The sequence below is a fragment of the Pseudonocardia kunmingensis genome (assembly GCF_006716445.1).
In the GTDB taxonomy this organism is placed as follows: domain Bacteria; phylum Actinomycetota; class Actinomycetes; order Mycobacteriales; family Pseudonocardiaceae; genus Pseudonocardia; species Pseudonocardia kunmingensis.
In genome coordinates this window covers 2441797-2497545 of sequence record NZ_VFPA01000001.1, presented here as the reverse complement: position 1 = coordinate 2497545, position 55749 = coordinate 2441797, and the positions used below count along the sequence as shown (strand labels likewise).

The 55749-nt window shown below is 74.8% G+C and carries 59 protein-coding genes (2 of these 59 cut by a window edge); 42 read left to right on the top strand and 17 right to left on the bottom strand.

Going from position 1 to position 55749, the window contains the following annotated elements:
• Nucleotides 1-828: the 3' portion of a LysR family transcriptional regulator gene (locus FB558_RS12010; protein WP_142051787.1), read on the top strand. It extends 63 nt beyond the left edge of the window; only the last 828 of its 891 coding nucleotides appear in the window; the start codon falls outside the window, past its left edge; it ends in the stop codon at nt 826-828.
• 7 nt (nt 829-835) lie between these two features.
• Here FB558_RS12010 and FB558_RS12005 read toward each other — a convergent pair whose 3' ends face one another.
• From FB558_RS12005 to FB558_RS11995, 3 genes are read right to left on the bottom strand one after another with little or no spacing between them, the layout of a single operon-like run.
• Nucleotides 836-1855, bottom strand: a complete 1020-nt coding sequence (locus tag FB558_RS12005; RefSeq protein WP_142051785.1) for an MDR family NADP-dependent oxidoreductase — start codon at nt 1853-1855, stop codon at nt 836-838.
• Nucleotides 1856-1865: 10 nt separating this feature from the next.
• The gene (locus tag FB558_RS12000) at nt 1866-2606 is read right to left on the bottom strand and encodes an SDR family oxidoreductase (protein ID WP_142051783.1); all 741 of its coding nucleotides are present in this window, start codon (nt 2604-2606) and stop codon (nt 1866-1868) included.
• Nucleotides 2607-2613: 7 nt separating this feature from the next.
• Entirely contained in the window at nt 2614-3381 is a 768-nt protein-coding gene (locus FB558_RS11995) for an oxidoreductase (RefSeq protein WP_142051781.1), read from the bottom strand.
• Between the two features lie 394 nt (nt 3382-3775).
• Between FB558_RS11995 and FB558_RS11990 the strand changes: the two genes are divergently transcribed.
• Nucleotides 3776-4162: a cold-shock protein gene (locus tag FB558_RS11990; RefSeq protein WP_142054046.1), complete on the top strand. Its 387-nt coding sequence runs from the start codon at nt 3776-3778 to the stop codon at nt 4160-4162.
• Between the two features lie 80 nt (nt 4163-4242).
• On the opposite strand, the gene FB558_RS11985 is transcribed toward FB558_RS11990, so the two are convergent.
• The 3 genes from FB558_RS11985 to FB558_RS11975 are packed head-to-tail and all read right to left on the bottom strand — an operon-like array spanning nt 4243 to nt 7328.
• On the bottom strand, nt 4243-4770 hold the full coding sequence (locus FB558_RS11985; protein WP_142051779.1) for a DUF2771 family protein: 528 nt from the start codon (nt 4768-4770) through the stop codon (nt 4243-4245).
• A 37-nt stretch (nt 4771-4807) separates the two neighbouring features.
• Entirely contained in the window at nt 4808-6511 is a 1704-nt protein-coding gene (locus tag FB558_RS11980) for an MFS transporter (protein ID WP_142051777.1), read from the bottom strand.
• Between the two features lie 40 nt (nt 6512-6551).
• Nucleotides 6552-7328: a glutaminyl-peptide cyclotransferase gene (locus tag FB558_RS11975; RefSeq protein ID WP_142051775.1), complete on the bottom strand. Its 777-nt coding sequence runs from the start codon at nt 7326-7328 to the stop codon at nt 6552-6554.
• A gap of 27 nt (nt 7329-7355) precedes the next feature.
• Between FB558_RS11975 and FB558_RS11970 the strand changes: the two genes are divergently transcribed.
• The 8 genes from FB558_RS11970 (at nt 7356) to FB558_RS11935 (ending at nt 17392) form a co-directional block, all read left to right on the top strand.
• Nucleotides 7356-8138, top strand: coding sequence for a DUF3027 domain-containing protein (locus FB558_RS11970; RefSeq protein ID WP_342787301.1), 783 nt, complete (start codon nt 7356-7358; stop codon nt 8136-8138).
• Entirely contained in the window at nt 8135-11053 is a 2919-nt protein-coding gene (locus FB558_RS11965) for a sacsin N-terminal ATP-binding-like domain-containing protein (protein ID WP_142051773.1), read from the top strand. The genes FB558_RS11970 and FB558_RS11965 overlap by 4 nt, the downstream gene beginning before the upstream one ends.
• A 28-nt stretch (nt 11054-11081) precedes the next feature.
• Nucleotides 11082-12407: a D-inositol-3-phosphate glycosyltransferase gene (gene mshA / locus FB558_RS11960; RefSeq protein WP_246106377.1), complete on the top strand. Its 1326-nt coding sequence runs from the start codon at nt 11082-11084 to the stop codon at nt 12405-12407.
• A gap of 26 nt (nt 12408-12433) precedes the next feature.
• Nucleotides 12434-12892 (top strand): type III secretion system chaperone family protein, encoded by a 459-nt coding sequence (locus FB558_RS11955; RefSeq protein ID WP_142054042.1) that lies wholly within the window; start codon nt 12434-12436, stop codon nt 12890-12892.
• A gap of 236 nt (nt 12893-13128) precedes the next feature.
• On the top strand, nt 13129-14073 hold the full coding sequence (locus FB558_RS11950) for a DUF4349 domain-containing protein (protein ID WP_142051770.1): 945 nt from the start codon (nt 13129-13131) through the stop codon (nt 14071-14073).
• 444 nt (nt 14074-14517) lie between these two features.
• Complete coding sequence (locus FB558_RS11945; protein ID WP_142051767.1) at nt 14518-16089, top strand: 4-coumarate--CoA ligase family protein; 1572 nt, start codon at nt 14518-14520, stop codon at nt 16087-16089.
• Between the two features lie 237 nt (nt 16090-16326).
• Complete coding sequence (locus tag FB558_RS11940) at nt 16327-16638, top strand: EthD family reductase (RefSeq protein WP_142051764.1); 312 nt, start codon at nt 16327-16329, stop codon at nt 16636-16638.
• Nucleotides 16639-16912: 274 nt separating this feature from the next.
• Nucleotides 16913-17392, top strand: a complete 480-nt coding sequence (locus tag FB558_RS11935) for a PLC family EF-hand domain-containing protein (RefSeq protein WP_142051761.1) — start codon at nt 16913-16915, stop codon at nt 17390-17392.
• Nucleotides 17393-17416: 24 nt separating this feature from the next.
• On the opposite strand, the gene FB558_RS11930 is transcribed toward FB558_RS11935, so the two are convergent.
• Nucleotides 17417-17998: a TetR/AcrR family transcriptional regulator gene (locus FB558_RS11930; RefSeq protein WP_142051758.1), complete on the bottom strand. Its 582-nt coding sequence runs from the start codon at nt 17996-17998 to the stop codon at nt 17417-17419.
• 112 nt (nt 17999-18110) lie between these two features.
• Nucleotides 18111-19619: an MFS transporter gene (locus tag FB558_RS11925; protein WP_142051756.1), complete on the bottom strand. Its 1509-nt coding sequence runs from the start codon at nt 19617-19619 to the stop codon at nt 18111-18113.
• A 102-nt stretch (nt 19620-19721) separates the two neighbouring features.
• On the opposite strand from FB558_RS11925, the gene FB558_RS11920 reads away from it, so the two are divergent.
• Nucleotides 19722-20147, top strand: coding sequence for an HNH endonuclease (locus FB558_RS11920; protein ID WP_246106376.1), 426 nt, complete (start codon nt 19722-19724; stop codon nt 20145-20147).
• Between the two features lie 13 nt (nt 20148-20160).
• Nucleotides 20161-20508 carry an ester cyclase gene (locus tag FB558_RS11915; RefSeq protein ID WP_142051753.1) on the top strand — a complete coding sequence of 116 codons (348 nt, stop codon included), beginning with the start codon at nt 20161-20163 and terminating at the stop codon, nt 20506-20508.
• 9 nt (nt 20509-20517) lie between these two features.
• Here the strand turns inward: FB558_RS11915 and FB558_RS11910 are convergent, their stop codons facing one another.
• Both FB558_RS11910 and FB558_RS11905 read right to left on the bottom strand, forming a co-directional pair.
• The gene (locus FB558_RS11910) at nt 20518-20988 is read right to left on the bottom strand and encodes an OsmC family protein (RefSeq protein WP_142051728.1); all 471 of its coding nucleotides are present in this window, start codon (nt 20986-20988) and stop codon (nt 20518-20520) included.
• A 9-nt stretch (nt 20989-20997) separates the two neighbouring features.
• A complete protein-coding gene (locus tag FB558_RS11905) occupies nt 20998-21435 on the bottom strand; it encodes a VOC family protein (RefSeq protein ID WP_142051725.1) in 438 nt (145 codons plus the stop codon).
• Nucleotides 21436-21602: 167 nt separating this feature from the next.
• Here FB558_RS11905 and FB558_RS11900 point away from each other — a divergent pair, with 167 nt between their 5' ends.
• Both FB558_RS11900 and FB558_RS11895 read left to right on the top strand, forming a co-directional pair.
• A complete protein-coding gene (locus tag FB558_RS11900) occupies nt 21603-22061 on the top strand; it encodes a MarR family winged helix-turn-helix transcriptional regulator (protein WP_142051722.1) in 459 nt (152 codons plus the stop codon).
• Between the two features lie 275 nt (nt 22062-22336).
• Nucleotides 22337-23098, top strand: coding sequence for a GntR family transcriptional regulator (locus tag FB558_RS11895; RefSeq protein WP_142051719.1), 762 nt, complete (start codon nt 22337-22339; stop codon nt 23096-23098).
• A 245-nt stretch (nt 23099-23343) separates the two neighbouring features.
• Here FB558_RS11895 and FB558_RS11890 read toward each other — a convergent pair whose 3' ends face one another.
• Nucleotides 23344-23844 (bottom strand): VOC family protein, encoded by a 501-nt coding sequence (locus tag FB558_RS11890; protein ID WP_142051716.1) that lies wholly within the window; start codon nt 23842-23844, stop codon nt 23344-23346.
• 85 nt (nt 23845-23929) lie between these two features.
• Here FB558_RS11890 and FB558_RS11885 point away from each other — a divergent pair, with 85 nt between their 5' ends.
• The 5 genes from FB558_RS11885 to FB558_RS11865 all read left to right on the top strand — a co-directional run bounded on the left by FB558_RS11885 (nt 23930) and on the right by FB558_RS11865 (nt 27896).
• The gene (locus FB558_RS11885) at nt 23930-24445 is read left to right on the top strand and encodes a MarR family winged helix-turn-helix transcriptional regulator (RefSeq protein WP_246106375.1); all 516 of its coding nucleotides are present in this window, start codon (nt 23930-23932) and stop codon (nt 24443-24445) included.
• Nucleotides 24446-24470: 25 nt separating this feature from the next.
• Nucleotides 24471-25055 (top strand): hypothetical protein, encoded by a 585-nt coding sequence (locus FB558_RS11880; RefSeq protein ID WP_142051710.1) that lies wholly within the window; start codon nt 24471-24473, stop codon nt 25053-25055.
• Between the two features lie 45 nt (nt 25056-25100).
• Complete coding sequence (locus FB558_RS11875) at nt 25101-25835, top strand: phosphoglyceromutase (protein WP_142051707.1); 735 nt, start codon at nt 25101-25103, stop codon at nt 25833-25835.
• Between the two features lie 142 nt (nt 25836-25977).
• Nucleotides 25978-27192, top strand: coding sequence for an ATP-binding protein (locus tag FB558_RS11870; RefSeq protein ID WP_142051704.1), 1215 nt, complete (start codon nt 25978-25980; stop codon nt 27190-27192).
• 14 nt (nt 27193-27206) lie between these two features.
• Complete coding sequence (locus FB558_RS11865; RefSeq protein ID WP_142051701.1) at nt 27207-27896, top strand: response regulator transcription factor; 690 nt, start codon at nt 27207-27209, stop codon at nt 27894-27896.
• A 9-nt stretch (nt 27897-27905) separates the two neighbouring features.
• Here FB558_RS11865 and FB558_RS11860 read toward each other — a convergent pair whose 3' ends face one another.
• The 3 genes from FB558_RS11860 to FB558_RS11850 are packed head-to-tail and all read right to left on the bottom strand — an operon-like array spanning nt 27906 to nt 28680.
• A complete protein-coding gene (locus FB558_RS11860; RefSeq protein ID WP_142051698.1) occupies nt 27906-28088 on the bottom strand; it encodes a DUF4236 domain-containing protein in 183 nt (60 codons plus the stop codon).
• Between the two features lie 39 nt (nt 28089-28127).
• The gene (locus FB558_RS11855) at nt 28128-28466 is read right to left on the bottom strand and encodes a hypothetical protein (RefSeq protein ID WP_142051695.1); all 339 of its coding nucleotides are present in this window, start codon (nt 28464-28466) and stop codon (nt 28128-28130) included.
• A 4-nt stretch (nt 28467-28470) separates the two neighbouring features.
• On the bottom strand, nt 28471-28680 hold the full coding sequence (locus tag FB558_RS11850; protein ID WP_142051692.1) for a hypothetical protein: 210 nt from the start codon (nt 28678-28680) through the stop codon (nt 28471-28473).
• A 119-nt stretch (nt 28681-28799) separates the two neighbouring features.
• On the opposite strand from FB558_RS11850, the gene FB558_RS11845 reads away from it, so the two are divergent.
• The 10 genes from FB558_RS11845 to FB558_RS11800 all read left to right on the top strand — a co-directional run bounded on the left by FB558_RS11845 (nt 28800) and on the right by FB558_RS11800 (nt 38117).
• Complete coding sequence (locus FB558_RS11845) at nt 28800-29996, top strand: helix-turn-helix domain-containing protein (RefSeq protein WP_142051689.1); 1197 nt, start codon at nt 28800-28802, stop codon at nt 29994-29996.
• Nucleotides 29997-30042: 46 nt separating this feature from the next.
• The gene (locus FB558_RS11840; protein WP_142051686.1) at nt 30043-31053 is read left to right on the top strand and encodes a Ppx/GppA family phosphatase; all 1011 of its coding nucleotides are present in this window, start codon (nt 30043-30045) and stop codon (nt 31051-31053) included.
• Nucleotides 31050-32639, top strand: coding sequence for a hypothetical protein (locus FB558_RS11835; RefSeq protein ID WP_142051683.1), 1590 nt, complete (start codon nt 31050-31052; stop codon nt 32637-32639). The genes FB558_RS11840 and FB558_RS11835 overlap by 4 nt, the downstream gene beginning before the upstream one ends.
• A 4-nt stretch (nt 32640-32643) precedes the next feature.
• The gene (locus FB558_RS11830; RefSeq protein WP_142051680.1) at nt 32644-33474 is read left to right on the top strand and encodes a sugar phosphate isomerase/epimerase family protein; all 831 of its coding nucleotides are present in this window, start codon (nt 32644-32646) and stop codon (nt 33472-33474) included.
• Between the two features lie 81 nt (nt 33475-33555).
• Complete coding sequence (locus FB558_RS11825) at nt 33556-34374, top strand: thioesterase family protein (protein ID WP_142051677.1); 819 nt, start codon at nt 33556-33558, stop codon at nt 34372-34374.
• 35 nt (nt 34375-34409) lie between these two features.
• Nucleotides 34410-35216, top strand: a complete 807-nt coding sequence (gene proC, locus FB558_RS11820; RefSeq protein WP_142051674.1) for a pyrroline-5-carboxylate reductase — start codon at nt 34410-34412, stop codon at nt 35214-35216.
• Nucleotides 35217-35408: 192 nt separating this feature from the next.
• Nucleotides 35409-35618, top strand: a complete 210-nt coding sequence (locus FB558_RS11815) for a helix-turn-helix domain-containing protein (RefSeq protein ID WP_142051671.1) — start codon at nt 35409-35411, stop codon at nt 35616-35618.
• Between the two features lie 178 nt (nt 35619-35796).
• Nucleotides 35797-35898: a 30S ribosomal protein bS22 gene (locus FB558_RS11810; protein WP_010241351.1), complete on the top strand. Its 102-nt coding sequence runs from the start codon at nt 35797-35799 to the stop codon at nt 35896-35898.
• A 168-nt stretch (nt 35899-36066) separates the two neighbouring features.
• Entirely contained in the window at nt 36067-37104 is a 1038-nt protein-coding gene (locus tag FB558_RS11805; RefSeq protein WP_142051668.1) for an NAD-dependent epimerase/dehydratase family protein, read from the top strand.
• Nucleotides 37101-38117, top strand: a complete 1017-nt coding sequence (locus FB558_RS11800; protein ID WP_425467991.1) for a lysophospholipid acyltransferase family protein — start codon at nt 37101-37103, stop codon at nt 38115-38117. Before FB558_RS11805 ends, FB558_RS11800 begins: the two co-directional genes overlap by 4 nt.
• A gap of 44 nt (nt 38118-38161) precedes the next feature.
• Here the strand turns inward: FB558_RS11800 and FB558_RS11795 are convergent, their stop codons facing one another.
• The 3 genes from FB558_RS11795 to FB558_RS11785 all read right to left on the bottom strand — a co-directional run bounded on the left by FB558_RS11795 (nt 38162) and on the right by FB558_RS11785 (nt 41640).
• Nucleotides 38162-39034, bottom strand: coding sequence for an HAD family hydrolase (locus FB558_RS11795; RefSeq protein ID WP_233159583.1), 873 nt, complete (start codon nt 39032-39034; stop codon nt 38162-38164).
• A 220-nt stretch (nt 39035-39254) separates the two neighbouring features.
• On the bottom strand, nt 39255-40745 hold the full coding sequence (locus FB558_RS11790) for a DUF5667 domain-containing protein (RefSeq protein WP_142051665.1): 1491 nt from the start codon (nt 40743-40745) through the stop codon (nt 39255-39257).
• Nucleotides 40746-40929: 184 nt separating this feature from the next.
• On the bottom strand, nt 40930-41640 hold the full coding sequence (locus FB558_RS11785; protein WP_142051662.1) for a sigma-70 family RNA polymerase sigma factor: 711 nt from the start codon (nt 41638-41640) through the stop codon (nt 40930-40932).
• Nucleotides 41641-42118: 478 nt separating this feature from the next.
• On the opposite strand from FB558_RS11785, the gene FB558_RS11780 reads away from it, so the two are divergent.
• The 13 genes from FB558_RS11780 to FB558_RS11720 form a co-directional block, all read left to right on the top strand.
• Complete coding sequence (locus FB558_RS11780; RefSeq protein ID WP_246106374.1) at nt 42119-43684, top strand: AMP-binding protein; 1566 nt, start codon at nt 42119-42121, stop codon at nt 43682-43684.
• Nucleotides 43681-43926, top strand: a complete 246-nt coding sequence (locus FB558_RS11775; RefSeq protein WP_142051659.1) for a glutaredoxin family protein — start codon at nt 43681-43683, stop codon at nt 43924-43926. The genes FB558_RS11780 and FB558_RS11775 overlap by 4 nt, the downstream gene beginning before the upstream one ends.
• Before the next feature lie 161 nt (nt 43927-44087).
• Nucleotides 44088-45668, top strand: coding sequence for a molybdopterin-dependent oxidoreductase (locus tag FB558_RS11770; RefSeq protein WP_246106373.1), 1581 nt, complete (start codon nt 44088-44090; stop codon nt 45666-45668).
• A gap of 178 nt (nt 45669-45846) precedes the next feature.
• Complete coding sequence (locus FB558_RS11765; RefSeq protein ID WP_142051656.1) at nt 45847-46533, top strand: fasciclin domain-containing protein; 687 nt, start codon at nt 45847-45849, stop codon at nt 46531-46533.
• 346 nt (nt 46534-46879) lie between these two features.
• Nucleotides 46880-47629 (top strand): redox-sensing transcriptional repressor Rex, encoded by a 750-nt coding sequence (locus FB558_RS11760; RefSeq protein ID WP_246106372.1) that lies wholly within the window; start codon nt 46880-46882, stop codon nt 47627-47629.
• Nucleotides 47626-48993 (top strand): glutamyl-tRNA reductase, encoded by a 1368-nt coding sequence (locus FB558_RS11755; protein WP_142051653.1) that lies wholly within the window; start codon nt 47626-47628, stop codon nt 48991-48993. Before FB558_RS11760 ends, FB558_RS11755 begins: the two co-directional genes overlap by 4 nt.
• A complete protein-coding gene (hemC, locus tag FB558_RS11750) occupies nt 48990-49955 on the top strand; it encodes a hydroxymethylbilane synthase (protein ID WP_142051650.1) in 966 nt (321 codons plus the stop codon). The genes FB558_RS11755 and hemC overlap by 4 nt, the downstream gene beginning before the upstream one ends.
• The gene (locus FB558_RS11745; protein WP_142051647.1) at nt 49952-51490 is read left to right on the top strand and encodes a bifunctional uroporphyrinogen-III C-methyltransferase/uroporphyrinogen-III synthase; all 1539 of its coding nucleotides are present in this window, start codon (nt 49952-49954) and stop codon (nt 51488-51490) included. Before hemC ends, FB558_RS11745 begins: the two co-directional genes overlap by 4 nt.
• 99 nt (nt 51491-51589) lie before the next feature.
• The gene (gene hemB, locus FB558_RS11740; RefSeq protein WP_142051644.1) at nt 51590-52564 is read left to right on the top strand and encodes a porphobilinogen synthase; all 975 of its coding nucleotides are present in this window, start codon (nt 51590-51592) and stop codon (nt 52562-52564) included.
• An 81-nt stretch (nt 52565-52645) separates the two neighbouring features.
• Nucleotides 52646-53146 (top strand): DUF4282 domain-containing protein, encoded by a 501-nt coding sequence (locus FB558_RS11735; RefSeq protein ID WP_142051641.1) that lies wholly within the window; start codon nt 52646-52648, stop codon nt 53144-53146.
• Nucleotides 53147-53190: 44 nt separating this feature from the next.
• Nucleotides 53191-54153, top strand: coding sequence for a hypothetical protein (locus FB558_RS43900; RefSeq protein WP_211366310.1), 963 nt, complete (start codon nt 53191-53193; stop codon nt 54151-54153).
• Nucleotides 54154-54212: 59 nt separating this feature from the next.
• Nucleotides 54213-55550 carry a glutamate-1-semialdehyde 2,1-aminomutase gene (hemL, locus tag FB558_RS11725; RefSeq protein ID WP_142054025.1) on the top strand — a complete coding sequence of 446 codons (1338 nt, stop codon included), beginning with the start codon at nt 54213-54215 and terminating at the stop codon, nt 55548-55550.
• Nucleotides 55547-55749, top strand: the start of a protein-coding gene (locus FB558_RS11720; RefSeq protein WP_142051638.1) for a histidine phosphatase family protein. It continues 433 nt past the right edge of the window; only the first 203 of its 636 coding nucleotides appear in the window; its start codon is at nt 55547-55549; the stop codon falls past the right edge of the window. The genes hemL and FB558_RS11720 overlap by 4 nt, the downstream gene beginning before the upstream one ends.

The following is a 55749-nucleotide window of genomic DNA, read 5'->3' as shown; positions in this document are numbered from 1 at the left end:
GCGGAGCGGCTGCACGTCGCCCAGCCGTCGATGTCCCAGCAGATCCGCAACCTGGAGCGGGAGCTCGGCGTCACGCTGTTCACCCGCACGCCGACCGGACTGGTGCCCACCGCGACCGGCCGCGCCTTCCTGCGGGAGGCGGAGGTCGCGGTGCACGCGGCGCGGCGGGCGCGGGCGACGGCCCGCGCCGGTGCCGACGACCTGGTGGGCGAGCTGGTGGTCGCGGCGCAGATGGGCTTCGGCACCCGGCAGCTGCCGGGCGCGCTGAGCGCGCTGCGCCGCCGCTTCCCGCGGGTGGAGATCACCGTCTACGAGGAACCGAGCTCCGCCGAGCTGGAGCGGCTGTGCCGCCGGGGCGTGGTGGACCTCGCCCTGATGGCGAAGTGCGAACGGAGCCCTGCCGACGCCCACCACCTCGGCGACGAGGAGTTCGTCGCGGTGCTGGGCGCAGGGCACCCGCAGCTCGCCGCGGACCGGGTCGAGCTGCACGCCCTGGAGGCAGAGTCGTGGGTCCGGTTCGACCGCGACAGCGCGCTCGACGGCGTGCTGCTGAGCGTGCTCCGGGACGACGCCCCGACCACCGCCGCGCGGGTGTCCCAGACCGCGACGGCCGTGCGCTGGGCCGCCGACGGGCTGGGCGTGGCGCTCGTCCCGGCCTCCGCGGTGCCCCACGGCTACGAGCACCTCGTGCGCCCGGTGCGCCCGGTCGTGTCCCAGCCCGTCATCGCCGTGGTCCGCCACCACGCGGGCCCTGCCGAGACGGCGCTGCTCGAACTCCTGCGTCAGGAGATCTGGTACGACGCCGCCCCGATCTCGCTGGTGTCCTGACCCGCGCCTACCCGGCGAACCGCACGATGACGTTGCCGCGGTGCGCACCGGCGAGGAGCTCGTCCTGGGCGGCGACGGCGCGCTGGAGGGGACCCTCGAGGAGGGTGCGCGCGAACCTGATCCGGCCTTCGGCGTACCACCGGGCGTAGTGGGTGTTCCAGGCCTCGATCTGCTCGGGCGTGTGCCGGGTGCTGAAGGGCCGGATCCGCACCTCGCGAGCGATCGCGGTCATGAGGTCCAGGCGCGGGTGCCCGCCGTCGCCGCCGCCGATCTGCCCGGCGAGGGTGCCGCACAGGGCGAAGCGGGCACGGGGCGCAGCGTGCCGCAGCGCCGCCTCGAACTGGGATCCGCCGATGGTGTCGAAGAAGGCGGTGATGCCGCCCGGGGCGAGCGCGGTGAGCCGCTCGTCGAGGTCGTCGCTCCGGTGGTCGATGGCGGCGTCGAGGCCGAGCTCGTCGACGAGGTAGCGGCACTTCTCCGGGCCGCCGGCGATGCCGATGACGGTCGCGGCGCCCCGCGCCTTGGCGATCTGCGCGGCCATCGACCCGACGCCGCCGGCCGCGCCGCTGACGAGTACGACGTCGCCCTCGCCCACCTCCGCGATGTCCACGATGCCGTGGTAGGCGGGCACGCCCTGGTTGAGCAGGTACTCCGGGCCGGGGAAGACGCCGTCGGGCACGGGGAACGCCTCGCCCCGCCCGAGGACGCTCTCCTCGCGCCAGCCCGACATGTGCAGCACGACGGTTCCCACCGGCATGTCGCCGGCGCGTGACTCGACGACCGTGCCGATCGCGGGGCCGGAGATCGGCTCGCCCACCCGGAAGACGGGCACCGGGATCTGGCTGGTCGCGAACATCAGGTCACCGCTCGCCGCGATCACCTGTTGGAACAGGTTCCGCACCCGGACCTGGCCTGCGTCCGGCTCCTGCGGGGGAAGCGTGACCACCTCGAGCACCTCGCTGGGCGGCTGGGTCAGGTCTGTGCGGTGCGCGCGCAGGACGACGGCGGATGGTTCGTGGACGGTCATGCGAGGCCTTTCAGAGCTGGGTGCGACCGCCGTCGACGGTGAACTCCGCACCGGTGGTGTACGTGGCGTCGAAAGCGAGGAATGCGGCTGCCCGGGCGAACTCGTCGACGGTGCCGAAACGCTGCATGGGATTCGCCGCGACCACCTGCGACGCGAACTGCGCGGCGGCCTCACCGGTCATCATCTTCTCCAGGATCCCGGTGTCGATGGGGCCGGGGCTGATCGCGTTGACCCGGATCCCGCGCGGGAGCAGCTCGCGGGCGAGGCTGCGGGCCATCGAACGCAGCGCCGCCTTGCCCGCCGCGTAGACGCTGGTGTCCAGCATGCCGATGGCGTTCGCGGCCGAGGTGGTGAGGACGACCCCTGCGCCCGTGCCCAGCAGCGGGGCGAGCTCCTGCACGGTGAAGAAGGCGCCCTTGACGTTGATCGCGAACATCTCGTCGAACACCTCCTCGGTGGTCGACCCGAAGGGCGTGGCGCCGGCGATGCCGGCGTTGACGAACAGGGCGTCGAGCGTGCCGAGCTCGTCCTCCACCCGCTCGGCCAGCGCGCCCAGGTCCGCCACCGACGCGACATCGCCGCGGACGGCGACCGCGTTCGCGCCGAGGTCCCGCGCGGCGTCGACCGTGCCCTGCGAACGGCCGGTGATCACCACCCGGGCACCGCCGTCCACCAGCAGCTTCGCCAACGCGAACCCCATGCCGGCGCCGCCGCCGGTGATCACCACGTTCTTGTCGCGGTACGCACCCATGTTCTCGTCAGCCCCTCGGGTACTCGCCGCCGTCGACGCCGAGGACCTTTCCGGTCACCCAGCCCGACCGGTCGGACACGAGGAACAGCACCGCCTGGGCGATGTCGTCGGGCCGGCCGTCGCGTCCCAGCGGCGGGGTGCCGACCGCGCCCGGCCCGGCGTCCAGGCTCTCCCAGTGCTCCCGCGTCGCCTCGCCACCGGGGGTGGCGGTCCGCCCGGGGCTCACGGTGTTGACGCGGACCCCGGACGGGGCCAGCTCGGCGGCCAGTCCCCGGCTGTAGCTCTCCAGCGCCACCTTCGCGGCCTGGTAGTGCAGGAACGGCGGTGCCGGGGGAACGACCGCGGCCGTGGACACGTGCACGATCGCCCCGGAACGCCGGTCCCGCATGTCCGGTGCCAGCAGGGCGTCCAGCCGCACCGACGCCAGGAGGTTCAGGTCCAGCGCGTCCTGCCACTCCTCGTCGGGGATGCCCAGGCCGGTCCGGTGCGGCCGCGCCCCACCCGCGTTGTGGACCAGGACGTCCACGCCGCCGAGCGCCTCGCGGGCGGCGGCCGCGAGCGCCCCCACGCCGGCCGTGGTCCGGACGTCGGCCTCCACGAAGGCGGCCCCCTCCGGTGGCGTGCTCGTCGCCGACCGGGCGGTCGTGAGCACCTCGGCGCCCGCGTCCAGGAGGTGGCGGACGACGGCCGCCCCGATCCCGCGCGTACCGCCCGTCACGAGAGCCCGCCTTCCCGCGAGTTCCCGCGTTCCCGATCCGTTCTCGACCGTGGTCATTCCCTCAGTCCTTTCGATTGCGCCGCCTCCGATCGCCGGGCGGCGGATCGACGGGGCCCGCGGAAATCCCTCCGGGATCGCGGTGAACGCCTCGCCGAGCTGTTTCACGGTAGGTCCGGAAAAGGGCGGGAGGCAAAGACGCAGATTCAGCAGGGGGCATAGGGGCTTCCTATGGCGGGCCGGCGGACCCCGACGGCCGCCGCGCGGGCGGCGGTCCTCGGCGCAGTGCCCCGCCGTGAACGGGTGGGCAGCGGAGCGCTCTCCGACTAGGGTGGTGGGCACGCGTCCCGGTGTCGCGCCGACCAAGCGGCGGCCAGGCATCCGGGGCGCGTTCGTCATGCGGTCCACCGTGGCGCCGCGGGACGTCGGATCGATCGAGGAACGGGTGAGCAGGGTGCCGACCGGCAGGGTCAAGTGGTACGACGCCGACAAGGGCTTCGGGTTCCTCGCTCAGGACGGCGGCGAGGACGTCTACGTCCGCAAGGCCGCGCTGCCGACCGGGGTGGAGGCGTTGAAGGCGGGTCAGCGCGTCGAGTTCGGGATGGCGGAGGGCAGGCGCGGCCCGCAGGCGCTGTCGGTGCGCCTCGTCGACAAGCCGCCGTCGGTCGTCGAGTCCACCCGTCGCCCGGCCGAGGACCTGCACAGCCTCATCGAGGACATGATCCGCGTCCTCGAGACCCGCGTGCAGCCCGACCTGCGCCGCGGCCGCTACCCCGACCGCAAGACCTGCAAGCTGGCCGCCGACGTCGTGCGCGCGGTCGGACGTGACCTGGACGGCTGAGCGGAGCTTGCGGAGCGAACGTCGGCGCTGAGCGGAGCTTGCGGAGCGAACGTCGGCGCTGAGCGGAGCTTGCGGAGCCGTCAGCTCGCGGTGGTGAGCACCCAGCTCGCCCGGATCGGGAAGTCGATCTCGCCTGTCTCCGGGTTCGCCTGCGGCGGCGGCCCGTACTGCTGCACCTCGGCGGTCACCAGCTGGTCTTCCGGGGCGGGGAGCGTCAGGGCCCAGGAGCGGCTCACCTCGTCGGGAGCCACCTCGAGGCCGGGAGCGTTCGGGGGGAACACGGGGCTGCGCTGGTCGATCCGGGCGCCCGCGGCGTCGCGGTAGCTGAACACGACCTGCCACGGCGTCTGCGCGATCTCCGGTGGCACCGTGACCACCAGCGGGGTGCCCGGCGGCACCGGGAGCGTCACGGGGGCGGCGGGGTCGCCCGTGCAGTCGGTGAGCTGCAGGTCGCAGTACTGGGCCGGGCGCGCGACGGCGGTGGCGGCGTCGGCGGTGAACGTCACCTGCGGGGGCGCGCCCTGCGGGGCGGGCGGCGGTGCGTCCTGGCCCGCGCAGCCGGCGAGGACCAGCGCGGCGACGGGGAGGGCGAGCAGGCGGCGCGGCACGCCACCACCGTACGTAAGGGGCGGGCGGCGCCGGGGTTCACCCGGGCGTCACCGGTGCGCGCTCGTCGCGGTGGCGCGGGCCCAGGAACGGCAACAGGCTGCGGCCGCGCGCGAGCAGCGCCGACTGCACGCCCGCGAGCGCGACGACCGCGGAGACCACCGTGAACCCCAGCCAGAAGTTGTCGTGGGGCAGCAGCACGCCCAGCGCGCCGCCGAACACCCAGGCGAGGGCGAGCACGGTCTCGGAGCGGCCGAACGCCGACGCGCGCGACTCGTCGGGCAGCTCCCGCTGGATCACCGCGTCGAGGCAGACCTTGGCGAGTGCGCTCGCGGCAGCGCCCACCAGGCCGACGAGCGCGGCGGTGGCGATGCCCGGTAGCAGGGCGGCCACCACGCTGACGACGACGGCGGCCGCGATGCAGGAGACGATCACTGCGTCCGACTTGCCGAAGCTGCGGCGCGCGCCCGCGGCGTTCCCGGTGAACGAGCCCACCCCGGCGGCGGCCCCGACGATGCCGATCAGGACCAGCTGGCGGGCCGGGTCGGCCTCGGACTGCGCGCGCACCACGAACGCGACGAACAACGTGAGGAACCCGGTGAGCACCCGGATCGCACCGCTGCCCCAGAGCGCGACGGTGACGCGCCTGCCCATCGGCGTGCGCCGCTTCCCCCGTGCCGTGCTGCGCAGCGTGGCGGCCACCTCGCCGGCCGTCGACTCGACCCAGCGCGGGATGCGCAGGCACAGGACGGTGCCGAGCACGCCGATCGCCGCGGTGAAGATCAGCGCGCCCGGGGAGCCCCAGAGCGCGGCGACGCCCGCCGCCGCACCCCCGAACACCCCGGCCGCCACCATCCCGAACGTCGTGAGCCGCGAGTTCGTGGTGACCAGCGTGATCGCCCGCGGCAGCACCCGCGGGGTGACGGCCGCCTTGAGCACCGCGAACGTCTTGCTGAGCACCATCGCGCCGAGCGCGGCCGGGTACAGCAGCCAGTTGTCGTAGTTGAACGCCATCACGACCGCGAGCACGGCCCGCCCCGCGAACGAGATGGCCAGCGCCGCCCGGCGGCCGCGCTGCAGGCGGTCGAGCATCGGACCGATGACCGGCGCCACCACCGCGAACGGGGCGACCGTGATGATCAGGTAGAGCGCGACGTTCGTCTTGCTCTCCGCCGTGGCGGCGGCGAAGAACAGCGTGTTGGCCAGCGCGACGGCCACGGCCGCGTCCATCGCGTAGGTCATCATCGTGGCGTAGGTGAGCGCCGTGAGCCCGGAGCGGTCGGCCCCGTCGGCCGTGGTGGCGCGGCGGAACGCGCGGATCCCGCCCTCGGTCAGCTCCCGGCTGCGCAGCGCCGCCACGCGCGTGACGGTGAGCTTGCGCGGCATGCGCCGGGTGGGCGGGCCGTCGCCTGCGGGGGGCGCGGGGGCCTCGTCCGGGACGGCGCGGGTCTGCTCGTCCTGGGGCGCGTGCACGTGCGTGCCGGGTTCGAGGGACGTCTCCTCGGCGGGAGGGGGTGTCCAGGGGCGCGCGGGCGGGGTGCGCCGGTGGGCGGCGGGGTCGTAGTCGGGGTCGTCGTGCCACGGGTAGCGCCTGCGCGGCTCGTACTGCGCGTCGGTGGGCCCGTCCTCCGGTGCGGGCGGGCCGCCCGCGGGCCGCGCGGTGTCGTCCACGGTGACCCAGCCGCGGCGGCCACGGCGGCCGCGGCGGGACTGGGGGGAGTCGAACCGGGCCACGCCGTCCATTCTTGCTCATCGGACCCCGAACCGGACGCGGTCGGGTGTCTCACGCCGGGGTGAAGCGCACCCGGAACGTGACCGGCCAGAGCTTGCCCGTGAGCAGGTACTCGCCGTCGCCCGCGGCGGCGATCCCGTTCAGGACGTCGGCGCCGGCGCGGCGGTCGGCGTCGAGCAGTCCTGACGCGTCCACCTCGGCGGTGACGCGGCCGTCACCCGGGTCGATGCGCACGATCCGGTCGGTCTGCCACACGTTCGCCCACACCTGGCCGTCGACGCACTCCAGTTCGTTGAGCTCGGTGACCGGCTCCCCGTCGAGCGTCACCGCGACCGACCCGGTCTCGGCGAACGTGTCGGGGTCGTGGAAGCGCAGCCGGTCGGTGCCGTCGCTGCGGACGAGGCGGTCGCCGTCGCGGCACAGGCCCCAGCCCTCGCCCTCGATCGGCACCTCCCGCCGCAGCGTGAAGCCGTCGCGGTCCCACTCGAGGGCGACGCCGTCGGTCCAGGTGAGCTGCCAGATCCGGTCGTCGACGACGGTGATCCCCTCGCCGAACAGCTCGCCGGGCAGCGGCACCGACCGCAGCACCTCCCCGGTGGCCGGGTCCAGCTCGCGCAGCTGCGAGCGCCCGGCCCGGCCGGTGCCCTCGTACAGCGCGCCGTCGGGGCCGAACTCGAGGCCCTGGGTGAACGCGCCGGTGTCGTGCGGGAGCTCGGCGAGCACCTCCGGCCGCAGCTGCTCCACCGCCTGGACCGGGGCGGGTGCCGCGGCTGCGCACCCGCCGACCAGCAGCACCAGTGCCCCGAGCAGTGCACGCCCGAAGGTCATGTCGGAGAGGGTGGCACAATCCCTGCGGTGAACGCCGTACCGATCCTCGACCCGCTCGCCCGGCTCGTGGACGCGGTGGAGCAGGCCCGGTCCGCCGCGGTCGAGGAAGCCGCAGCCGACCTCGGCCCGCACGCCGCCGCCGGGGCCGTCGGCGCACACCTGGAGGCCGTCGCCGAAGCTCCCGACGCGGTCACCCACCACTTCGCCGCCACCCAGGGTGGCTACCGCGGCTGGCGCTGGTCGGTCACGCTCGCCACGGCGGGCGCCGACGAGCCCGTCACGGTCAGCGAGGTCGTCCTGCTGCCCGGCCCCGACGCGCTCGTCGCGCCGACCTGGGTGCCGTGGCACGAGCGGATCCGGCCCGGCGACCTCGGCGTCGGTGACCTGTTGCCCACGCCGGAGGGCGACCCGCGGCTGGTGCCCGCCTACGTCGCGTCGGACGACCCGGCCGTGGAGGAGGTCGCCCGCGAGGTGGGCCTCGGCCGGCGCAGCGTCCTGTCGCGCCACGGGCGCGAGCAGGCGGCGCGCCGCTGGCACGACGGCCCGCACGGCCCGTCCTCCGACATGGCCCGCGCGGCCCCCGGCACGTGCGGCACCTGCGGCTTCTTCCTCCCGCTCGCCGGCTCGCTGCGCGCCGCCTTCGGCGTGTGCGGCAACGAGTACGCCCCGGCCGACGGCGCCGTCGTCGAGGTCGGTTTCGGCTGCGGCGCGCACTCGGACGTGCAGCCGGAGTCGACGTCGCCGGTCGCCGTCGCCGAGCTCGTCTACGACGACGGCGTCGACCTGGAGCCCTCCGGCTCACGGGAGTGACAGATCCTTTCGGCACGGCGGCGTTGCGCGCCGCCGTGCTCGACTCCTGGGCGGGCTCGCCCACCCGGTTCCGCGAGGACGCCAACGCCGAGGAGGACCTGCGGCTCGGCGGCTACGCGCAGGCGTGGTTCGTCGAGCTCGCGCAGAACGCCGCCGACGCCGCGCGGGCGGCGGGCGTGCCGGGGCGCGTGCGCGTGGCGCTGGACGGGGCCGAGATCGCCGTCGCCAACACCGGCGCCCCGCTGGACGCCTCGGGCGTGGCCGCGCTCGCCTCGCTGCGCGCCTCGGCGAAGCGGGACGACCCGGGCTCGGTCGGCCGCTTCGGCGTCGGGTTCGCGGCCGTGCTGGCCGTGTCGGACGCGCCCCGGGTGCTGAGCGCCACCGGCGGGATCGCGTTCTCCGCCGCGCGCACGGCCGAGGAGGTCGCGGCGCTGCCCGCGGTCGCCGCGGAGCTGGCCCGCCGCGACGGGCCGCCGGTCCTGCGCCTGGCGTGGCCCGCCGACGAGCGTCCCCCGCAGGGCTACGACACCGAGGTCCGGCTGCCGCTGCGGCCCGGCACCGACGCCGCCGCCCTCCTCGCCGCGGCCCGCGACACCGCGCCCGACCTGCTGCTCGCGCTGCCCGACCTCACCGAGATCGCTGTCGGCGGCGAGGTCGTGGCGCGGGCGGACGGGCCCGGCGCGGGGGAGGTGACGGTCGACGGCCGCCGCTGGCTGCTCGCCCGCCGCGCCGGCCGGCTCGACGACGCCGCGGCGCGCGCGGAGGCCGTGGAGCAGCGCGGGCGGCGGGACTGGTCGGTCTGCTGGGCGCTGCCGCTCACCGCGGACGGTGCTCCGGCACCGCTGCGCGCGGACGTCCTGCACGCACCCACGGCCACCGAGGAGCGGCTCTCGCTGCCGGCCCGCCTGGTCGCCACGGTGCCGCTCGAGCCCGACCGCAGGCGGGCGCGCACCGGGCCCGCCACCGACGCCGTGCTCGCCGGGACCGCCGACGCCTACCTCGACCTGGTGCGCGCGGTGGCCCCCGGCGCGCGGCTCGCCCTCGTCCCCGAGCCGGGGTTCCCCCGCTCCGAGCTGGACGGGCGGTTGCGCGAGCTGCTGCGCGCCACCCTGCGCGGTGCCTCGTGGCTGCCCGCCGCCACCGGCGCGGAGCTCCCGCCCGGCCGGGCGGAGTGGCTCGACGTGCCGGTCCTCGACGGGCCCGCGGCGGCGCTGCCCGCGCTGCTGGTCGAGGCCGGGTTCGACCGCCTCGTGGCGCCGGTGCCACCGGGAACCGCGCCGGTGCTGGCCGAGCTCGGCGTGCACCGGATGCCGCTCGCCGAGCTGGTGGGCCGCCTGTTCGGGGTCGAGCGGCCGCCTGCGTGGTGGCGGGCGCTGTACGCGGCACTCGAACCGCTCGCCGAGACCGTGCCGGGAGCGGTGGATGAGCTGCGCGCGCTGCCGGTGCCGCTCGCCGACGGGCGGACCGCCGCCGGCCCCGCGACCGTCCTGGTCTCCCCACATCAGCTCGTGAGTGGGAACGAGTGCTCCAGCACCCGTATCCACTCACGGCTCGGCGACCGCCTCGCCGCCCTGGGGTTGCCCGGCCTGCACGTCGCACACCCCGATGCGGTGCATCCCCTGCTCGACCGCCTGGGGGCGGGCGTCGCGGACCCGCAGGCGCTGCTGGAGCACCCCGCGCTCGTCGAGGCCGTCGAGCGCTCGGTGGACGACGCCGAGGCCGGCCTCGACGTCCGGCCGCTCGCGGAGGCGGTGCTCGCGCTGGTCGCCGAGACCGGCAGCGCCCCCGGGCCGCTCCCCGCGCTCGCCCTCCCCGACGCCGAGGGCCGCCCCGCCCGGGCCGACGAGCTGATGCTCCCGGACGCCGCGCTGCGCCCCCTGCTCGCCGCGGACGTCCCGCTCGACGCGCTCGACCCGGAGTTCGCCGCGCGGGTGCCCGCGACCGCGCTGCGCGCGGTCGGCGTCGTGGACGGGTTCGCGGTGCTGGTGGACGAGGATCCGCTGGCTCCCGACCACGACCTCGACGACGAGGAGCGCTGGTGGGACTCGCTGGAGTCCCCGCCGGCCCGGCTGGTGGCGGTGCGCGACCTGGACCTGGTCGCCGACGAGGCGTGGCCCGCCGCGCTCGCGCTGCTGGCCGGGGACCGCGACACCCGCGCCGCGCTCACCGCCCCCGGCTCCTACGCCGCGTGGTGGCTCTCGCGGCACGCCCGCCTCGGCGGCCGCCGTCCGGCGCACTGGCGGCTGGCGTCGGCCACCGAGCTGGCGGCGCTGTACGACCCCGCGCCCGCAGGCGTGGACGAGGCGGTGCTGGCCGCGATCGGCGTGCGGGCCGACCTGCACATCAGCGACGCGGGCGTCGCCGCCGACCTGCTCGCCCGCCTCGCCGACCCCGATCGGCGGCCCGACGTCGCGCTCGCGGCGCAGGCGTACGCCGAGCTCGCCGATGCCGTCGCCGACGGCCGCGTCGATCCCGGTGACCTCGCGCTGCCCGAGCGGGTCCGGGCCCTGGACGGCGCGGTCGCGGACGTCGACGTCGCGATGGTGCTGGACCGGCCGTGGCTCGCCGCCGTGCTGTCGCCGGGCGAGCTCGTGACGGGCGGTGATCCGGGGCCGCTGGCCGACCTGCTCGACCTCCCGCTGGCATCCGAGATCACCGACGCCGTGGTCGACGGCGACGGCGAGCGCGTCCGGTGGGCGGAGCTGCCCGGCGTCGTCGTGGCGTGCCACACCCTCGGCGTCCCCGTGCCCCCGGGCGAGCTGACCGTCCACGAGGCGTTGCACGTGACCCTGCGACGGCCGCACACCGGCCGGTTCCCGGTGCCGGCCTGGCGCGACCCGGCCGGGCGCTGGCACGCGAGCGACCCGGTGCACGCCCTGCTGGGCCTGCTCGACGAGGACCACACGCCGGGGTGAAGTGCGCGTTCGCGTGCTAGACAGGGTCGTGACCTCCGCCAGCCCGGGCGCGCCGCGGCGACCCCGCAGGGTCTGCCTGCTGTCCGTCCACACCTCGCCGCTCGAGCAGCCGGGCACCGGTGACGCGGGCGGCATGAACGTCTACATCGTGGAGACCGCCAGCCGCATGGCGCAGCGCGGCGTCGCCGTCGAGGTCTTCACCCGGGCCACCTCCTCCGAGCACCCGCCGGTGGCGGAGCTGGCGCCCGGCGTGCTGGTGCGCCACGTCGTCGCCGGGCCGTTCGAGGGCCTCGGCAAGCACGACCTGCCCAGCCAGCTGTGCGCGTTCACCGCGGGCGTGCTGCGCACCGAGGCGCGCCACGAGCCCGGCCACTACGACGTCGTGCACTCGCACTACTGGCTCTCCGGCCAGGTCGGCTGGCTCGCCCGCGACCGCTGGGGCGTACCGCTGGTGCACAGCGCCCACACGCTCGCCAAGGTCAAGAACGCCGCGCTCGCCGACGGCGACGCGCCCGAGCCGATGGCCCGCGTGATCGGCGAGGACCAGGTGGTCGCCGAGGCCGACCGGCTGATCAGCAACACCGACGAGGAGACGCGCCAGCTCGTCGAGCTCTACGGCGCCGACCCGGGGCGCACCGTCGCGATCCCGCCCGGCGTCGACCTCGCCCGGTTCACCCCCGGCGACCGCGCCGCCGCGCGCCGGGCCCTCGGGATCGCCCCGGGCGCCGTGGTGCTGGCGTTCGCCGGCCGGATCCAGCCGCTCAAGGCGCCGCACGTGCTGCTGCGCGCCGCGGCCGAGATGCTGCGCCGCGACCCGGGACTGCGGGCCCGGCTCGTCGTCCTCGTGGCGGGTGGCCCCTCGGGCAGCGGGCTCGCCGAGCCGGCCGCGCTGCAGGGCCTCGCCGCGGCGCTGGGTATCACCGACGTGGTGCGCTTCCTGCCGCCCCAGACCCGCGACGGGCTGGTGGACGTCTACCGCGCCGCGGACGTGGTCGCGGTGCCGAGCCACAACGAGTCCTTCGGGCTCGTGGCGCTGGAGGCGCAGGCCTGCGGCACCCCGGTGGTGGCCGCGCGCGTCGGCGGGCTCCCGGTCGCCGTGGCCGACGGCCGATCCGGCCTGCTCGTCGACGGGCACGGCGACGCGCAGTGGGCCGACGCGCTGGCCGCCGCCGCCCTCGCACCGGGGCGCCGCGACGAGCTGGCCGCCGCTGCGGTGCCCCACGCCCGCTGCTTCTCCTGGGACCGCACCGCGGACGCCCTGCTCGACACCTACGCCGGTGCGGCCGCGGAGTTCGCGGACCGGCAGCGGCAGGCCATGCGGGCACGGCTGGCGGCCGGGATGATCGAGCCGTGACCGACCCGCAGACCGTCGACGCCACGATGGCCGACGCACTCGCGGAGCTGGGCGTCGACCACCACCGCCGCGAGCCCGGGCAGTTCCTCGTCACGCTGCCGGGCACCAACCGGCTCCAGACCCACTGCTGGCTGGTGGTGCGCGAGCACGCGCTCTTCGTCCAGGCCTTCGTGTGCCGGCAACCCGACGAGGACCACGACACCGTCTACCGGTTCCTGCTGCAGCGCAACGCCCGCCTCTACGGCGTCCACTACGCGCTGGACCGGATCGGCGACATCCACCTGATCGGCCGGATCGGCCTGCACGCCGTCACGCCCGACGAGCTCGACCGCGTTCTCGGCCAGGTCCTGGAGGCCGCGGACGGCGACTTCAACACCCTGCTCGAGCTGGGCTTCGCCACCTCGATCCGCCGTGAGCACGCCTGGCGCCAGGACCGCGGCGAGAGCCTGGCCAACCTGCGAGCCTTCGAGCACCTCTTCACCTGACCCCGGCGAGTCTCCCGTCCGGACGGGGCGAGTCTCCCGTCCGGACCGGGCGAGTCTCCCGTCCGGACCCGGCGAGTCTCCCGTCCGGACCCGGCGAGTCTCGCGCCGCGTCCGGCCTCGGCGTGATGCGATCGTGATGCGCGCGCACCAACCGACCGCCGTCCTGCTCCCGTCCTGGGACCGGGAACGGGACGAGGAGGCGGGTGGCGGTGGCGCACGCGGTGCACAGGCGTCGGATGGTGTGGATCGGAGCGGCGGTGCTCCTGGCGGTGCTGGTGGCCGCGCTCGCGGTCGTGCAGCAGGGATCCGGCAGCGGGACGGACGGCGGCTCGGGCGACGTCGTGGCTGTCGCGCCTGCGCGGCCCGCCCCGGAGCCCGGATCGGAGCGGGCCGCCCGCGAGGACGGTGCAGCAGACTTCGCGGCGCCGCAGTCCCGCGCGGGCGACGACGGGCAGTCGCCGGGTGTGCCACTGGGCGGCGTGCAGCGCGAGCTGGTGCGCACGGCCCAGCTCGGCGTCGAGGTGGCCGATCCCGGGACGGCGGCCCGGCAGGTGCGGACGGCGGCGGCCGTGGCGGGCGGGTTCGTGACGGAGGAGCAGTCGGGGGACGCGTTCAGCAGCCTGGTGCTGCGCGTGCCTGCCCCGGCGCTCGACCGGTTGATCGACGACGTCGCCGCGCTCGGGCGCGTCACCGCCCGCAGCGCCCAGGTGCTCGACGCCACCGAGGAGGTCGTCGACCTCGACGCGCGCGTGGCCAGCCAGACGGCGAGCGTGGCGCGGGTGCGGGGGCTGCTCGCCGAGGCCGTCGACCTCGGCGACGTGGTCGCGATCGAGTCCGAGCTCGCCCACCGGGAGGCCGAGCTCGACTCGCTCACCGCGAGGCTGGGCGCGCTGCGCGACCAGGTGGCGCTGTCGACGTTGACCGTCGAGCTGCACGGCCCCGGTGCTCCGCCGCCGGTGGCACCGCGGGCCGCCGGCTTCCTCGACGGGCTCGCGGCCGGTTGGACGGGCCTGCGCGCGGTGGGGGCGGCCACGGCCGCGGTGGTCGGGTTCGTGGTGCCGTTCGTCCCGGTGCTCGCCGTGCTCGGCGGGATGGCGTGGCTCGGACGCCGGGCCGTGCGCACGCGGCGGTCGGCAGCCGGCGGGCGGAGTGGTGGCCCGGGGGCCGAGGGGGAGACCTGAGGGTCGCGCGGTGGGCCGGGGCGGTGGCACACCGATCGTGGCGCCGGCACACCGGTTGCAGTCGGTGTGCGGGAGCAGGAACCGGTGTGCGACGCGACGCCCGCGTCGGGGTGTTCCGCGGGTGGGCGGAGCGGCCCGGGATCTGAGGGGGAGTCATGAACTCGGGCCACTCCGCTGGAACCGCCACATCGACCGTGCGATCGGGGGCACCGCACGCCGGTGGCACCCGGTGACGGCGAGGGGACGCCGCAACCGGCCCGGCCGGGCGAGTGGGGCTCGCCAGGGCCAGCGCGCTCACAGTGACAGCCGCTGACGATCAAGACAACCCTTCCGGGTTGGGCCATTCGGGTGGTTCCCGCCGGTCGTGGCGTCGTCTCGTGGGCTCCCCCTGATCCCCTACCGCCGGTATCGTCCCGGTACTGCCGTCCGCAAGGGAGCGCCCGCATGCCCGTCCGCAGCCCGTATGCCGACGTCGAGATCCCCGACGTCCCGCTCTTCGACTTCCTCTTCACCGACTTCGGCGAGCGTGCGGGCGCACCGGCGTTCGTCGACGGACCCTCAGGTGCGGCGATCACCTTCGCCGAGCTCGAAGGCATGGTGTTGAAGATCGCTGCGGCGCTCTCGGAGCGCGGGATCGGCGCGGGCGACGTCGTGGCGCTGTTCGCCCCGAACACGCCCTCCTACGCGGCCGTCTTCCACGGCATCCTGCGCGCGAACGCGATCGTCACCAGCGTCAACTCGCTGTACACGCCGGGCGAGCTGGCCCACCAGCTCGGCGACTCCGGCGCCAAGCTGGTGTTCACGGTGTCGCCGTTCCTCGACCGGGTCACCGCCGCCCTCGCCGAGGTGGGGCTGCCGGCCGACGCGGTCGTCGTCCTCGACGCCGCCGAGGGCCGCACGAGCCTGCGCGACCTGCTCGCCACGACCGCGGAGCCGCCGGCCCAGACGGTCACGGCCGGCGACACCGCCGTGCTGCCGTACTCGTCGGGCACCACGGGCCGGGCGAAGGGGGTGATCCTCACCCACCGGAACCTGGTGGCCAACCTCTGCCAGATCGCGGAGATGGGTGACGTCAGCTCCGAGACGAAGATCCTCGCCGTGCTGCCGTTCTTCCACATCTACGGCATGACGGTGATGATGAACCAGGGGCTGCACCGCAGGGCCACCGTCGTCACGATGCCGAAGTTCGACCTGCCCGAGTTCCTGCGGGTGATCTCCGAGCACCGCGTCAGCCGCGTCTACATCGCCCCGCCGGTTGCGGTCGCGCTCGCCAAGCACCCGATCGTCGACCAGTACGACCTGTCCTGCATCGACGTCGTCTTCTCCGGTGCCGCCCCGCTGGACGCCGAGCTCGGCCAGGCAGTCGCCAAGCGCCTGAACTGCACGGTGCTGCAGGGCTACGGCATGACCGAGCTGTCGCCGGTCAGCCACTGCATGCCCGACGACCGCCCCGACATGGACCTGAACACGTGCGGGTTCGCCATCCCGAACGTGGAGTCCAAGCTCGTCGACCCGGAGACCGGGCAGGAGGTCGGGCCCGGCGAGCGCGGTGAGCTGTGGGTCAGGGGCCCGAACGTGATGTCCGGTTACCTGAACAACCCGGAGGCCACCGCGATCACGCTCGACGATGAGGGCTACCTGCACACCGGTGACGTCGCCACGGTCACCGAGGACGGAGTCTTCACGATCGTGGACCGGGTCAAGGAGCTGATCAAGTACAAGGGCTACCAGGTCCCGCCCGCCGAGCTGGAGGCGCTGCTGCTGACCCACGACGAGATCGCGGACGCCGCGGTGATCGGTGTCCGGGACGCGGACGGCGAGGAGGTGCCGAAGGCGTTCGTCGTGCGTCAGGCGGGCGCGAACCTCGGTGCCGCCGAGGTGATGGCGTTCGTCGCCGAGCGGATCGCGCCGCACAAGAAGGTGCGGGTGGTCGAGTTCATCGACGAGATCCCGAAGTCGGCGTCGGGCAAGATCCTGCGCAAGGACCTGCGGGCTCGCGAGGCCGAGCGGGTTTGACGCTCCTCGCGCCACGGCCGTGATCAGCGATCCAGGGACATGAGCTGCGCTCCTGCAGGTCATGTCCCGATCCCGCCGATCATGGGCATCAGGCGGCCTGGCAGACCGCGAGCCGGGGTGGGAGGCAGTAACCGCGTCAGATCAGGCGCTGCCTCCGGTCCCGCAGCATGGGGGCGGCTGTCCCGGGCGTCATCGATCCGCTAGGAATGGCTCCTGTCCCCGCGGCGAGGAGGTCCCGTGTTCCAGGTCACCGTGCTCTACAACCACCCCGAGGATCCCGCCCGGTTCGACGAACACTACGACGGGGTCCACGCGCCGCTCGCCGCCACGATCCCCGGCCTGCAGCGCTACACGGTGACGAGGCCCGGACCGGGCCCGGACGGCACGTTGCCCCCGTACTACCTGGTGGCGGTGATGGAGTACGAGTCCGAGGCGGCCCACCGCGCGGGCTCGGCGGCACCGGAGGGCCAGGCGGCCCGGGCCGACCTGGCCAACTTCGCGACGGCAGGCGTCACGCTGCTGGCGGGGCCGGCCGGCTCCGTCGTCTGACCGGTCACCCGCCGACTCCCTGCACGAAGCGCTCGACACCACCACCCGAGTTCCCGGAGCCGCTCGCGCAGCGGGAACCCTGGTTCGCCGGGGCAGGCGGAAGTGCGGGTCCGAGCACGAGACCGCCCAGCCACGGGACCGGTACGTAACGAATTCCCCCGGCCCTCCGTATCCCTGCTGTCCGCGACCCGGCCACGCCAGGGCTCCGACTGGGCTCGACCCTCGACCCACCTCGGGGTGGAGGGTGCCGGCCGTCACCCGACCGGGAGTGCCGATGGAAGACGACGTGATGAACCGCGTGACCGCTGCCGTGCAGCGCGGGCGGACCGGCGATCGAACGACCGCCAGGGCGGACCTCGAAGCGATCTGGACCGAGGTCGGGCAGCGTGGGGGAGACGCCTTCCACCGCTGCGTGGTCGCGCACTTCCTGGCCGACCTCCAGGACGACGACCGCGACGAACTGATGTGGGACGAGCGTGCGCTGGCGGCCGTTTCCGGTGTGACCGACGAGCGGGCCCAGGAGTACGACGGGTCACTGCGGGTGCGGGGGTTCATGCCGTCGCTGTACCTGAGCCTCGCCGATGATCACCGGCGGCTCGGCGATCCGGGCCGCGCCCACGAGTTCCTCGGCATGGCCCGGAGCGTGAGCGACGCGCTCGGTGACGACGGGTACGGCGAGCTGGTCAGGAGCGCCCTGGAGAAGATCAGCCGGGCGCTGGCCGACGGCTCGACCGATCGCCTCCCCCACGACTGACGCCCGCACCGCCGCGCTGATCGGTCACCGCAGGACGTGCGCGAGCACGGCCCGGAGCCGGTCGACGTCGGGTGCGGCCTCGGCGAGCAGGACCGAGGCGCACAGGCCGTCCGCGGTGGCGACGAGCGCCGCGACCGCGGTCGGGTCGGTGGTGTGCAGCCGGCCGAGCTCGGCGACGAGCGACCGCCACCCGTGGGCGAGACCGCGGAGCGCCGGTCGTCGTGCGGCGAGTGTCGACAGCTCCCGTTCAGCGAGAGCGCGGCAGCGACCGGGCTCGGTGGCCGAGGCGGCGATGAGCTCGGCGAGACCACCGAGTGGGTCGTGCCCGCGGTCGATGAGGGCGCGCAGGGTGCTCTCGTAGTGCTGGGTGACGTCGGTGAGCGCGGCGACCAGGAGGTCGTCGAGGGTGGCGAAGTGGTAGGTGGCCAGACTCGTGGGGGCGCCGGCCTCCTTGGCGACGGTGCGGTGCGTGACGCCGGCGGCGCCGTCCCGCTCGACGACGCGCAGGGTGGCGGCGATCAGCTCGGCGCGCCGGCGTTCGCCGCGTGCCCGTCGACCGTCGGGGTGGGCGCCCGTACCCGGTCGTTGCTGGTCGAGCTCGGGCACGGGATCTCCTTCCCGGCTGCATCGGGGACGTGACGCCACGATATCCCGGCTCCCGCCGGACGGATCCCTCTCGCAGGTCCACGTCGGAGGCCGCTGCGCAGGTGCGGGTCGGCTAGTCGTCGCCGCCCACCGCGGGGACCCGGCGCAACGCGAGAGCGGCGAGCGCCGCGAGCACGAGGGTCGCCGCCGCGGTCACGAGAGCGGTGGTGGTGAGCCCGGTGGTCTGCGCCTGCCGGGCGGCGTCGAGCACGGTGTCCGGAAGGCGGTCGGCCTGACCGATGGCTCCGGCGAGGCTCTCGGCGTGGGGCGACCCCGGGTCGGGGTCGGTGCTCCCGGAGCGGATCTCCTCCCGGTAGACGGCGTTGGCGATGCTGCCCAGGACCGCGACGCCGATCGCGAGCCCCAGTTCCTGCACGGTCTCCGACATCGCTGCGGCCGAACCGGCCTTGTTCGCGGGAGCGCTGCCGACGACCAGGTCGGTGCCGAGCGAGGCGATCGCTCCGAGTCCGAGGTAGACCAGCGCGAACCCGACGACGACCAGGCCGACGCTGCCCGGGCCGTCGACCGATGCGAGCAGTGCGTAGCCGAGCGCGGAGGCGGCGAGCGTGGCGGCGACGATGGACCCGGGCCGGATCCGGCGCGCGAGCAGGGGGGCACCGATGGCCGCCACGAACATCGCCAGCGCGGGCGGGCCCATCCAGAGCCCGGCCTGCAGGGGTGTGAGCTGCTCGACCAGTTGGAGGTGCTGGGTCACCAGGAACATCGCGCCGCCCACGCCGACGAGCCCGATCAGCAGGATCGCGAGGGCGGCACTGAACGCCGGGGTCCGGAACAGGCCCAGGTCGAGCAGCGGGTCGACGAGCCGGTTCTGGCGGCGGACGAACCCCGCGGAGAACCCGGCGCCGACCACGACCGCGGCCACGACCTGGATGTCGATGCCGTCAGCGGCGCCGTGCTTGATCGCGTAGACGACGGGCAGGATCGCCGCGAGTGACAGGCCGACGCTGGGCAGGTCGAGGCGCCCGGCGTCCGGGTCGCGGTACTCGGGCAGCAGCAGCGGTGCCGAGACCAGGACCAGGACGACGACCGGGACCGCGACGAGGAACGCCGAACCCCACCAGAAGGTGGTGAGCAGCACGCCTCCGATCAGGGGCCCCACCGCCATGCCGAGCGCGAACATCGTCGCCCAGATCCCGATGGCCAGTGCCCGCTGCCGCGCGTCGGCGAACATGTTGCTGATCAGCGCCAGCGTGGAGGGCATGAGCGTCGCACCGGCGATGCCGAGTGCAGCGCGGGCGGCGACCAGCATGGTCGCCGACGTCGAGAAGGCGGCCGCGACCGACGCCAGGCCGAACGCGACAGCGCCGATCATCAACAGCCGTCGCCGCCCGATCCGGTCACCGAGCGTGCCCATGGTGATCAGCAGGCCGGCGATCATGAACCCGTACGCGTCCATGATCCACAGTGCTTCGACGCTGCTCGGTCGCAGGTCGAGCGAGAGTTCCGGGATCGCCAGGTACATCACCGTGACGTCGAGCCCGAGGAGCGCCGTCGGCAACGCCAGTACGGCCAGGCCGGCCCACTGCCGCGCCTGTGCGCGTGGAGGAGTCGAGGTGGTCATGGCCCGCCTTCCCGCCGAACAAATTGGACGACCGTACTATTTGTACCATAGTCCAGTTTTATGATCGGTGGACCGTGGCGGGGCACCGCTATCGTCTCGGCCGTGCCCGCCGGGAAGAGCCGCCGAGTGCGGTACGCGCGCCGACGCAAGCGCCGCATGGCCGCCGTCGAGCACGACCTCAGCGGCGAGCAGTGGCAGGCGCTCGTCACGGCCTGGGCCGGCTGCGCGTACTGCGGCACGACCGGTGTGGCGCTGCAGCGCGACTGCGTCCTGCCGATCTCGCGCGGCGGCCGCTACACGCTCGACAACATCGCCCCGGCCTGCGCCTCGTGCAACGCGAGCAAGTGCAACGACGAGGTCACCGGCTGGCTGCGGCGCAAGCGGCTCGACGAGCGGGCCTTCCTGGAGCGGCACGCGGTGATCCAGGCAGCGCTCGTCCTGCGGTTCGGCGCGGAGCCGGACGCGGCGGAACCGGCAGCGCCCGAGCCCGGTTCCCGAACGTCCAAGACACGGCCGTCCCCGCTCTGACACCGTCGGTGCCATGGAACCGGAGGAGCTCTACCGCCGTTGGATCGACGAGCTCTGGGCGGGGCGCGTGGAACGCGTCTCCGAGCTCGTCGCTGACGCGTTCGTCGGGCACTGGCCCGACCACGACGTGCACGGTCCCGCCCAGCTCGCCGAGACGATCCGGCAGACCCACGCCATGCTCGCGCCGCTGAGCTTCGCCATCGAGGTCGGGCCGTTCGCCCACGGCGGCCTCGTGGCCGGCCGGTGGCGCGGTCACGGGCGGCAGGACGGCGCCGAGACGACCTTCCTCGGCAACGACATCCTGCGCGTCGAGGACGGCAGGTTCGTGGAGTACTGGGTCGGCTCCATGGTCGTGACCTGAGTCTTCCGGTCAGGTCGCCGCGGTCACCGCCGGCTCGTGGCGCACCGGGAAGTTCACCGAGTTCGCGATGAAGCAGCGCTCGTGCGCGGGCTCGTGCAGCGCGAGCGCGGTGTCGACCATCCGGCTCTCGGCGACGGTGACGCGGGGCGCGAGCGTGACCTCGGTGAAGCGCCCGCCCGCGCCGTCCTCGACCATCGCGCCGCGGGCGTCGTCGGTGTAGCCGGTGACGACCACGCCTGCGTCGGCGCACAGGTGCAGGTACCAGAGCATGTGGCACTCCGATAGCGACGCCACCAGCAGCTGCTCGGGGTTCCACCGCGAGGCGTCCCCGCGGAGCGCCGGGTCGGAGCTGCCGAGGATGCGGGGCGCGCCGTCGGCGTCGATGGTGTGGTCCCGCGCGAAGTCGCGGTAGCCGCTGGTGCCGGTGCCGCGGTTCCCCGTCCAGGTGACCGTGACCGCGTAGGCGTGTGTCCTGGGCATGCCCGGACGCTACTGGGGAGTCGGTTCGGCATCGGCCGAAATACGGCCGGCGTCACCCCGGCCACGGGGCTGGACGCAGAACTCCCCGCCCTCCGGGTCGGCCAGCACGACCCAGTCCTCGACGCGGGCCAGCTCCCGCGCGCCGAGCCCGACGAGCCGCGCGGCCTCGACGTCGACATCGGCGGCGCGCAGGTCCAGGTGCACGCGGTTCTTCACGGTCTTCGGCTCGGGGACGCGGGTGAACCACAGCCGCGGGCCCGCTCCGGAGGCCGGCTCGACCAGGACGGACGGGTCGTCCTCGGGGTCGTCGACGCCCATCGCCCGCAGCCGCGCCAGCTCGGCCTCGTCGTAGGGGGCCACCCGGTAGCCGTCGAGCGCGGCGGCCCAGAACCGCGCCAGCGAGGCAGGGTGCCGGCAGTCGAACACCACATCGCCCAGTTCGCCCACGCCACCAGCATCGACCCCGGCGCTCCCGCGCGCACCGGGGTTGAGGGATCGCCGATCCGCACAGGAGTGCCGCCGCCGCCGCGCTGGCGTGCTTCTCGCGGTGATCAGCGGCACCCACGCCCGCGACTCGGCGTGCCCTCCCGGCGAACGGGTCCTACGGTGGGGGGATGGCACAGGCGGGCCCCGCGCGTTCCACGCCGTTGGACGAGCAGCTGTGCTTCGCCCTGTACGCGGCGTCGCGGGCCATGACGAGCTGCTACCGGCCGATGCTCGACGCCCTCGACCTCACCTACCCGCAGTACCTCGTGCTGCTCGTGCTGTGGGAGCGCGGTGACACCACCGTCAGCGGGCTCGGCCGGGCCTTGCAGCTGGAGACGGGCACGCTGTCCCCGTTGCTGAAGCGGCTCGAGGCGGCCGGGCTGATCAGCCGTACCCGCCAGGTCGACGACGAGCGGTCCGTGCGGGTCTCCCTGACCGCGGAAGGGCGCGGCCTCGAGGACTCCGTCGCGGCGACGCAGGGCCGCGTCGGCGCGGCCACCGCGATGAGCCGTGCCGAACGGGGCGAGCTGCGCGAGGCGCTGCACCGGCTGACCGACACGCTGCGCACGGCGGCCGGGGCGGGCTGAGCCGCCTCGCCGGACCCCGGGCCGGCCGACCGCGCCACATCCGGTTGCCGCGCGGCCTGCGCCTCTGGTGCACTGGCGGCGTGGTCCCGGCCGTCGTCCCGCAGCGCCACGCGTTCTGCGTGTGCCTCATCGGGGCCGATCAGCTCTCGGTCGACGACCGGCGCTGTCGCCGCTCCCCGGCCTGCTAGCGCCCGTCGCCCGATCCCGGCGGCCCGCGGCAGCGCCCGACGCGCCCACCGCCTCGCCTCCCCCCGGGACCGACAGATGAGCTCTCGATGACCGCGCGCACCCTGGACCGGCTCGCCGTCGAGCCCTTGTGGGCGCAGCTGCTGCACGACCTGCGCCATCGGCTCGAGCAGGACGAGTTCGCCGACTCCTTCCCCGGCGAGCTCGCCCTCGTCGACGAGTACGGGGTCAGCCGGCACACCGTGCGGGAGGCGATGCGCCGGCTGCGGGAGGAGGGGCTCGTCATCGCGGGCCGGGGCCGCGCCCCGCGCCGCGCGGGGCCTGCGGAGATCGAGCAGCCGCTGGGGGAGATCTTCAGCCTGTTCTCCGCGGTGGAGGCCACCGGCCGGGTGCAGCGTAGCGTGGTGCGCACCCTCGACGTCCGTGCCGACGGCGTGGTGGCGGCCCGGCTGGGCCTGGAGGAGTCGACCCCGCTGGTGCACCTGGAGCGGTTGCGCTTCGCCGACGCCGAGCCGCTCGCCGTCGACCGGGTGTGGTTGCCGGAGCGGCTCGCCGCGCCGCTGCTGGACGTCGACTTCGGACGCACCGCGCTCTACACGGTCTACGCGGCGCGGTGTGGCGTGCGCGTCACGGGCGGCAGCGAACGCGTGCGGGCGACCGTCCCCGGGGCCGCCGAGCGGGAGCTGCTCGGCATCCCGCCCGACGTGGCCGCGTTCGTCATCGACCGGCTCGGCTGCGCGGGCGAGCGGCCCGTCGAGTGGCGCCAGACGCTGGTCCGCGCCGACCGGTTCAGCGTCACCGCCCGCTTCTCGGCCCGCGACGGCTACCGCATGGACGCCGTGGGCTCCTAGCCGGTCCTCGCGCGCGTGTGCAGCCTCCCACCCGGACGAACGGCACCCTCGTCGGTACCTAGTGTCCCCCGCCGGAAGTCCGCCGAATAATTCGGCGGCCCAGCTCCACGCTGCGCGCACCGGTCGACGAGCCGAGTACGCCCGGTACGAGGCCCGCCGCCCGGCACGCGCAGCGAGAACCTGGATCCACCGACTTACCCAGCGAACTTCCGGCGGGGGACACTAGCCGACGAAAGTGCCGTTCGTCATGCGGATCCTGCTCCGACGCCGCCGAGGGTGTCCGCGCCGTACCGGGCGATCTCGGCCTCGAGGTCGAGCGGGGCGGTCATGACCTCCGCGCCCGCCGGGATCCGGTCGGCCGGCACCAGCCAGCACACCTCGAACTCCAGGCCGTCCGGGTCGTGGGCGTAGAGCGCCTTCGTCGTGCCGTGGTCGGACGCGCCGACGAGCGCGCCGTGCTCGCGCAGCACCCCGGCGAGGCGGCGGAGCTCGGCGAGCGTGTCGACCTCCCATGCCAGGTGGTACAGCCCGACCGTCGCGCGTCCGGCCGTCGAGTCCCCCGCGCCGTCGCCGATGGCGAACAGGGCGAGGTCGTGGTCGTTCGCCGATTCCGCCGCCTGCAGGAACGCGGCGCGCCCCGGCATCGTGGTGACGACCCGGAACCCGAGCGCCTCGGTGTAGAAGGCGACGCTGCGATCGAGGTCGCGGACGTACAGCACGGCGTGGTTGAGCCGCTGGACCGGCATGTCTCCTCTTCTCGTTGAGGGTTCAATCTCCTACGGTACGGGTCGACACATGAATGCTCAAGTTTCTGCGGGTACCCTGGGGTCCGTGGACGGCGACGAGACCCGGTGGCTGGACGACGAGGAGCAGGAGGCGTGGCTCGCCTACGTGGCGGCGACCTCGCTCCTGGAAGGCGCTCTGGACCGCCAGCTGCAGCGCGATTCCGGGATGCCGCACGCCTACTACCAGATCCTCGCGATGCTTTCCGAGGTCCCGGACCGCACCCTGCGCATGAGCGAGCTCGCCGCCATCACGCAGAGTTCGCAGAGCAGGCTCTCCCACGCGGTCGCGCGGCTGGAACGCAACGGCTGGGTGCGGCGCAAGCCCTGCCCGGACGACCGGCGCAGCACGTTCGCGCAGCTCACCGAGGAGGGGTTCGAGGCGCTCGCCGCCGCGGCCCCGGGGCACGTGCGGACGGTCCGGCAGCACCTGTTCGACCGGCTGGCCCCCGAGCAGGTCGGGCAGCTGCGCGAGATCTGCCGCGCCGTGCTCGGCGGGCTCGGCGTCGACGACTCGGTGTCCCTGCCCTGCGCGCTGACCGAGCCGGGCCGCCCGCCGGCCTGATCCGGCGCAGGCGGACGATGGGCGCATGCGGACCGCGATGATCGGGGCGGCGGCCCTGGTGCTGGCCGCCGGGACGGCCACGGCGGGGTGCGCCGTCGAGGTGGCCGGGACGCCGTCCCCGGATCCCGCCGCCGTGGCGCGTCCGGGCAGCGCGGCCTTCAGCGACGCGGCGGGCCGGTTCGCGCTGGACCCGCCGCCGGGCTGGTCCGTGGACACGAGCGGCACGCAGGACACGGCGGTGATCTTCGCCGATCCGCAGCCGGTCGGCCCGGCGGGCCGGCGGTTCCGCGCCAACATCAACGTGATCGTCGTGCCCGCAGGCGCCGACCTCCCCACGACCGTCGCGAGCGCTCGGCAGGAGCTGACGGGCCTGCCGCACTACCGGCCCACGGCGGACGAGGGCATCACCCTCGTCGACGGGACGAGCGCGCAGCTGCTCGGCGGTACCTTCGACGACCCGCGCAGCGGGCTGGCGCTGCGCAACGTCCAGGTGCTGTCGGTGCACGCGGGCGAGACCGTGGTCGTCACCGGCACGACGCTCGCCGACGAGTGGGCCGGGCACGGTCGCGTGCTCGAGTCGTCGTTGCGCAGCCTGACGGTGATCACCTGACGGGGCCGCCCGACGGGGCCGTGGCGGCCTGGCAGAGTTGCGCCCATGGGAACACTGGTGCTGCTGCGGCACGGGCAGAGCGTGTGGAACGCGGAGAACCTGTTCACCGGCTGGGTGGACGTGCCGCTGTCCGAGACCGGCGAGCAGGAGGCCCGCCGCGGCGGTGAGCTGATGCGCGAGGCCGGGCTGCTGCCCGACGTGGTGCACACGTCGGTGCTGCGCCGGGCGATCTCCACGGCCAACCTCGCGCTGGACGCGTGCGACCGGCACTGGATCCCGGTGCGCAGGGACTGGCGCCTGAACGAGCGGCACTACGGCGCCCTGCAGGGCAAGGACAAGAAGCAGACGCTGGAGCAGTTCGGCGAGGAGCAGTTCATGCAGTGGCGTCGCTCCTACGACGTCCCGCCGCCGCCGATCGAGCCGGGCTCGGAGTTCGACCAGGGCGGCGACCCGCGCTACGCGCCCGGCGAGGTGCCGAGCACGGAGTGCCTCGCCGACGTGGTCGCGCGGTTCCTGCCGTACTGGGAGTCGGCCGTCGTGCCGGACCTGCGTGCCGGGAAGGTCGTGCTGCTCGCCGCGCACGGCAACTCGCTGCGGGCGCTCGTGAAGCACCTCGACGGGATCTCCGACTCCGACATCGTCGGGCTGAACATCCCGACCGGGATCCCGCTGCGCTACGAGCTCGACGACGAGCTGCGCCCCACCGTGCGCGGTGGCACCTACCTCGACCCGGACGCGGCGGCCACGGCGGCGGCCGCGGTGGCGGCCCAGGGGAGGTGACGCCCCACCCGCCCGGGTGACGGGCGTCCGGGTGAACTGAGCGTGAACGACCGGGGAACAGTGCCGTCCCGCGACGTCAGGCGCGTCACGACGGGCCTCGTGGACTGGCCTCCGGGGTGGTCGGCCTGCCTACCATGCGCTTGTGAACGCGCTGCTCTGCGTGGCGATCGCGGCCGGGGCGCTCGCGCTCGGCCTGGTGCTCGGCCTCCGGTGGGAGCGCCTGCGCGCCGAGCCCGACCCGGCCCCTGACGACCCCGTGCTCGGGCCGCCGGTGGCCGACCTTCTCCAGCGGGTGTTCCGGTCCACCGACGAGGGGCTGGCGGTGCTCGACAACGGCGGCGACGTCGTGGTGCACAACCCGCGCGCCGCGGAGCTGGGCGTGGTGCGCGACGGGCTGCCCGACGCGCGAGCGGCCGCCGCCAGCCAGCAGGTGCTGCATTCCGGCGCGACGGTGGACGTCGACCTCTCCCCGCTCGACCGCCGGGGGCGCCAGCCCGCCGCCGTGCAGGCCCACGTGCGCCCGCTCGGCGGCGGCTTCAGCATGGTCGAGGCGGCCGACACCTCCGAGGCGGTGCGGCTGGAGGCCACGCGCCGCGACTTCGTCGCGAACGTCAGCCACGAGCTGAAGACCCCCGTCGGCGCGGTCGCGCTGCTGGCCGAGGCCGTGCTCGACGCCGCCGACGACCCCGCCGAGGTCCGCCGGTTCGGCACCAAGATCCTCAACGAGTCCACCCGGCTGGGCAACCTCGTCACCGAGCTCATCGCGCTGTCGCGCCTGACGGGCGCGGAGCGGCTGCCCGAGCTGCAGGTCGTGGACGTCGACGAGGTGGTGCAGGAGGCGCTCGCGCGGTCGCGCCTGTCCGCCGAGTCGGCGAAGATCGACATCATCGTCGACCGGCCCACCGGGCTCGAGGTCGGCGGTGACCTGACGCTGCTGGTCACCGCCCTGTCCAACCTCGTCGAGAACGCGATCGCCTACTCGCCCGCCGACGCGTCGGTGTCGGTGACACGACGTCGCTGCGGCGACTGGGTGGAGATCGCCGTCACCGACCGCGGCATCGGCATCGCGCCCGAGCACCAGAAGCGGGTGTTCGAGCGCTTCTTCCGCGTCGACCCGGCGCGCTCCCGCGCCACCGGCGGCACGGGCCTCGGCCTGGCGATCGTCAAGCACGTGCTGGCCAACCACGGCGGCGAGGTGCGGCTGTGGAGCAGCCCGGGCACGGGCTCGACCTTCACGATGCGCCTGCCCGTGCACGTCGAACCCGAGACCGAGTCCACTGGGCCCGACGCCGTGCCCGATCCCGCTCCGGCCGACCCCTCGAGCCGGCCCGTCGAACTGCCCGACCGCGTCGGGTGAGTTGAGGAGATCCAGTGACCAGGGTGCTCATCGTCGAGGACGAGGAGTCCTTCGCCGACCCGCTCGCCTTCCTGCTGCGCAAGGAGGGGTTCACCACCGCCGTCGCCGCCACCGGACAGGATGCGCTCGAGGAGTACGACCGCAACGGCGCCGACATCGTGCTGCTCGACCTCATGCTCCCCGGCATGAGCGGCACGGACGTCTGCAAGGCCCTGCGCACCCGCTCCGCGGTCCCCGTGATCATGGTGACGGCGCGCGACAGCGAGATCGACAAGGTGGTCGGGCTCGAGCTCGGCGCCGACGACTACGTGACGAAGCCGTACTCGGCGCGGGAGCTCATCGCGCGCGTGCGGGCCGTGCTGCGCCGGGGCGGCGAGGCCGGGCCGGAGGGCGACGGGCTGCCCGGCGTGCTCGAGGCAGGCCCGGTGCGCATGGACGTCGAGCGCCACGTCGTCTCGGTCGGCGGCGCGGACGTCGCACTGCCGCTCAAGGAGTTCGACCTCCTCGAGTACCTGCTGCGCAACGTCGGACGCGTGCTCACCCGCGGCCAACTGATCGACCGGGTCTGGGGCGCCGACTACGTGGGCGACACCAAGACGCTCGACGTGCACGTCAAGCGGCTGCGCTCGAAGGTCGAGTCCGACCCCTCGGCGCCGCGGCACCTGGTGACGGTCCGCGGCCTCGGCTACAAGTTCGAGGCCTGAGGCCGGGCCTCAGCGGCGCCGGCGGCCGCGGGACTGCAGGTACCCGGGGCCGGGGGTGTCGACGGTGTGGCGGCGGGTCCGGTTGTTCCACGTCCACCGCCCCACCTGCAGGCCCCACGAGCTGAAGCCGCGCTCGGTGAAGTGGAGGCGGAGCGGGCCGAGGCGGAGGCTGCGACGGAGGCGGAAGCGCATGCCTCCCAGCTTGCCTGGATCCCGCGGAGGATGGGGCCGTCAGCCCGCCGGCTTCTCCGGAATGCGGTCCAGCACCTGGCCGACCATCTGGGTGAGCGACCGGAGCTGGGCGTCGACCGAGTCGAACCGCGAGTCGTGCTCCTGGAGCTTCCCCCCGTGTTCCTGCAGCAGCCGCCCGTGCTCGTCGAGCTTCCGCCCGTGCTCGTCGAGCTCGCGCTCGATCGCGTCGAAGCGGCCGTTCTGCTCGGTGCGCATCGTGCGCAGCTCCTGGCGGATCTCCTTGACGTCGTCGTCGAGGTGCAGCGCGAGCCAACGCGTCTCCGCGTGCTCGATCGCCAGCTTGCGCACCTTGCGCTCGAGCTCATCGTCCCCGGCCACGGGCTCATCCTCCCAGAAGGTGCGCCGCCGTGGGCGCGATTCGGTCGACCCCACGCACCGTCGCCTGTGCCTGATCCGCGTACAGGCGGATCAGGCACGGCCACGCCGCCGCGCGTCCCGCCTGACCGCCGATCGAGCAGACCCGGCAGCGGCCCGCGCCGTCGTCGACGTGGGCGGCCAGGAGGCGCGTGGCCATGCCGGGCTCGCGGGCCATGAACTCGACGATCGGGGGTGCACGGGCCCAGCCAACCGACCGTGCAGCCTCGACGACACGGCGCCGATGCGGCATCTCTGCCGCATCGGAGTGGCTGCGGCCTGAGTAGCCTTGGTCACATGCCCGGCCGGCGCCCCCGTCTCGTGCAGGCCCGCAAGTCGGCCGGCTCGACGCAGGAGGAGCTCGCCCACCGGCTCGGCGTCGACCGCACCACGGTGGGGCGCTGGGAGTCCGGCGAGACGGAGCCCCAGCCGTGGGCGCGGCGCAAGCTCACTGCGCTCCTGGGCCTCTCGCCGTCCCGGCTCGACGCCGTGCTCGACGGCGAGCCGAGCGGCCTCGCCCCGCTCGACGACGAGATCGAAGCCCTCGAGATGGCCCGTCGTGCCGAGGCGTCCGACGTCGGCGAGGGCACGCTCGTCCGCCTCGAGCGTGCCGTCGATGACCTCGCCGGCAGCTACGCGACAGCGCAGCCCGCCGAACTCCTCCACCGCACGCGCCTGCACCTGCGTTACGTCGCGCAGCTCATGGGCGCCCGGACGACCCTCGCCGAGCACCGCAGGCTCCTCGTCGTCGGGGCCTGGTTGTCGCTGCTCGCCGCAACGCTGCACGTCGACCTGGAGCAGCAGGCGCCCGCGCTGGCCCGGCTGGCCGTGGCCGGCTCGCTCGCCCGGGAGTGCGAGCACGACGAGCTGAGGGCGTGGTGCCTGGAGACGGAGGCCTGGCGGGTGCTGACCCTCGGCGAGTACGGGAGAGCGGCAGAGCTGTCCCGGGGTGCGCAGCGGCTCGCCCCGGCCGGTACCTCCGCTCTGATCCAGGCGACCGCGCAGGAAGGACGGGCGCGGGCACGGCTCGGGGATGCGCGGGGCACGCAGCAGGCCGTGGGCCGGGTGCAGCGGCTGGTGAGCCCGCTGCAAGCGCCCGACCGGCCCGAGCACCACTACCGCTACGACCCGGCGAAAGCGATCAGCTACACGGCGACGACGCTGTCCTGGGTGGGGGATCCGGCGGCCGTCGACGTCGCTCGTGAGGTGATCACGCGGCTGTCCGCGCCCGACGACCACGGCGGCCGGCCGCGCCGCCTGGCCGTCGCCCGGCTGGACCTCGGGCTCGCGCTGATCCGGCAGGACGACATCGACGAGGCCGTCCACCTCGCTGTCGCCGCGGTCGCGTCCGGCAGGGTCACGCCGTCGAACACCTGGCGCGCGGTGGAGGTGTTCCACGCGGCGGAGGCCGCCGGCACGCGTGCCGCGACCCCGCTGCGCGATCTCCTCGCCACATATCGTTGCTGGTCAGAGCGGTTGCATCGCGAGCTGTGACCGGTTCGGTCACGAGTGCATCACGCCCGGGCAGTAACCTGGCCGCGTGCGCCTCGGTGTGCTCGACGTCGGTTCCAACACCGTCCACCTCCTCGTGGTGGACGCGCACCGTGGTGGCCACCCCACCCCGATGACGTCCGACAAGTCGGAGCTGCGGCTCGCCGAGCACCTCGACGCCGCCGGAGCGCTCACCAAGGCCGGGGCCGACGCGCTGGTGGTCGCGGTGCAGCGGGCCAGCGCCGCCGCCACCGCCGCCGGCTGCGACGACCTGCTCGCGTTCGCCACGTCGGCGCTGCGCGACGCCACCAACTCGGCGGCCGTGCTGGCGCACGTGCGGGACCGCACCGGCGTGGCGCTGCAGGTGCTCCCCGGCGAGGACGAGGCCCGCTACACGTTCCTCGCGGTCCGCCGCTGGTACGGCTGGTCGGCGGGCCGGCTGCTGGTGCTCGACATCGGTGGCGGGTCGCTCGAGCTGGCCGCGGGGCGCGATGAGCTCCCCGCCGTCGCGGCGTCGCTGCCGCTGGGCGCCGCCCGGCTCACCCGCGAGTGGTTCGGCACGGACCCACCGGCCCACCGCGAGATCGACGCGCTGCGCGAGCACCTGGACGACCAGCTCGCCCCGGTGGCCCGTGAGCTGCGGCGGGCCGGGTCCCCAGACCTCGTGGTCGGCACGTCGAAGACGTTCCGCTCGCTGGCCCGGCTCACCGGTGCCGCCCCGTCCGGCGCCGGTCCGCGGGTGCCGCGCGTGCTCACCGACGCCGGGCTGCGCCAGCTCGCCGCGTTCGTCACGCGCATGTCGTCGGCCGACCTCGCCCAGCTCGAGGGCGTCAGCCCCAGCCGGGCCCACCAGCTCGCGGCGGGCGCGCTCGTCGCGGAGGCCGCCATGCGGGCCCTGCGGGTCCCGCAGCTCGAGATCTGCCCGTGGGCGCTGCGCGAAGGAGTGATCCTCCGAAGGCTCGACACGCTCGATGGGACGGCCCAGATCGACCGCTCGGCGCAGGACGCGCCGGACGGACTTGGACGCTTGACGTCGTACGAGGCACGGTGTACTGGATGAGCTCCGAGACCGACCACCCCCGCCAGCGCACAGTCGCCGAGCTGCTCGCGGCGCACGGCGACGCGAACGCGACCGGCCGTCGGCGCCGCCGCCGGGAGCCGGACGAGCCGGACGAGGGTGCGCAGAGCGCGCACGGCGCTCCCGCCGCCGACCCGGCCGAGTGGCGGGCCGCGCCGCCGCGGGAGCCGAGCGCGCCGGTGGCGCCACCGCAGCGCGAGCCGAACCCGCCGAGGCGAGCGGCGAGCCCGCAGGCGTGGGACTCGGAGCCGGAGCGCCGCGACCCCGGCCCGTGGGAGTCGGCGCCGTGGGCGTCCGCGCAGGACGACCCCGCGCAGCGCGCCTCGGCCCCGGGTGAGCCCGCCGGGCGCGACCAGGCCGAATGGGGAGCCGACGAGTGGGACGCGGACCCGTGGGACCCCGCCCCCGCCGCGCCACCCGCCGCCGACGCCCGCTGGGACGCGCAACCGGCCCAGCCGTCGTGGGACGGCGCCGCGCGTGAGGCCCGGTACCCGGGCCCGCCGATCCGGGACCGCGCCCCCCGGCGCGAACCCGAGGAGCAGGAGCGCGAGCCCCGGCGCGCGGCACGCGAGCCCGTGGAGGCGCCGGCCTGGGAGCCTCGCGCGCCCGAGGCTGCGGTGAACGGGCGCGAGGCGCGGCCCGTCGAGCCGCGCGCGTGGGACAGCCCGCAGGCCGAACCGCCCAGGCGGCGCGCCGCGGTGCCGGAGCGTCCGGTGCCGGAGCGTCAGGTGCCGGAGCGTCAGGTGCCCGAGCGTCAGGCGGCGGAGCCGGAGCGGCCCACGGAGCAGATGCCGCGCGTCCAGCGACCCGCCGGGCAGGACCCGGCCCGCACCACCCGCATCCCGCAGCGTCGGCGCGCCGAGCCGGACGAGTACGACGCGCCCGACCGGGGTGACGACGACGGTGGTCCGGCCACGATGGTCGGTGCCGCTCCCGCGGGTGCGGAGTCCTGGCACCGGGCCCGCACCGACGGCAGGCGCCGCGCGCCGGATGCCGACGCGCCCGATGACGACGACGACGGCCCGGCCACGATGGTCGGTGCCGCTCCGGCCGGTGCCGAGTCCTGGCACCGCGCGCGCACCGACGGCAGGCGCGGAGCGGCCGCCGACGGCGGGCCGCCCACGCAGGCCGCGGCGCCGCTGGACTTCGACGACGACGAGGACGACCCCGCCCGGGGCGACTACCCGGCCGGGCTCGGCCGGCGCGGCTTCGAGGAGGAGCCCACCGGGTTCTTCGGCCCCCAGGACGACGAGCCGGAGCAGCCGAAGCGCCGCTCGGCCGCGAAGTCGGCACCGGGCGAGCCGGAGAGCGGGCCCTCGTGGCCCGCGGTCATCGCGCAGTGGATCGCGGGAGCGATCGGCGGTGCCGCGCTGTGGGTCGGGTTCCGCTTCCTGTGGCGCGACCTGCCCGTCGTCGCGCTGGCCGCCGCGGTGCTGGTCACGGTGGGGCTCGTCGTGATCGTGCGCGCGCTGCTGCGCAGCAGCGACCTGCGCACCACGCTGTTCGCCGTGCTCGTCGGCCTGCTCCTCACGGTCTCCCCGGCCATCCTCGTGCTCCTGGGGAGATGACACCGTGCCGCCCGGGCTGCGGCCGGCCCCGCCGGTCGCCCTGTCCACCGCCTCGGTCTACCCCGAGTCGGCGAGGGCGGCGTTCGAGCTGGCCGCCGAGCTCGGGTACGACGGCGTCGAGCTGATGGTCTGGACGGACCCGATCAGCCAGGACGTCTCCGCGGTGGCCGGGCTGGCCGAGCGCCACGACGTGCCGGTGCTGGCCGTGCACGCCCCCTGCCTCGCCGTCACGCAGCGCGTATGGAGCGCCGACCCGATCGGCCGGATCCGCCGCTCGGTCGCCGCCGCGGCCACCCTCGGCTGCCGCACCGTGGTCCTGCACCCCCCGTTCCGCTGGCAGCGCCGCTACGCCGCGCAGTTCGCCGACGAGGTGGCCCGGGCCGGTGAGCACGCCGGCGTCGCGCTCGCCGTCGAGAACATGTTCCCGATCGTCCGCTCCGGCGTGCGCACCGTGCCCTACAGCCCGGGGTTCGATCCCACCGAGGTCGGCCACGCGCACTACACGCTCGACCTCTCGCACACCGCGGCCGCAGGCTGCGACGCCCTCGCCATGCTCGACCGGATGGGCGGCGCGCTCAGCCACGTCCACCTCGCCGACGGCAGCGGAGCCCCCCGCGACGAGCACCTCGTCCCCGGCCGGGGGAGCCAGCCGTGCGCGGAGGTCTGCGAGCGGCTCGCGAGCTCCGGTTTCGGCGGCGTGGTCGTCGTCGAGATCAGCACGCGCCGCTGCCGCACCCGCCCCGACCGCGCGGCGCTGCTCGCGGAGGCGCTGCTGTTCGCGCGGCTGCACCTGCAGCCCACCGCGCACCCGGCACCGCTGCCCGCCGTCCGGTAGCGGACGTCACACCGGGCAGGGGTGGGGCGCGCCCGCCCGCGGTGATACGCCTGTCCGATGCCGTCGAGCGAGGGTTCCGCGATGACGACCGCCCCCGACGCCCCGTTCCGGGACGCCATCTCCGTGACGCCGCTGGGCGGCGGCCGGTACGGCGCCGAGCTGGGCTCGCGCTGGACGATCGGCACCAAGGCGCACGGTGGCCTGCTGATGGTGCTGCTGGCCCGCGCCGGCCTGGCCCGGGTCGAGGCCGAGGTGCCCGGTGCGGCGCCCGACCCGCTCGCCGTGGCGGCGGACTTCCTGCGGGCCCCGGACGCCGGGCCGGTCGAGCTGGAGACCGAGGTGCTCAAGACCGGGCGCACGGTCTCGGTGGTGTCGGTGCGGATGTTCCAGGGCGGCCGCGCGATGCTCGCCTCGACCGTCACGGCGGGTCGACTGCCCGGCGACGACCCGCACTGGAACGACCTCCCCGACGTGGCTCCCGAGCCCGGGGAGGACGCCACCGACCCGGCCACCAACGAGCGCGTCACGACCCTCGCCGGCGCCTGCGACCTCCGCTACGACACCTCCACGTTCGCGTTCGCCCGCGGGGAGCACGGCCCGCCCGTGCTGCGCGGCTGGGCGCGGCCTCGCGGGGAACCGACCGACGTCCTGTTCGCCCTGCTCGCGGGCGACATCATGGCGCCCACGGTGTTCAACGTGAGCGGCCGCGTCGGATGGGCCCCCACCGTGCAGCTGACGGCCCTGCTCCGCGCCCGCCCGGCGCCGGGCTGGCTGCGCATCGAGGCGCGGTCGGCCTCGGTGGTGGGTGGCTGGTTCGACGAGGACGTCACCGTCGTCGACTCCGCGGGCCGGTTGGTCTGCCAGGCCCGCCAGCTGGCGCTGTCGCCCCTCGGCCGCTGAACCGGCGTCGCGGGCGACGACTACCGTTGTCGGCCATGACGCGGATCGCTGTCCTCGGAGCGGGGAAGATCGGCGAGGCGCTGCTGGCGGGGCTGCTCGCCGGCGGGCGCAGTGCCGACGAGCTGGTGTTCACCGAGCGGCACCCGGAGCGTGCCGCGGAGCTGAGCGGGCGGCTGGGCATCGAGGCGCTGGACGTCGCCGGCGCGGCCGCGCGGGCGGACATCGTGGTGCTGGCCGTCAAGCCGCAGGACATCACGCCCGTGCTCGCCGAGCTGGCGCCTGCGCTGCGCCGGGGCACGCTGGTGGTGTCGCTGTGCGCCGGACTCCCCACGGCGCTGTTCGAGGGCGCCCTGCCGGCAGGCACGCCGGTGGTGCGGGTCATGCCGAACACCCCGATGCTCGTGGGCGAGGCGATGAGCGCGATCTCGGCGGGCACCCACGCCACGGACGACCAGCTCGCCACCGTGGAGAAGTTGCTCGCGTCCGTCGGACGGGTCGTGCGCGTGCCGGAGTCGCAGCAGGACGCGGTGACGGCGCTGTCGGGCTCCGGACCAGCGTACTTCTTCTTCCTCGTCGAGGCGATGATCGATGCCGGGATCCTGCTCGGCCTGCCCCGCTCCGTCGCCGCCGACCTGATCGTGCAGTCCGCCTTCGGGGCCGCGCGGATGCTGCGCGAGTCCAGCGACCACCCGGTGCTCCTGCGCGAGGCGGTGACGTCCCCGGCCGGCACGACCATCGCCGCCATCCGGGAGCTGGAGCGGCACGGGGTGCGGGCCGCGCTGATCGCGGCGATCGAGGCGGCGCGCGACCGCTCGGTGGAGCTGGGCAGAGCGGCCCGCTGAGGCTGCCTCCGGGCCGCGTGCACCGATCGGGGCCCCGGTTTCACCCTGACGCGCGGGCGTGAACCACCCCTCAGCGCAGCCATCCCCTCGATCCCGTCACACCAGCACCGCTAAGCTCTTGCGGAACATCGTCGCCGTGCCCGGCCGCGGAGTCCGGGCACGACCGGTGCGACCCAGGAAAGCGGTGATCGGATGGCGTCCGAGCCTTCGGAGCTCCACCTCGCCCAGGTGCAGTTCCTGACGGTGGCCGAGGTCGCGGCCATGATGCGGGTCTCGAAGATGACCGTCTACCGGCTCGTGCACGGTGGGGAGCTGCCCGCCGCCCGGGTCGGGCGCTCGTTCCGCGTGCCCAAGACGGCGGTGGAGGAGTACCTGCGCAGCGCCTACTTCGACGCGGGTTGACCCACCCGGCGGTCCTGCCCCCCCGGGGGGCGCGAGGCCCGTGGAACCCCCCGGTAGAGTGCGTGCCCGGTCATCGCCCGGCCCGCGCGCGCTCGTCGCGAGCGCCCGGCCGGTCGCACCTCGCCGCACCACAGCGGTCCGTTCCCGGGCCGCATCCCGACAGGAAGGGCCGCCACGCATGGGCTCCGTCATCAAGAAGCGCCGCAAGCGGATGTCGAAGAAGAAGCACCGCAAGCTCCTCCGCAAGACCCGCGTGCAGCGTCGCAAGCTCGGCAAGTAACCCCGGCGGTCGGCGGGGCGCACGGAGCACGTGGCCCCCGCCGCCGAGCGGGATGCGCTTCCCGGCCGTGGACCCGCCCACAGGAGGCGCGCTCCGGCCCCACACCGGCGCCGGAGCGGGCTACCATCGGTCACCCGCTGCATCCGATCGCATTCCTGGGGTAGGCCCGTGCCTCCTTCCGTCGTCCTCGTCACCGGGGTCAGCCGGTTCCTCGGTGGTCACCTCGCCGCGCGCCTCGCCGCGAACCCGGACATCGACCGGGTGCTGGGGGTGGACACCGTGCCCCCGCCCCGCGACCTGCTGCGCAGGATGGGGCGCGCGGAGTTCGTGCGCGCCGACATCCGCAACCCGCTGATCTCGAAGGTCATCTCCACCGCGTCGGTCGACACCGTCGTCCACGCCTCGCTCGCGGCCAACCCCGGCTCGTCCGGGGGCCGCGTGGCGATGAAGGAGATGAACGTCATCGGCACGATGCAGCTGCTGGCCGCGTGCCAGAAGGCGCCGTCGGTCCGGCGCATGGTGCTCAAGTCCACCACCGCCGTCTACGGTTCGAGCTCGCGCGACCCGGCGCTGTTCACCGAGACGATGACCCCCAAGGACCTGCCACCGGGCGGCTACGCCAAGGACGCGGTCGAGATCGAGGGCTACCTGCGGGGGTTCGCCCGACGGCGCCCCGACGTCTCGGTCACCACGCTGCGGTTCGCCAACTTCATCGGCCCGCGCATCGAGACCGTCTTCACCCGCTACTTCGCGCTGCCGGTGGTGCCGATCGTCCTCGGCTACGACGCGCGCGTGCAGCTGCTGCACGAGGAGGACGGGCTCGCCGTGCTGGAGAAGGCGGCCAGCGAGGACGTGCCCGGCGTCTTCAACGTCGCCGCGGACGGGGTGCTGATGCTCTCGCAGGCGATCCGCCGCGCCGGCCGGATGCCGCTCCCGGTGCCCAGCCCGGCCGTGGGGCCGGTGAGCCGGCTGTTCCGCAGCGCGCGGCTCGTCGACTTCTCCCCCGAGCAGATGCGGCTGCTCAACTTCGGCCGCGTGGTCGACAACGGGCGGCTGCGCCGCCAGTTCGGGTTCACGCCGCGCTGGACCACCGTGCAGGCCTTCGACGACTACGTCCGCGGCCGCGCGCTGCGTCCCGTCGTCGACCCCGAGCGGTTCGCCGCCGTGGAACGCGGCGTGCTCGCGGCCGCGAGGACCCTGCGGTGACGCCCCGCCGCCGGGCCGTGCGCCCCGACGCCGAATCCCGTCCCGCCGACGGGCCCGAGAGCACCGGGGCCCGCGTGATCCCCTTGCGCGCCGCTCCCGAGGGCACCGGCCCCGACGACGGCGCCCCCGAGGACGGCGCCGTGCCGGCGGCCGACGAGCCCGCCGCTCCCGCGCAGTGGGAGGAGGCGCTCGCCGAGGCGATGGCGTTCCTGCGCAGGCGGCTGGAGGGCGACTACGCCGTCGACGAGTTCGGCTTCGACGCCGAGCTCACCGACAACGTGATCATCCCGGCGCTGCGGCCGCTGTACCGCAACTGGTTCCGCGTGGAGACCATCGGCATGGACCACGTGCCCGACGTCGGCGGGGCCCTCGTCGTGGCCAACCACTCCGGCACCCTGCCGCTGGACTCCCTGATGACGGCCGTGGCCCTGCACGACGACCACCCCGCCCGACGGCACCTGCGCATGCTCGGCGCCGACCTGATGTTCCGCCTGCCGGTGGTCGGCCCGCTGGCCCGCAAGCAGGGCAGCACGCTCGCCTGCACCCCCGACGCGCAGCGGCTCATGGCCTCCGGCGAGCTGGTCGGCGTCTGGCCGGAGGGGTTCAAGGGGATCGGCAAGCCGTTCCGGGACCGGTACAAGCTGCAGCGCTTCGGCCGGGGCGGGTTCGTCTCGGCCGCGCTGCGCACCGGCGTCCCGATCATCCCGTGCTCCATCGTGGGCGCGGAGGAGATCTATCCGAAGATCGGCGACATCAAGCCGCTCGCCCGGCTGTTCGGGGCGCCCTACTTCCCGGTCACGCCCCTGTTCCCGGCGTTCGGGCCGGTGGGGCTCGTGCCGCTGCCGTCGAAGTGGTACATCGAGTTCGGCGAGCCGATCCGCACCGACTCGATCGACCCCGCCGAGGCGGACGACCCGATGACGGTGTTCAACCTGACCGACCAGGTGCGCGAGACGATCCAGCACACGCTGTACCGGCTGCTGAGCCAACGCAGGAGCACCTTCCTGGGCTGAGCCCCTGGACAGCAGTAAGGCTCCAAAGTGCGCCCGGGGTGGGGCTAGCGCTTGCGCGCGGCCAGGCCTGCCGCCACCGCTCCTGCGATCGCTCCTGCTCCCAGGACCGAGGGCACGCCGATCCTCGCGGCCTTGCGGCCGGTGCGGAAGTCGCGCACCTGCCACCCGCGTTCCTTCGCGACGTCGCGCAGATCCGCGTCGGGGTTGACGGCCACGGCCGTGCCGACGGCGGAGAGCATCGGCACGTCGTTGACCGAGTCGGAGTAGGCGGTGCAGCGGCGCAGGTCCAGGCCCTCGGTCACCGCGAGCGCGCGGACGGCGTGGGCCTTCGCCGGGCCGTGCAGGATCTCGCCCACCAGCCGGCCCGTGTAGTGGCCGTCGACGCTCTCGGCCACCGTGCCCAGCGCGCCGGTGAGCCCGAGCCTGCGGGCGATGATGAGGGCGAGCTCCACGGGGGTGGCCGTGACCAGCCAGACCCGCTGGCCGGCGTCCAGGTGCATCTGGGCGAGCGCGCGGGTGCCGGCCCAGATGCGGTCGGCCATCAGCTCGTCGTAGATCTCCTCGCCGAGCGCCGTGATCTCGGCGACCGGCCGGCCCGCGACGAAGGACAGGGCGGTGTCCCGCCCGGTGGTGGTGGAGTAGCTGGTCTCGCGCCCGCCGATGCGGAACCGCAGCTGCTGCCACGCGAAGCCGAGCAGGTCGGAGGTGGTGAAGAACTTGCGCGCGGCGAGGCCGCGGGCGAAGTGGAAGATCGAGGCGCCGATCATCATGGTGTTGTCGACGTCGAAGAACGCGGCGGCCGTGAGGTCGGTGAGCGGCACGTCGGGAGGACCGCTGTCCCCCGCCGCGACGGCCGCGGCCGCAGCGGCCTCACCGGCGCGGAGCGCGGGGTCGGTCGCGGTGGCCGACTCGACCACGCCCGGCGTCTCCGTGGCCCCGCTCAGCTCCCCGGAGGGGGTGGGTGTCAGCGGTTCGCGGGGCTCTTGTTCTCCAACCACCTGCGGGCCTCCGTGGGTTTCTCGCCTCAGCCTAGTGCCGCGCGCGGAGGCGACAGCTCCGGTCGACGGCGGGAGGCACCAGACGACACGGGGCCGCCGCGGAACGCGGTTCCGCGGCGGCCCTGTGTGTCGTGGCAGATCAGCCGATGGTGATCCCGGGCATCCCCGGCAGCAGCGGCGGGAGCGTCACCGGGGGGAGCAGCGGGAGCGGCACCGAGACGTCGCCTGCGCCCTCCGAGCCCTCGTCGCCGGACTCGGACTCGGACTCGGATTCGGACGTCCTGTCCTCGTCCTCGCTCTTCTTCGAGCTCGGCGCGTCCTCGTCGCTCTTGCGGTCCGCGTCGGGGAGGAGGTCGGGAAGCAGGCGCGACTCCTCACCCTCGGAGGCGTCGCTCGGCGTGCGCGACGGCTCGTCCGTCTCCCGGGTGCCGCTCGAGTCGCTCTCGTCCGGTGCGGACGTCGCGTCCTCCGTGGCGTCGGCCTCGTCGGACTCCGGTGCGGACGTCTGCGCGCTCCGGCGGGCCGTGCACTCCTCGTCGTCGCACGACGAGGAACCGTCGGCGGCCCCCGTGCGGCCGAGCAGCCGCTGGAGCAGTTCGATCGACTCGTCGGCCTCGGCCGCGGCCGGCAGCTCCGGCCGGATCTCGGTGAGCCGCTCCGACTGCTCGGACGCCCACGTGCGCAGCTCGTCCTGCGCGCTGCTCGAGGTGCTCGTCCCCGTGGACTCGAGCAGCAGCCGCGAGCCCTCGTCGGTGGCGGCGTCGAACTCGTCCATCGCGGCGGTGAACACCTCGGGCGCGGGGGCGGCCTGCGGCTCGAGGGCGCTGAGCCGCTCCACCTCGGACAGCCGGGTCGCGGCGATCTCGAGCTGGCGCTGCGCCCTGCTGGCGTCGTCGAACGTGAGCGCGAGCCCCGCCGACTCCGCGGCGCGCTTGACCGCGTAGAGGTTGTCGCCGGGCAGCGCGCCCTGGCTGGCGAAGATCCCGCCACCGGCGATCGCGAGCATCGCGACCATCGCGGCCGACCCGACGAGGAGCGCGCGGCGGCGCAGGCTCGGGGCGGCGGGGCGCCGGGACGCGCCCGCCCGGCCGGCCGGGCGGTTGGAGCCGCGGCCGGTGCTGTGCCGGGCCCGCCGGCCTGCGCGCGGCGAGGCCTGGTGCGTGGCCGTCGTCGGTGCGTCCTCGCCGCCCGGGTCGTGGTCGCCCGGGGTGTCGGAGGCGCTCTCGGAACCCGCGGCGTCCATCCGGGCCGTGATCGGGGCGATCCGGGCGGTCTGCGCCGCGGGATCGACGTCGGCGCGTGCCTCGGGGCCGGTGGGCTCGACGAGGCGGCCCAGCGGTGCCGTGAGCTCCGCGGCGGTGGGCGGCGCGGCTCCGCGGTGCGGCGGGTCCTGGGGTGCGGGGCGGGGGCCCGGCTGCGGGCCACCCTGCTCCGCGAGCACGGCCATGAGGCGCTGCTTCGCGCGCGCCTTGGTCTCGGCGTCCGGCGCGAACTCCGCACCCCGGGACCGCAGCATGGCCACGATCTCGAGCTCGTGTGCGAGGTCGTCGTCGCCCGCGGCGCCGAGGGGTGTCCCCGACTCCACGGCGGCGGCGAACCGCTCTGCGTCCTTGCCCTGTCCGGCGGGCATGTTGGCCGTCCTCACTGCATCCCTGCGCTGTCTGTCCCCGCACCCTGGTCGTGTGCGGCGCAACGTTCAGCCGTACAACGAGCCGTCATGCGTCCGGTTACGGGTCGAAGACCGTTCACCGCATCGAGTCGTTCGTTCGCCGCACCCGTAACGCGCTGGGCGCCGTCGACGATGTACCGCGGGGTCATCGGAGGCCCTCCGGTAGCAGCTGGGCGAGCCGCCGGACCGCTCGGTGCTGGAGGGCCTTGACGGCCCCCTCGTTGCGGTCCATGATCTCGGCCGTTTCGGCCACGGACAGACCCTGGAGGAAGCGGAGCTGGATGCATTCCTGCTGGTCGGGGTTGAGCTTGCGGACGCAGCGCAGCAGCTCGTCGTTGGTGGCGAGGTCGAGCACCTGCTGCTCGGGCCCACCGGTGGTCGGCGAGAGCTCGATGATCTCGCCGGTGGTGTGCTCCAGCCGGTAGCGGCTGGACTTCACGTGGTCGAAGATGAGGTTCCGCGCGATCGTGACGAACCACGCACCGATGTCGCGGCCCTGGTAGCTGACCGACGAGATCCGCCGCAGCGCCCTGACGAACGTCTCCTGGGTGAGGTCCTCGGCGAGGGTGCGGTCACCCGTGCGGAAGAGCACGTAGCGGAAGACGACGTCGTAGTAGCGGTCGAACAGCTCGCCGAACGCGAGCATGTCGCCGTCCTGGGCCGCCTTGACCAGCGCCCACGCCCCACCCTCCTCGTGCTGCGGCGCCTCGGGGGCGGCCTGCGTCTGCTGCGCGGGCGGCGCGGGTGCCGACGGCTCGGCCGGGCTCTGCCGCGGGCGGGGGAGCGGGTGCCCGGTGACGGTGCCTTGCGGTGGAGGGCCGGGTGGGCCGACTCGGGGAGCTGTGGTCGGGGGCATCTCTACCTCTCGACCCGCCGGTGGACGGGCGGTCTCGGTGGGGAGCAGCCGAGGCTGTCGTACGGGTCGGGTCATGGATCCCGGCGGGCCCTGCAACCGCGTCGGTGGTCAGGGCGCCGCGTCGAACCCCATCGGGGTGCGCTGTGGTGCGGCGGATCGGCCCGTGGTGCGCCGGCGGCAACAAACTGCATGCCACTCCCTCGGGTGAGCTTCGCGACGATCTCGTGGGTCGGCCGTTGAGTTGGCTGTAGCGGCGGAGCATACGGCCGGCCCGGTGTGGTGAAGCACGCACCACCGCTCGCCGTGACTGTCGTCCGGTGAGCGGCTGACTACGCGCGGTCAACGTCATGGGGACCCGCGTGTCGCGGTCCGCGGGAGGTCCACCTGGTGCGGCGGGCGCCGCAGGCGCCGTGGCGCCCGCTTCGTGCCAGACTCGCCCCCGGAGGCCATCGCGCGCAGCGCCAACCCGGGGAGAACAGTGGACATCCCGACCGGCAGCCCGCAGGGCGGGGCACGGACTCACGTGGCCGACCTGGTGGCGGACGCGGCGGGCCGCGCGCCCGACCACCCCGCGGTCATCGACGTGACCAGCGCGGTCTCGCTGACGTGGGCCGAGTTCGACGCGGCCGTCTCCGCCGAGGCGCTGCGGCTCGGCGAGGCAGGGGTGGCGCCGGGCGAGCGCGTGCTCGTGCGGCTCGGCAACGGCGCCGCGTTCTGCGTGGCCGTGCTCGGCGCGCTCCGCGCGGGCGCCGTGGTCGTCCCGTTCGGGCCCGTCGCGGTGGAGCGCGAGCTCGAGATCGTGCTCGACGACTGCCGCCCGGCCGTCATCGTGACCGCGGAGGGTGACGAGTCCGCGCAGCGCGGCGCCGCCGCCCGGGGTGCCACCGTCCTGCCGCCCCCGGACCTCGCCGCACGCGCGGGCGCGCCCGTCGCCGACCGCGGCGCGGGTGGCGAGGAGATCGCCCTGCTGATCTACACGTCGGGCACCACGGGCCGCCCCCGCGGGGTCCGCCTCTCCCACCGGGCGGTGCTGGCCAACCGGGCGCAGACCGCCGCGCTGCGTCCGGCGCCGGTGCTGCCGGCCGACCGGGTGCTGCTCTCCCTGCCGCTCTTCCACGTCTTCGGGCTGGCCGCCGGGCTCCTGCAGGTGTGCTGGGCGGCCGCCACCGTCGTGGTCACCGAGCGGTTCGAGCCGGCGCACGTCGCCGACGTGCTCGTGCAGCAGCGCGTGAGCGGGATGGCCGGGGTGCCGTCGATGTTCCGGGCCATGCTCGAGCTCCCGCCCGAGCGGCTGCGGGCCGCCACGGCGGGGCTGCGCCTGTGCACGTCCGGTGGTGCGCCGCTGCCGCCGCAGTGGCTCGACGACTTCCGCGCCGCCACCGGCCTGCCGATCTACGAGGGCTACGGGCTCACCGAGGGCGGCCCGGTGATCACCACGAACGCCTCGGACGGTCCGCCCAAGCCCGGCTCGGTGGGGCGGGCGCTGCCGGGCGTCGAGCTGCGCCTCGTCGACGTCGAGGGCAGGCCGATCGACGTCGTGGCCGACCCGGACCCCGAGGACATCGACGAGGACGTCAGCGACCCGGCGCAGGACACCGGGCTGGTCGCGGTGCGGGGGGCCAACCTCTTCTCCGGCTACTGGCCCGACGGCTCCGGCGGCCCGGACGCCGACGGCTGGTTCCGCACCGCCGACGTCGGGTTCCTCGACGCCGACGGCGACCTGCACCTGGTGGACCGCTCGTCGGACCTGGTCATCGTCAACGGGTTCAACGTCTACCCGCGCGAGGTGGAGCAGGTGCTCGCCGAGCTGCCCGGCGTGGCGGAGGCCGCGGTCGTCGGCGTGCCCGACGAGCGCACAGGCGAGGCGGTCAAGGCCGTGCTCGTGCGGGCCGAGGACGCCGACCTGTCCGAGGACGCGGTCCGCGCCCACTGCGAGGAGCGGCTGGCCCGGTTCAAGGTGCCCACGGTCGTCGAGTTCACCGAGGCGCTGCCCCGCACGCCCACCGGCAAGGTGGCCCGGCGGCAGCTGGTGACGCCGTCGTGACGGCCGCACCGCAGCGGGTCACCGTCTACACCCGCACCGACTGCGGGCTCTGCGCCACCGCCGAGGCCGAGGTCGCGCGCATCTGCGCCGACGTCGGCGCGGGCTGGGCCGCGGTCGACGTCGACTCCGACCCCGTGCTGCGCGCCGAGTACGGCGACCGCGTCCCGGTGATCGAGGTGGACGGCCGCGAGCACGGCTTCTGGCGCGTCGAGGAGGCCCGCCTCCGCGCGGCCCTGGCCTGATCGCGCCGCTCGCACACCGATCGTGGTGCTGCCACACCGACTGCAGTCGGTGTAGCAGCGCGGAAGTCGGTGTGTGACGCGGAGATCGGTGCGTGGCGCCGTTCGCGGATCGTCACACCTTCCGGGCGAACCGCAGCGGCTTCCGGAGCGAAACTCGTTGTGTGAGCACCACCGAGGCACCGCAGCGGCCCGAGCCCGGGGCCGCACCCCGCATCCCGCGCGGCTGGGCCGCGCTCGTCGGGGTCCTGTCCGTGGCGGCGGCGCTGGCGGCGGGCCAGTTGGTGGCGGGCCTGCTGTCACCGGCCTCGTCGCCCTACCTCGCCGTCGGCGACACCGTGATCCGGTTCTCCCCGCAGTGGCTCACCGAGTTCGCGAAGGCCGCGTTCGGCACGGCCGACAAGCCGGTGCTGCTGGCCGGGATGGCCGTGGTGATCGCGGTCGTCGCCGCGCTGGCGGGCCTCGCGTCCCGCCGCCGACCCGGCCCCGGGGTCGTGGTGGTGGCCGTGCTGGGGGTGCTCGGGTTCGTGGCGGTGCTGTTCGCGCCGGTGTTCGCGCCGGTCGACGTGCTCGCCCCGACGGCGGCGCTGGTGGTGGGCGTCGGGGTGTTCCGGTGGCTGCACGCCCGTGCGCTCCCCTCCACCGCGGGCCCGGCGGAGGCGTCCGGCGGCCTGACCCGGCGCGCGCTGCTCGTCCGCTCGTCGCTGGCGGTCGCGCTGGGCTCGGCCGCCGCGGGCGTGGGCGGTGTGCTGCTCGGGCGCGGCGTCGGTGACTCGCGGCAGGCGGTGACGGCCCGGCTGGCCGCCCTGCCCGTCGACCGGGCCCCGGCGATCCCGCCGACCGCGGCCCTCCCCGAGCTCGGCACGCCCACCTTCCTCACCCCGAACGCCGACTTCTACCGGATCGACGTCGCCCTGCGGATCCCCGACGAGACCGCGGACGCCTGGTCGATGCGGATCCACGGCATGGTCGAGAACGAGCTGGAGCTGACCTTCGACGACCTGCTGCGCAGGCCGCTGGTCGAGCGCACGATCACGATGACGTGCGTCTCGAACCCGGTGGGCGGCGACCTGATCTCCACGGCGAACTTCGTCGGTGTCGACCTGCGCGAGCTGCTGCTGGAGGCGGGGGTGCGCCCCGGAGCAGACCAGGCGTTCTCCACGAGCGTCGACGGGTGGTACACCGGCACGCCGGTGGACGTGCTGATGGAGCCCGACCGCGGCGCGCTGCTCGCGATCGGCATGAACGGCGAGGCGCTGCCACCCGAGCACGGGTTCCCGGTGCGGATGGTCGTGCCCGGTCTCTACGGGTTCGTGTCGGCGACGAAGTGGATCGTCGACATGGAGCTCACGACGTTCGCCGCCAAGGCGGGGTACTGGTTGGAGCGCGGGTGGGCGGAGAAGGCCCCGATCAAGACGCAGTCGCGCATCGACAGCCCCCGGGGCTTCGCGTCCCTGCCCGCCGGCCGCGTCACCGTCGCCGGGATCGCCTGGTCCCAGCCCGACGGGATCAGCCGCGTCGAGGTGCGGGTGGACGGCGGGGCGTGGCGCGAGGCGGAGCTGGCCACCGAGGTCAGCGGGGACACGTGGCGGATGTGGCGCGCCGACCTCGACCTCGGACCCGGGAGCCACACGGTGCAGAGCCGGGCCACCGACGCGAACGGCGTGACGCAGACCGACGTCCCGGCCGAGCCGATCCCCGACGGCGCGTCCGGCTACCCGGCGGTCCTCTTCTCCGTGGCGTGACGCGTCCGTTCGGCTGCGCCGGACGGCCGATCGTCGATGGGCTCCGCGTGACGTCGTCCGGACGCCCCGCTCCCGTGACGGAAACGTGACGTTCTGCACCTGAACCGGCTTTGGCGCGATTTCGAACGCCTTGGTGCAACGGCCCGGAACCGCTGGGCCGACCGCGAGGAGGAACATCGTGCGAAAGATCCAGCGACTGGCCGCCGTCGGCTCGATGGCCGCCCTGACCGTGGCGCTGGCGGCCTGCGGCGGCGGCTCCGAGGCCCCCGCCGCCGAGGCACCGGCACCCGCGAGCGCTCCCATGGAGTCGCCGATGACCTCGGCCCCGATGGCCGCGGGCGACGGGGTGACCGAGATCTCCGACATCTTCGGCCCGGCCTGCAGCCAGGTGCCCACCGAGGGCGAGGGCTCGGCCGAGGGCATGGTCGACGACCCGGTGGCCACCGCCGCGTCCAACAACCCGCTGCTCACGACGCTGGTGACGGCCGTGGGCCAGGTGCCGGGTCTCGCGGAGACCCTCAACAGCCAGGAGGCCATCACGGTCTTCGCGCCGGCGAACCCGGCGTTCGAGGCCGTGCAGCAGCAGCTGGGCGAGGAGCAGTTCAACGCCCTGCTCGCGAACACCGAGATGCTGCAGACGATCCTCTCCTACCACGTCGTCCCGCAGCGGATGGACGCCGAGGGCCTGGTCGAGGCCGGTACCGTCACCCAGCTCGCCGGGGGCGACGTCACCATCGGCGGGACCCCGGAAGCCCCGACCGTGACCGACGCCATGGGCAACACCGCCAACGTCCTGTGCGGCAACATCCCGACCGCGAACGCCACCGTGTTCGTGATCGACAAGGTGCTCATGCCGCAGGGCTGAGCCACGCGACACGCGTCCGCAGGGGCGGTCCCGGGATCGGGGCCGCCCCCGCGTGCGTCCGGGCCAGGACGCGACGAACGGCAGCCGTGCGGCGACCACCGGTCGGAGGTCGGGCAGGCCCCGGATGAGCACGTTCCGGTTCAAGATCGCAACTTTGTGCGTGCCTTCACAAGCGGCTACCGTGTATTCCAGTCGCCGTCAACACCCGAACCCGGGTACTCGGCTAGGTACATCCGGTTCCTGGGTGCGCGGCCCCGTTGACGTGCGCCCCGTGCCTCCGCACGAGCAATGCCGCACGACCGAGCAATGCCGCACAGCCGCACAGCACCTTCGAGGAGACGTGAGCGTGACGAAGCCGCCGCAGGCCGGCTCCGAGGATGCCACCGCCGGGCTGCGGGCCATCCCCGAGGCCAGCGTGGCCCGGCTCGCGGTGTACCTCCGGAAGCTCGGCGAGCTGGCCGAGGAGGGCGCGGAGACGGTGTCGAGCGACGAGCTCGCCGGCGCCACCGGCGTCAACCCGGCGAAGCTCCGCAAGGACCTGTCCTACATCGGGTCCTACGGCATCCGCGGCGTCGGCTACGAGGTCGCGGCGCTGGTGCACCAGCTGGAGCGCACCCTCGGGCTCAACCACCGCCAGGCCGTCGCGCTCGTCGGCATCGGCAACCTCGGCCACGCCCTCGCCGGTTACGGCGGCTTCGGCGGTCGCGGGTTCCCGGTCGCTGCGCTCTTCGACGTCGACCCCGACCTCGTCGGCATCCACATCAACGGGATCCTCGTCGAGCACGTCCGCGAGATCCCGCGGGTGTGCGCGGACCGCGGGGTCACCATCGGCATGATCGCCACACCGGGCCAGGTCGCGCAGGGCGTCTGCGACCTGCTGGTCGAGGCGGGCGTGCGCTGCATCCTCAACTTCGCCCCCGTCGTGCTGCAGGTGCCCGACGAGGTGGAGGTCCGCAAGGTCGACCTCGCCGTCGAGCTGCAGATCCTCGCGTTCCACGTGGCACGCAAGAACCTGGCCACCGCCGCGACGGCGCCCGCGGTCAACGGGCACGCGGCGCGCGGTGTGGTGAACGGGTCGGGAGGGTTGGCCGAATGAGTGTCCTGGTGGTGGGCCTGTCGCACCGCAGCGCACCGGTGCAGGTGCTCGAGCGCGCCGCGGTCGGGGCCACGGAGGTGCCGAAGCTGCTCGACGAGCTGCTGCGCGCCCCGCACGTGTCCGAGGCGGTGCTGCTCTCCACGTGCAACCGGATCGAGGTCTACGCGGTCGTCGACGCGTTCCACGGCGGGCTCGCGGACGTCTCCGCCGTGCTCGCGCGGCACGCGGGGATGCCGCTCACCGAGCTCACCGAGCACGTCTACGTGCACTACGCCGGCTCAGCCGTGCAGCACCTGTTCGCGGTGTCCTCCGGGCTCGACTCGATGGTCGTGGGCGAGGCCCAGATCCTCGGCCAGCTGCGCACGGCCTACGCCACGGCCGACGCCGCGGGCACCGTCGGGCGCACCCTGCACGAGCTGGCCCAGCACGCGCTGCGCGTCGGCAAGCGGGTGCACGCCAGCACCGGCATCGACACCGCGGGTGCCTCGGTCGTGTCCGAGGCGCTCGCCGACGCGGCCACCGCCCTCGGCGGCGACCTCGCAGGCCGCCGCGTCGTGATCGTCGGCGCCGGGGCGATGGGCGCGCTCGCCGCCGCCCACCTGCGCCGGGCCGGTGCCGCCGACATCGTGGTGCTCAACCGCTCGGTCGAGCGCGCGGAACGGCTGGCGGAGAACACGCGCGCGCAGGGCACGCCCGCCCGGGGCGCGGGGCTCGACGCGCTCGGTGCCGAGCTGGCCGCCGCCGACCTGCTGGTCGCGTGCACGGGCGCCGTCGGCACCGTCGTCGAGCTCGAGCCGGTGGCCGCGGCCGTCGCCGAGCGCGGGGGTCGCCCGCTCGCGGTGTGCGACCTCGGCCTGCCCCGCGACGTCGACCCGGGCGTCGCCGCCCTGCCCGGCGTCTCGGTGATCGACCTGGTCGCCCTGCAGCGCAGGCTCGCCACCGGCGAGCGCGGCTCCGCCGTCGCCGCCGCCCAGGAGCTGGTGGCCGAGGAGGCCCAGGCCTACCTCGCCGCACAGCGCTCCGCCGAGGTCACCCCCACGGTCACCGCGCTGCGCAGGCGGGCGTCCGAGGTGATCGACGCCGAGCTGCTGCGCCTCGACTCGCGGCTGCCCGACATCGAGCCGGGGGTGCGCGAGGAGTTCGGTCGCAGCGTCCGCCGGGTCGTCGACAAGCTGCTGCACACGCCCACCGTGCAGGTCAAGCGGCTCGCGGAGGGCCCGGACGGCGACAGCTACGCCGCCGCGCTGCGGGCGCTGTTCGAGCTCGACCCGCAGAAGCCCGCCGCCGTGGCCGTCCAACGCAGCGGTGACGTGCTCGCCGCGCTGGAGGCCCGCACCGACACGACCGAAGGGCGGACGCCATGACGCTGCCGCTGAGGATCGGCACCCGCCCGAGCGCGCTCGCCACGGCCCAGACCGGGCTCGTCGCCGAGCGGCTGCGGGCGGCGGGCCAGGAGTGCGAGCTGGTGCAGATCAGCACCTCGGGCGACCGCTCGAGCGCACCCGTCGCCGAGCTCGGGGTCGGGGTGTTCGTGTCCGCGCTGCGGGAGGCGCTGGCGCGCGGTGACATCGACGTCGCCGTGCACTCCTACAAGGACCTGCCCACGGCGCCCGACCCGCGCCTGCACCTGGCGGCGGTCCCGCAGCGGGAGGACCCGCGCGACGCGCTCGTCGCGCGGGACGGGATGGTGCTCGGCGAGCTGCCGCCGGGCTCGCGGGTCGGTACCGGCTCCCCGCGGCGGAAGGCCCAGCTCGAGGCCCTCGGCCTCGGCCTGGAGGTCGTGCCCATCCGCGGCAACGTCGACACGCGCATCGGCAAGGTGCGCGCAGGCGAGCTCGACGGCGTGGTCGTGGCGGCCGCCGGGCTGGCCCGGCTGGGTCGGCTGGACGACGCGACGGAACTGCTCGACCCGTTGCAGATGCTCCCCGCGCCCGCACAGGGCGCACTGGCCGTCGAGTGCCGGGTTCCCATGAACGACACGGACCTGGAGCTCGCACGGTCGTTGGCCGCCGCTCTCGACGACACCGCCACCCGCGCGGCCGTCGTCGCCGAGCGCGCGGTCCTGGCCACGCTCGAGGCCGGCTGCAGCGCGCCGATCGGGGCGCTCGCCGACGTGGTGTCCGACCTGGACGACGACGGGCACGTCATCGACCAGGTCTCGCTGCGCGCGGTGGTCGGCACCACCGACGGGGCGCTGCTGCGCGCCTCCGTCACCGGAGACATGGACGACGCCGAGAAGCTCGGGGCGGCATTGGCCGCGGAGCTGCTCGACATGGGGGGCCTCGCCGCCCTCCCGAGAAACGCTGGATCGGGAGTTCCGAGATGACACCTACGCCCAACCCGGGACGGGTCGCCTTCGTGGGCAGCGGCCCCGGCGACCCCGGCCTGTTGACCGTCCGCGCGCGGGAGGCCCTCGCGGGCGCGCCGCTCGTCGTCACCGACGCGGACGTCCCGGAGCCGGTGCTGGCGCTGGTCGCCGACGGCGCCGAGGTGCGGCCCGCGGTCGGGCAGCCGTCCGACGTCGCGAAGGACCTCGTCACCGAGGCCCGCTCGGGGCGCAGCGTCACCCGGCTCGTCAGCGGTGACCCGCTGACCGTCGACTCCGTGGTGCAGGAGGCCATCGCGGTGGCCGCCGCCGACATCGCGTTCGACGTGGTCCCGGGCGTCCCGGCGGGCACCGCGGTGCCGGCCTACGCCGGGGTGCCGCTGGGTTCGGCGCACGTCGAGGCCGACGTGCGCGCCGGTGTCGACTGGCCCCGCCTCGCCGCCTCGCCGGGCACGTTCGTGCTGCACGCCACCGCGTCGCACCTGCCGGAGGTGGCCGCGTCGCTCACCGAGCACGGCGTGGCCGCGCAGACCCCGGTCGCCGTCACCTCGGGTGGCACGCACACCACCCAGAAGACGGTCCAGGGCACGCTCGCCACGGTGGCCACCGACGCCGCCGACATGGAGGGCCCGCTCGTCGTCACCGTGGGCGCCGAGGTGGGCCTGCGCGCCGAGCTGTCGTGGTGGGAGTCCCGCGCGCTGTACGGCTGGCGGGTGCTGGTGCCGCGCACCAAGGACCAGGCCGGCGCGATGAGCGACCGCCTCGCCGTGCACGGCGCCTCCGCGGAGGAGGTGCCCACCATCGCCGTCGAGCCGCCGCGCTCGCCCACGCAGATGGAGCGCGCCGTCAAGGGCCTCGTCGACGGCCGCTACCAGTGGGTGGTCTTCACCTCCACCAACGCCGTGCGCGCAGTGTGGGAGAAGTTCGCCGAGTTCGGGCTCGACGCCCGCGCGTTCTCCGGCGTGAAGATCGCCTGCGTCGGGGCGGCCACCGCGGAGAAGGTGCGCGGCTTCGGCATCAACCCCGAGCTCGTGCCGTCCATCGACGAGGCGCAGGAGTCGTCGTCCGAGGGCCTGCTGGGCATCTTCCCGCCCTACGACGACGTGCTCGACCCGGTCGACCGGGTGCTGCTCCCGCGGGCGGACATCGCCACCGAGACCCTCGCCGCAGGCCTGCGCGACCGCGGGTGGGAGATCGACGACGTCACCGCGTACCGCACGGTGCGCGCGGCGCCGCCGCCCGCCCCGATCCGCGAGGCGATCAAGACGGGTGGGTTCGACGCGGTGTGCTTCACCTCGTCGTCCACGGTGCGCAACCTCGTCGGCATCGCAGGCAAGCCGCACGCCCGCACGATCGTGGCGTGCATCGGCCCGCAGACCGCCGAGACCGCCCGCGAGTTCGGCCTGCGCGTCGACGTCCAGCCGTCGGAGGCGCGCGTGCCCGCCCTGGTGGACGCACTGGCCGCGCACGCGGCGAAGCTCCGCGCGGAGGGCGCCCTGCCCCCGCCGCGCAAGGTGAAGGCCCGCCGCCGCTAGGCCCGCGGATTGCCGCAGAGCCACTCTCACGCAACGTGCTTGCATGAGAGTGGCTCTGCTGCAATCGGGGGCGGTGAGCGCCGGTCGTAGGCTGGTCCCATGGCCTTCCCCCACCACCGGCCTCGGCGGTTGCGCACCACCCCGGCCCTGCGGCGCCTCGTCGCCGAGACCGACCTGCGGCCCCGGCACCTCGTGCTGCCGATGTTCGTCAAGGAGGGCGCCGCCGAGCCGGTGCCGGTCGCGTCGATGCCCGGTGTCGTCCAGCACACGCGCGACTCGCTGCGCAAGGCCGCGGTCGAGGCGGTGCAGGCCGGGGTCGGCGGGTTGATCCTGTTCGGCGTCCCGTCCCGCTACGACGCCACGGGCTCGGCCGCCTGCGACCCGGACGGGGTGCTGAACGTCGCGCTGCGGGACGTGCGCGCCGAGGTCGGTGACGCGACCGTGGTCATGGCCGACACCTGCCTCGACGAGTTCACCGACCACGGCCACTGCGGGGTGCTCGACGCCGAGGGCCGCGTCGACAACGACGCCACGCTGGCCGTCTACGCCGAGATGGCGGTGGCGCAGGCCGAGGCGGGGGCGCACCTGCTGGGCCCGAGCGGGATGATGGACGGCCAGGTGGGCGTGATCCGGGAGGCGCTCGACGCCGCCGGGCACGTCGACACCGGCATCCTCGCCTACACGGTGAAGTACACCTCGGCGTTCTACGGGCCGTTCCGCCAGGCCGTGGAGTCGCAGCTCGCCGGCGACCGCAAGACCTACCAGCAGGACGGCGCCAACGTGCGCGAGTCGCTGCGCGAGCTGGCGCTGGACCTCGAGGAGGGCGCCGACATGGTCATGGTCAAGCCCGCGATGGCCTACCTGGACGTGCTGCGGGCCGTGGCCGAGGTCGCGGACGTGCCCGTGGCGGCGTACCAGGTGTCGGGGGAGTACGCCATGGTCGAGGCGGCGGCCGCGAACGGGTGGATCGAGCGGGACCGCACCGTGCTGGAGACGCTCACCGCGATCCGCAGGGCCGGCGCCGACGTCGTGCTGACCTACTGGGCCACCGAGGTGGCGAGCCGTCTCGACTGATCACCTGGTCGTGAACTGCGCCGGACGTGGGGTGGGCGAGCAGATACGATCGCGCCCCACCGTGATCAGTTGGAGGTCTGCATGAGCAACGAGTCCGGGACACCCGGCGAGTACCAGCCCGGACAGCAGGGGTGGTCCGGTGGCCCCCAGCAGCAGCCGCCCTACCCGGGCGGGTACGGCCAGCAGCCCCAGCAGCAGCAGCCCCAGCAGCAACAGCCGGGCTGGGGCGGGTACCCGCAGCCGGGGCAGCAGCCCGGTGGCTACGGGCAGGCGCCCACGGGGCCGGTCGGAGGCCCGCAGGGGCGGGCCGGGAGCCCGTTGGCCGCGCTCTTCGACTTCGAGTTCAACAGCTTCGCCACGCCCGCCGTGGTGAAGATCCTCTACATCGTCGGCATGGTCCTGCTGGGCCTGTTCTACGTCGGGGCCCTGATCGGGGGCTTCACCCAGGGCGTGGGGATCGGCCTGGTCGTGCTGGTCGTCGGTGCGGTCGTCCTGCTGTTCTACCTGATCCTCTTCCGGGTCACGCTCGAGTTCTTCTACGCGATCGTCCGGATGTCGGAAGACATCCACCACAAGCGGTGACGCGCCGCGTGGACAGCCGATGACGTCGGATCTACGGTGACGCCGTGAGCACCCCGTCGGACCCGCAGCGCGGGGACCAGCAGCCGGACCAGGGCTCGGGATCCCCGGAGGCCGGGCAGGAGCCGCAGCAGCCGGGCGGCGACGCCGGTCAGCCGGGCCAGTACGGGCAGCAGCCCGCGCAACCCGGCGGCCAGGGGCAGCCCGCGCAGTACGACCCGTACGCCCAGCAGGGGCAGTACGGCGGGCAGTACGGCCAGCAGCCCGCCTACGGGCAGCAGGGCCAGCCCGGGCAGCCGCAGTACAACCCCTACGGCCAGCCGGGTCAGTACGGCCAGCAGCCCGGCCAGTACGGCCAGTACGGCCAGCAGCCAGGGCAGTACGGCGAGCAGCCGGTGTACAACCCGTACGGGCAGCCGGGTCAGTACGGCCAGCCGGGGCAGTACACGCAGCCCGGGCAGTACGGCGGTTCGCCCTACGGGGCGCAGTACGGCGGTCAGGGCTACAGCAGCCCGTACGGCGGCGCGGCCGGTCTCGACGCCGAGGACGAGCCCGTCAAGCGCCCGGGGATACTGGCCCTCTCGCTGGTACTGCTGATCCTCAGCGCGCTGCCGTTCCTCGCGACGGGGGCCCTGCTGCTCGCGGTGCCCATCGACCCGAGCATGTTCCCGCCGGGGCTCGACCTCGAGGGGCAGATGCAGGAGGTCGGGCTGACGATGGAGACGCTCGTCTCCGGGATCCGCACCATCGGCGCCGTCATGCTGGTGCTCGCCCTGCTCTACGTCCTGTTCGCCGTGCTGGCGTTCATGGGCCGCAACTGGGCCCGCATCCTGCTGACGATCATGACCGTGATCTTCACGCTGGTCATGCTGGCGGGCGCGCTCACCGGCCTGTCCGGCGACACCGGCAGCCTCCTGCTGCTCCTGGTGATCGTCGCGTGCTCGGTCGGCGGCACGATCATCCTGTTCATGCCCGACGCGAGCCGCTGGTTCCGCCGCGCCCGCGCCTGATCCCGCTCCGCGGGCCTCGGGCGCCGGATGTGAGACTGGCGGGCGTGGGTAGCTCGCCGATCCCCTCCGGTCCCGACACCGCCGACCGCACCGACGCCTCGCGGCGCCTGTTCGCGCGGGCGTCCGCTGCGATCCCGGGCGGGGTGAACTCGCCGGTGCGGGCGTTCACCTCGGTGGGCGGCACGCCCCGGTTCCTCGTCTCGGCCCGCGGCCCCTGGCTCACCGACGCCGACGGCCGGACCTACGTCGACCTCGTGAGCTCGTGGGGGCCCATGATCCTCGGGCACGCGCACCCCGCGGTGGTCGACGCCGTGCGCGCCGCCGCCGTGCACGGCCTGTCCTTCGGCGCGCCCACCCCGGCCGAGGTGGAGCTGGCCGAGGAGATCATCGGACGGGTCGGGCCCGTCGAGCAGGTGCGGCTGGTGAACTCCGGCACCGAGGCCACGATGAGCGCCATCCGGCTCGCGCGCGGCATCACCGGCCGGCGCGTGATCGTCAAGTTCGCCGGGTGCTACCACGGTCACGTCGACGCGCTGCTCGCCCAGGCCGGCTCGGGCGTGGCCACGCTGGGCCTGCCCACCAGCCCCGGCGTCACCGGCGCGCAGGCCGCCGACACCGTCGTCCTGCCCTACAACGACCTCGACGCCGTGCGCGCCGTCTTCGCCGAGCGGGGCGAGGAGATCGCCTGCGTCATCACCGAGGCCGCCGCGGGCAACATGGGTGCGATCGCGCCGCGGCCCGGCTTCAACGCGGGCCTGCGGGAGATCTGCCACGCGGCCGGCGCGCTGCTCGTGATCGACGAGGTGATGACCGGGTTCCGGGTCTCCCCGGCCGGGTGGTTCGGCATCGACGGGGTGGCGGGCGACCTCTACACGTTCGGCAAGGTCATGTCCGGTGGGCTGCCCGCCGCGGCGTTCGGCGGGTCGGCCGCGCACATGTCCCACCTCGCTCCCGCCGGGCCCGTCTACCAGGCGGGCACGCTCTCCGGGAACCCCGTCGCCGTCGCCGCCGGGCTCGCGACGCTGCGCCACGCCGACGCGGCCGTCTACGCCGCGCTCGACGCCAACGCCGCCCGGCTGGGCGGGCTGATCGGCGACGCGCTGCGGGCCGCGGGCGTGCCGCACCGCGTCCAGCTCGCGGGCAACCTGCTCTCGGTGTTCTTCACCGAGGACGAGGTGCACGACTACGCGGGCGCGCAGGCCGCGGCCACCTGGCGGTTCCCGGCCTTCTTCCACGCGCTGCTCGACCGGGGCGTCTACGCGCCGCCCAGCGCGTTCGAGGCGTGGTTCGTCTCCGCCGCGCTGGACGACGACGCCTTCCAGGCCATCGCCGACGCGCTGCCGGCCGCCGCGCAGGCGGCCGCGACGGCGACGGCTCCGGCCGAGGCCGCGCAGTGACCGGGCCGCGCACCGTCGTGCACCTGCTGCGCCACGGCGAGGTGCACAACCCCACGGGGATCCTCTACGGCCGGCTGCCCGGCTTCCACCTCTCGGACAAGGGGCGGGACCAGGCCGAGATCGTCGCCAAGGCCCTCGCCGACGTCGACGTCACCGCCGTCCTCGCCTCGCCGCTGCAGCGCGCGCAGGAGACCGCCAT

Excerpts from the sequence above, each read along its gene's own strand:
- hemB (WP_142051644.1), top strand. The coding sequence starts at position 51,590 with ATGGCCTTCCCCCACCACCGGCCTCGGCGGTTGCGCACCACCCCGGCC.
- FB558_RS11890 (WP_142051716.1), bottom strand. The coding sequence starts at position 23,844 with ATGCCGGTCCAGCGGCTCAACCACGCCGTGCTGTACGTCCGCGACCTC.
- proC (WP_142051674.1), top strand. The coding sequence starts at position 34,410 with ATGACGCGGATCGCTGTCCTCGGAGCGGGGAAGATCGGCGAGGCGCTG.
- FB558_RS11790 (WP_142051665.1), bottom strand. The coding sequence starts at position 40,745 with ATGCCCGCCGGACAGGGCAAGGACGCAGAGCGGTTCGCCGCCGCCGTG.
- FB558_RS11875 (WP_142051707.1), top strand. The coding sequence starts at position 25,101 with ATGGGAACACTGGTGCTGCTGCGGCACGGGCAGAGCGTGTGGAACGCG.
- FB558_RS11825 (WP_142051677.1), top strand. The coding sequence starts at position 33,556 with ATGACGACCGCCCCCGACGCCCCGTTCCGGGACGCCATCTCCGTGACG.
- FB558_RS11980 (WP_142051777.1), bottom strand. The coding sequence starts at position 6,511 with ATGGACGGCGTGGCCCGGTTCGACTCCCCCCAGTCCCGCCGCGGCCGC.
- FB558_RS11835 (WP_142051683.1), top strand. The coding sequence starts at position 31,050 with ATGAGCTCCGAGACCGACCACCCCCGCCAGCGCACAGTCGCCGAGCTG.
- FB558_RS11850 (WP_142051692.1), bottom strand. The coding sequence starts at position 28,680 with ATGGCCCGCGAGCCCGGCATGGCCACGCGCCTCCTGGCCGCCCACGTC.
- FB558_RS11895 (WP_142051719.1), top strand. The coding sequence starts at position 22,337 with ATGACCGCGCGCACCCTGGACCGGCTCGCCGTCGAGCCCTTGTGGGCG.
- FB558_RS11880 (WP_142051710.1), top strand. The coding sequence starts at position 24,471 with ATGCGGACCGCGATGATCGGGGCGGCGGCCCTGGTGCTGGCCGCCGGG.
- FB558_RS11995 (WP_142051781.1), bottom strand. The coding sequence starts at position 3,381 with ATGACCACGGTCGAGAACGGATCGGGAACGCGGGAACTCGCGGGAAGG.
- FB558_RS11785 (WP_142051662.1), bottom strand. The coding sequence starts at position 41,640 with ATGCCCCCGACCACAGCTCCCCGAGTCGGCCCACCCGGCCCTCCACCG.
- FB558_RS11935 (WP_142051761.1), top strand. The coding sequence starts at position 16,913 with ATGGAAGACGACGTGATGAACCGCGTGACCGCTGCCGTGCAGCGCGGG.
- FB558_RS11845 (WP_142051689.1), top strand. The coding sequence starts at position 28,800 with ATGCCCGGCCGGCGCCCCCGTCTCGTGCAGGCCCGCAAGTCGGCCGGC.
- hemC (WP_142051650.1), top strand. The coding sequence starts at position 48,990 with ATGACGCTGCCGCTGAGGATCGGCACCCGCCCGAGCGCGCTCGCCACG.
- FB558_RS11910 (WP_142051728.1), bottom strand. The coding sequence starts at position 20,988 with ATGCCCAGGACACACGCCTACGCGGTCACGGTCACCTGGACGGGGAAC.
- FB558_RS11860 (WP_142051698.1), bottom strand. The coding sequence starts at position 28,088 with ATGCGCTTCCGCCTCCGTCGCAGCCTCCGCCTCGGCCCGCTCCGCCTC.
- FB558_RS11815 (WP_142051671.1), top strand. The coding sequence starts at position 35,409 with ATGGCGTCCGAGCCTTCGGAGCTCCACCTCGCCCAGGTGCAGTTCCTG.
- FB558_RS11925 (WP_142051756.1), bottom strand. The coding sequence starts at position 19,619 with ATGACCACCTCGACTCCTCCACGCGCACAGGCGCGGCAGTGGGCCGGC.
- FB558_RS11755 (WP_142051653.1), top strand. The coding sequence starts at position 47,626 with ATGAGTGTCCTGGTGGTGGGCCTGTCGCACCGCAGCGCACCGGTGCAG.
- FB558_RS11915 (WP_142051753.1), top strand. The coding sequence starts at position 20,161 with ATGGAACCGGAGGAGCTCTACCGCCGTTGGATCGACGAGCTCTGGGCG.
- FB558_RS11745 (WP_142051647.1), top strand. The coding sequence starts at position 49,952 with ATGACACCTACGCCCAACCCGGGACGGGTCGCCTTCGTGGGCAGCGGC.
- FB558_RS12000 (WP_142051783.1), bottom strand. The coding sequence starts at position 2,606 with ATGGGTGCGTACCGCGACAAGAACGTGGTGATCACCGGCGGCGGCGCC.
- FB558_RS11735 (WP_142051641.1), top strand. The coding sequence starts at position 52,646 with ATGAGCAACGAGTCCGGGACACCCGGCGAGTACCAGCCCGGACAGCAG.
- FB558_RS11945 (WP_142051767.1), top strand. The coding sequence starts at position 14,518 with ATGCCCGTCCGCAGCCCGTATGCCGACGTCGAGATCCCCGACGTCCCG.
- FB558_RS11955 (WP_142054042.1), top strand. The coding sequence starts at position 12,434 with ATGGCCGACGCACTCGCGGAGCTGGGCGTCGACCACCACCGCCGCGAG.
- FB558_RS11975 (WP_142051775.1), bottom strand. The coding sequence starts at position 7,328 with ATGACCTTCGGGCGTGCACTGCTCGGGGCACTGGTGCTGCTGGTCGGC.
- FB558_RS11950 (WP_142051770.1), top strand. The coding sequence starts at position 13,129 with ATGGTGTGGATCGGAGCGGCGGTGCTCCTGGCGGTGCTGGTGGCCGCG.
- FB558_RS11900 (WP_142051722.1), top strand. The coding sequence starts at position 21,603 with ATGGCACAGGCGGGCCCCGCGCGTTCCACGCCGTTGGACGAGCAGCTG.
- FB558_RS12005 (WP_142051785.1), bottom strand. The coding sequence starts at position 1,855 with ATGACCGTCCACGAACCATCCGCCGTCGTCCTGCGCGCGCACCGCACA.
- FB558_RS11810 (WP_010241351.1), top strand. The coding sequence starts at position 35,797 with ATGGGCTCCGTCATCAAGAAGCGCCGCAAGCGGATGTCGAAGAAGAAG.